Annotated in this window: 67 protein-coding genes (1 of these 67 cut by a window edge); 50 read left to right on the plus strand and 17 right to left on the minus strand. The window is 62.0% G+C overall.

The genetic code is table 11. The annotated features are described in order from the left end of the window. The first annotated feature begins 146 nt into the window (after positions 1-146). Both QA635_RS14815 and QA635_RS14820 read left to right on the plus strand, forming a co-directional pair. Entirely contained in the window at positions 147-1,643 is a 1,497-nt protein-coding gene (locus QA635_RS14815; RefSeq protein ID WP_283069927.1) for a M81 family metallopeptidase, read from the plus strand. Continuing rightward, positions 1,640-2,650, plus strand: coding sequence for a glutathione S-transferase N-terminal domain-containing protein (locus QA635_RS14820; RefSeq protein ID WP_283069929.1), 1,011 nt, complete (start codon positions 1,640-1,642; stop codon positions 2,648-2,650). Before QA635_RS14815 ends, QA635_RS14820 begins: the two co-directional genes overlap by 4 nt. Before the next feature lie 39 nt (positions 2,651-2,689). Here QA635_RS14820 and QA635_RS14825 read toward each other — a convergent pair whose 3' ends face one another. From QA635_RS14825 to QA635_RS14845, 5 genes are all read right to left on the minus strand, one after another. After that, the gene (locus QA635_RS14825) at positions 2,690-3,319 is read right to left on the minus strand and encodes a 2-hydroxychromene-2-carboxylate isomerase (protein WP_283071650.1); all 630 of its coding nucleotides are present in this window, start codon (positions 3,317-3,319) and stop codon (positions 2,690-2,692) included. 506 nt (positions 3,320-3,825) lie between these two features. After that, positions 3,826-5,748, minus strand: a complete 1,923-nt coding sequence (locus tag QA635_RS14830; RefSeq protein ID WP_283069931.1) for a flavin-containing monooxygenase — start codon at positions 5,746-5,748, stop codon at positions 3,826-3,828. Positions 5,749-5,757: 9 nt separating this feature from the next. After that, a complete protein-coding gene (locus tag QA635_RS14835; RefSeq protein ID WP_283069933.1) occupies positions 5,758-6,531 on the minus strand; it encodes an SDR family NAD(P)-dependent oxidoreductase in 774 nt (257 codons plus the stop codon). Further along, positions 6,528-7,172 carry a TetR/AcrR family transcriptional regulator gene (locus QA635_RS14840; protein ID WP_283069935.1) on the minus strand — a complete coding sequence of 215 codons (645 nt, stop codon included), beginning with the start codon at positions 7,170-7,172 and terminating at the stop codon, positions 6,528-6,530. Before QA635_RS14840 ends, QA635_RS14835 begins: the two co-directional genes overlap by 4 nt. Beyond that, positions 7,169-8,665 carry an AMP-binding protein gene (locus QA635_RS14845; protein WP_283069938.1) on the minus strand — a complete coding sequence of 499 codons (1,497 nt, stop codon included), beginning with the start codon at positions 8,663-8,665 and terminating at the stop codon, positions 7,169-7,171. The genes QA635_RS14840 and QA635_RS14845 overlap by 4 nt, the downstream gene beginning before the upstream one ends. Positions 8,666-8,836: 171 nt before the next feature. Between QA635_RS14845 and QA635_RS14850 the strand changes: the two genes are divergently transcribed. From QA635_RS14850 to QA635_RS14895, 10 genes are all read left to right on the plus strand, one after another. Continuing rightward, positions 8,837-10,096, plus strand: coding sequence for an ABC transporter substrate-binding protein (locus QA635_RS14850; RefSeq protein WP_341850438.1), 1,260 nt, complete (start codon positions 8,837-8,839; stop codon positions 10,094-10,096). A 98-nt stretch (positions 10,097-10,194) separates the two neighbouring features. Continuing rightward, positions 10,195-11,097: a branched-chain amino acid ABC transporter permease gene (locus QA635_RS14855; RefSeq protein WP_283069941.1), complete on the plus strand. Its 903-nt coding sequence runs from the start codon at positions 10,195-10,197 to the stop codon at positions 11,095-11,097. Next, positions 11,094-12,122 (plus strand): branched-chain amino acid ABC transporter permease, encoded by a 1,029-nt coding sequence (locus tag QA635_RS14860; protein ID WP_283069942.1) that lies wholly within the window; start codon positions 11,094-11,096, stop codon positions 12,120-12,122. Before QA635_RS14855 ends, QA635_RS14860 begins: the two co-directional genes overlap by 4 nt. After that, entirely contained in the window at positions 12,119-12,898 is a 780-nt protein-coding gene (locus QA635_RS14865) for an SDR family NAD(P)-dependent oxidoreductase (protein WP_283069946.1), read from the plus strand. Before QA635_RS14860 ends, QA635_RS14865 begins: the two co-directional genes overlap by 4 nt. Before the next feature lie 2 nt (positions 12,899-12,900). Beyond that, a complete protein-coding gene (locus tag QA635_RS14870; protein ID WP_075968244.1) occupies positions 12,901-13,659 on the plus strand; it encodes an ABC transporter ATP-binding protein in 759 nt (252 codons plus the stop codon). Then, entirely contained in the window at positions 13,656-14,372 is a 717-nt protein-coding gene (locus QA635_RS14875; RefSeq protein WP_283069948.1) for an ABC transporter ATP-binding protein, read from the plus strand. Before QA635_RS14870 ends, QA635_RS14875 begins: the two co-directional genes overlap by 4 nt. 110 nt (positions 14,373-14,482) lie before the next feature. After that, on the plus strand, positions 14,483-15,682 hold the full coding sequence (locus QA635_RS14880) for a CaiB/BaiF CoA transferase family protein (RefSeq protein WP_283069949.1): 1,200 nt from the start codon (positions 14,483-14,485) through the stop codon (positions 15,680-15,682). 67 nt (positions 15,683-15,749) lie between these two features. Continuing rightward, entirely contained in the window at positions 15,750-16,475 is a 726-nt protein-coding gene (locus QA635_RS14885; protein WP_283069951.1) for an enoyl-CoA hydratase/isomerase family protein, read from the plus strand. Further along, positions 16,476-16,931, plus strand: a complete 456-nt coding sequence (locus QA635_RS14890) for a MaoC family dehydratase (RefSeq protein ID WP_283069953.1) — start codon at positions 16,476-16,478, stop codon at positions 16,929-16,931. It begins immediately after the preceding gene. Positions 16,932-16,934: 3 nt separating this feature from the next. After that, entirely contained in the window at positions 16,935-17,789 is an 855-nt protein-coding gene (locus QA635_RS14895) for an HpcH/HpaI aldolase/citrate lyase family protein (protein WP_050383900.1), read from the plus strand. Between the two features lie 86 nt (positions 17,790-17,875). On the opposite strand, the gene QA635_RS14900 is transcribed toward QA635_RS14895, so the two are convergent. The 3 genes from QA635_RS14900 to QA635_RS14910 all read right to left on the minus strand — a co-directional run bounded on the left by QA635_RS14900 (position 17,876) and on the right by QA635_RS14910 (position 20,267). Further along, positions 17,876-19,027 carry an OpgC domain-containing protein gene (locus QA635_RS14900; RefSeq protein ID WP_283069954.1) on the minus strand — a complete coding sequence of 384 codons (1,152 nt, stop codon included), beginning with the start codon at positions 19,025-19,027 and terminating at the stop codon, positions 17,876-17,878. A 164-nt stretch (positions 19,028-19,191) separates the two neighbouring features. Next, positions 19,192-19,467: a hypothetical protein gene (locus tag QA635_RS14905; RefSeq protein WP_283069955.1), complete on the minus strand. Its 276-nt coding sequence runs from the start codon at positions 19,465-19,467 to the stop codon at positions 19,192-19,194. A 161-nt stretch (positions 19,468-19,628) separates the two neighbouring features. Beyond that, positions 19,629-20,267, minus strand: coding sequence for a LexA family transcriptional regulator (locus tag QA635_RS14910; RefSeq protein WP_016847350.1), 639 nt, complete (start codon positions 20,265-20,267; stop codon positions 19,629-19,631). Between the two features lie 128 nt (positions 20,268-20,395). Between QA635_RS14910 and QA635_RS14915 the strand changes: the two genes are divergently transcribed. From QA635_RS14915 to QA635_RS14930, 4 genes are all read left to right on the plus strand, one after another. Continuing rightward, entirely contained in the window at positions 20,396-20,956 is a 561-nt protein-coding gene (locus tag QA635_RS14915; RefSeq protein ID WP_283069957.1) for a GcrA family cell cycle regulator, read from the plus strand. A gap of 94 nt (positions 20,957-21,050) precedes the next feature. After that, positions 21,051-21,626 (plus strand): DUF6456 domain-containing protein, encoded by a 576-nt coding sequence (locus QA635_RS14920; protein ID WP_283069959.1) that lies wholly within the window; start codon positions 21,051-21,053, stop codon positions 21,624-21,626. A 352-nt stretch (positions 21,627-21,978) separates the two neighbouring features. Further along, positions 21,979-22,401 (plus strand): GFA family protein, encoded by a 423-nt coding sequence (locus QA635_RS14925; RefSeq protein ID WP_026193083.1) that lies wholly within the window; start codon positions 21,979-21,981, stop codon positions 22,399-22,401. A 294-nt stretch (positions 22,402-22,695) separates the two neighbouring features. Further along, the gene (locus tag QA635_RS14930; protein WP_283071652.1) at positions 22,696-23,958 is read left to right on the plus strand and encodes a CaiB/BaiF CoA transferase family protein; all 1,263 of its coding nucleotides are present in this window, start codon (positions 22,696-22,698) and stop codon (positions 23,956-23,958) included. A gap of 247 nt (positions 23,959-24,205) precedes the next feature. Here QA635_RS14930 and QA635_RS14935 read toward each other — a convergent pair whose 3' ends face one another. Next, positions 24,206-24,364, minus strand: coding sequence for a hypothetical protein (locus QA635_RS14935; protein ID WP_225645895.1), 159 nt, complete (start codon positions 24,362-24,364; stop codon positions 24,206-24,208). Between the two features lie 52 nt (positions 24,365-24,416). On the opposite strand from QA635_RS14935, the gene QA635_RS14940 reads away from it, so the two are divergent. Then, positions 24,417-24,599 (plus strand): hypothetical protein, encoded by a 183-nt coding sequence (locus QA635_RS14940; RefSeq protein WP_016847357.1) that lies wholly within the window; start codon positions 24,417-24,419, stop codon positions 24,597-24,599. 25 nt (positions 24,600-24,624) lie between these two features. Here the strand turns inward: QA635_RS14940 and QA635_RS14945 are convergent, their stop codons facing one another. From QA635_RS14945 to QA635_RS14960, 4 genes are all read right to left on the minus strand, one after another. Beyond that, complete coding sequence (locus tag QA635_RS14945) at positions 24,625-24,945, minus strand: cupin domain-containing protein (RefSeq protein ID WP_075968246.1); 321 nt, start codon at positions 24,943-24,945, stop codon at positions 24,625-24,627. Further along, complete coding sequence (locus QA635_RS14950) at positions 24,942-25,628, minus strand: YqcI/YcgG family protein (protein WP_245288834.1); 687 nt, start codon at positions 25,626-25,628, stop codon at positions 24,942-24,944. The genes QA635_RS14945 and QA635_RS14950 overlap by 4 nt, the downstream gene beginning before the upstream one ends. Positions 25,629-25,722: 94 nt before the next feature. Continuing rightward, positions 25,723-27,015 (minus strand): MFS transporter, encoded by a 1,293-nt coding sequence (locus QA635_RS14955; RefSeq protein ID WP_283069961.1) that lies wholly within the window; start codon positions 27,013-27,015, stop codon positions 25,723-25,725. After that, entirely contained in the window at positions 27,015-27,749 is a 735-nt protein-coding gene (locus tag QA635_RS14960; protein ID WP_283069962.1) for a hypothetical protein, read from the minus strand. Before QA635_RS14960 ends, QA635_RS14955 begins: the two co-directional genes overlap by 1 nt. Positions 27,750-27,791: 42 nt before the next feature. Here QA635_RS14960 and QA635_RS14965 point away from each other — a divergent pair, with 42 nt between their 5' ends. The 3 genes from QA635_RS14965 to QA635_RS14975 all read left to right on the plus strand — a co-directional run bounded on the left by QA635_RS14965 (position 27,792) and on the right by QA635_RS14975 (position 30,457). Continuing rightward, on the plus strand, positions 27,792-28,811 hold the full coding sequence (locus tag QA635_RS14965) for a GlxA family transcriptional regulator (protein ID WP_283069963.1): 1,020 nt from the start codon (positions 27,792-27,794) through the stop codon (positions 28,809-28,811). A gap of 165 nt (positions 28,812-28,976) precedes the next feature. Next, a complete protein-coding gene (locus tag QA635_RS14970) occupies positions 28,977-30,110 on the plus strand; it encodes an alpha-hydroxy acid oxidase (RefSeq protein WP_283069964.1) in 1,134 nt (377 codons plus the stop codon). A 143-nt stretch (positions 30,111-30,253) separates the two neighbouring features. Then, positions 30,254-30,457 carry a hypothetical protein gene (locus QA635_RS14975; protein ID WP_283069965.1) on the plus strand — a complete coding sequence of 68 codons (204 nt, stop codon included), beginning with the start codon at positions 30,254-30,256 and terminating at the stop codon, positions 30,455-30,457. A gap of 13 nt (positions 30,458-30,470) precedes the next feature. Here QA635_RS14975 and QA635_RS14980 read toward each other — a convergent pair whose 3' ends face one another. Then, positions 30,471-30,656, minus strand: a complete 186-nt coding sequence (locus QA635_RS14980) for a hypothetical protein (protein WP_018272817.1) — start codon at positions 30,654-30,656, stop codon at positions 30,471-30,473. Positions 30,657-30,874: 218 nt separating this feature from the next. Here QA635_RS14980 and QA635_RS14985 point away from each other — a divergent pair, with 218 nt between their 5' ends. After that, positions 30,875-31,228, plus strand: a complete 354-nt coding sequence (locus tag QA635_RS14985) for a phasin (RefSeq protein WP_016847366.1) — start codon at positions 30,875-30,877, stop codon at positions 31,226-31,228. A 26-nt stretch (positions 31,229-31,254) separates the two neighbouring features. On the opposite strand, the gene QA635_RS14990 is transcribed toward QA635_RS14985, so the two are convergent. Next, positions 31,255-31,515: a hypothetical protein gene (locus tag QA635_RS14990; protein ID WP_050383887.1), complete on the minus strand. Its 261-nt coding sequence runs from the start codon at positions 31,513-31,515 to the stop codon at positions 31,255-31,257. Between the two features lie 213 nt (positions 31,516-31,728). On the opposite strand from QA635_RS14990, the gene QA635_RS14995 reads away from it, so the two are divergent. Then, positions 31,729-32,031: a hypothetical protein gene (locus tag QA635_RS14995; RefSeq protein WP_057020638.1), complete on the plus strand. Its 303-nt coding sequence runs from the start codon at positions 31,729-31,731 to the stop codon at positions 32,029-32,031. 102 nt (positions 32,032-32,133) lie between these two features. Here QA635_RS14995 and QA635_RS15000 read toward each other — a convergent pair whose 3' ends face one another. Then, positions 32,134-32,319 (minus strand): hypothetical protein, encoded by a 186-nt coding sequence (locus tag QA635_RS15000; protein ID WP_092082963.1) that lies wholly within the window; start codon positions 32,317-32,319, stop codon positions 32,134-32,136. A gap of 713 nt (positions 32,320-33,032) precedes the next feature. Between QA635_RS15000 and QA635_RS15005 the strand changes: the two genes are divergently transcribed. The 7 genes from QA635_RS15005 to QA635_RS15035 all read left to right on the plus strand — a co-directional run bounded on the left by QA635_RS15005 (position 33,033) and on the right by QA635_RS15035 (position 38,693). Next, positions 33,033-33,194 carry a hypothetical protein gene (locus QA635_RS15005; RefSeq protein WP_283069966.1) on the plus strand — a complete coding sequence of 54 codons (162 nt, stop codon included), beginning with the start codon at positions 33,033-33,035 and terminating at the stop codon, positions 33,192-33,194. After that, positions 33,195-33,449, plus strand: coding sequence for a hypothetical protein (locus QA635_RS15010; protein WP_283069967.1), 255 nt, complete (start codon positions 33,195-33,197; stop codon positions 33,447-33,449). A gap of 214 nt (positions 33,450-33,663) precedes the next feature. After that, positions 33,664-33,933 carry a hypothetical protein gene (locus tag QA635_RS15015; RefSeq protein ID WP_283069968.1) on the plus strand — a complete coding sequence of 90 codons (270 nt, stop codon included), beginning with the start codon at positions 33,664-33,666 and terminating at the stop codon, positions 33,931-33,933. Positions 33,934-35,053: 1,120 nt separating this feature from the next. Further along, complete coding sequence (locus tag QA635_RS15020; RefSeq protein ID WP_283069969.1) at positions 35,054-36,340, plus strand: PBSX family phage terminase large subunit; 1,287 nt, start codon at positions 35,054-35,056, stop codon at positions 36,338-36,340. A gap of 464 nt (positions 36,341-36,804) precedes the next feature. Beyond that, positions 36,805-37,194: a hypothetical protein gene (locus QA635_RS15025; RefSeq protein ID WP_283069970.1), complete on the plus strand. Its 390-nt coding sequence runs from the start codon at positions 36,805-36,807 to the stop codon at positions 37,192-37,194. 31 nt (positions 37,195-37,225) lie between these two features. Next, complete coding sequence (locus QA635_RS15030; RefSeq protein ID WP_283069971.1) at positions 37,226-37,963, plus strand: hypothetical protein; 738 nt, start codon at positions 37,226-37,228, stop codon at positions 37,961-37,963. 166 nt (positions 37,964-38,129) lie between these two features. Continuing rightward, entirely contained in the window at positions 38,130-38,693 is a 564-nt protein-coding gene (locus QA635_RS15035) for a portal protein (protein WP_283069972.1), read from the plus strand. A gap of 106 nt (positions 38,694-38,799) precedes the next feature. Here the strand turns inward: QA635_RS15035 and QA635_RS15040 are convergent, their stop codons facing one another. Then, the gene (locus tag QA635_RS15040) at positions 38,800-39,120 is read right to left on the minus strand and encodes a hypothetical protein (RefSeq protein WP_283069973.1); all 321 of its coding nucleotides are present in this window, start codon (positions 39,118-39,120) and stop codon (positions 38,800-38,802) included. Positions 39,121-39,397: 277 nt separating this feature from the next. On the opposite strand from QA635_RS15040, the gene QA635_RS15045 reads away from it, so the two are divergent. From QA635_RS15045 to QA635_RS15145, 21 genes are all read left to right on the plus strand, one after another. Continuing rightward, complete coding sequence (locus QA635_RS15045; RefSeq protein ID WP_283069974.1) at positions 39,398-39,745, plus strand: hypothetical protein; 348 nt, start codon at positions 39,398-39,400, stop codon at positions 39,743-39,745. Between the two features lie 30 nt (positions 39,746-39,775). Next, positions 39,776-40,153 carry a hypothetical protein gene (locus QA635_RS15050; protein ID WP_283069975.1) on the plus strand — a complete coding sequence of 126 codons (378 nt, stop codon included), beginning with the start codon at positions 39,776-39,778 and terminating at the stop codon, positions 40,151-40,153. Positions 40,154-40,629: 476 nt separating this feature from the next. Beyond that, positions 40,630-40,809 (plus strand): hypothetical protein, encoded by a 180-nt coding sequence (locus tag QA635_RS15055; protein ID WP_283069976.1) that lies wholly within the window; start codon positions 40,630-40,632, stop codon positions 40,807-40,809. Between the two features lie 68 nt (positions 40,810-40,877). Continuing rightward, positions 40,878-42,530, plus strand: coding sequence for a portal protein (locus tag QA635_RS15060; RefSeq protein ID WP_283069977.1), 1,653 nt, complete (start codon positions 40,878-40,880; stop codon positions 42,528-42,530). Then, the gene (locus tag QA635_RS15065) at positions 42,523-43,509 is read left to right on the plus strand and encodes an HYD1 signature containing ADP-ribosyltransferase family protein (protein WP_283069978.1); all 987 of its coding nucleotides are present in this window, start codon (positions 42,523-42,525) and stop codon (positions 43,507-43,509) included. Before QA635_RS15060 ends, QA635_RS15065 begins: the two co-directional genes overlap by 8 nt. Beyond that, a complete protein-coding gene (locus QA635_RS15070; protein WP_283069979.1) occupies positions 43,506-43,781 on the plus strand; it encodes a DUF6881 domain-containing protein in 276 nt (91 codons plus the stop codon). Before QA635_RS15065 ends, QA635_RS15070 begins: the two co-directional genes overlap by 4 nt. Positions 43,782-43,921: 140 nt before the next feature. Further along, a complete protein-coding gene (gene comJ / locus QA635_RS15075) occupies positions 43,922-44,305 on the plus strand; it encodes a competence protein ComJ (protein ID WP_283069980.1) in 384 nt (127 codons plus the stop codon). A 228-nt stretch (positions 44,306-44,533) separates the two neighbouring features. Continuing rightward, positions 44,534-44,839: a hypothetical protein gene (locus QA635_RS15080; RefSeq protein ID WP_283069981.1), complete on the plus strand. Its 306-nt coding sequence runs from the start codon at positions 44,534-44,536 to the stop codon at positions 44,837-44,839. 454 nt (positions 44,840-45,293) lie between these two features. Further along, positions 45,294-45,674: a hypothetical protein gene (locus QA635_RS15085; RefSeq protein ID WP_283069982.1), complete on the plus strand. Its 381-nt coding sequence runs from the start codon at positions 45,294-45,296 to the stop codon at positions 45,672-45,674. 1,053 nt (positions 45,675-46,727) lie between these two features. Then, complete coding sequence (locus QA635_RS15090) at positions 46,728-47,690, plus strand: DUF5309 domain-containing protein (protein WP_283069984.1); 963 nt, start codon at positions 46,728-46,730, stop codon at positions 47,688-47,690. A gap of 64 nt (positions 47,691-47,754) precedes the next feature. Beyond that, positions 47,755-48,117, plus strand: a complete 363-nt coding sequence (locus QA635_RS15095; protein ID WP_283069987.1) for a hypothetical protein — start codon at positions 47,755-47,757, stop codon at positions 48,115-48,117. After that, positions 48,117-48,428, plus strand: coding sequence for a hypothetical protein (locus tag QA635_RS15100; RefSeq protein WP_283069989.1), 312 nt, complete (start codon positions 48,117-48,119; stop codon positions 48,426-48,428). The genes QA635_RS15095 and QA635_RS15100 overlap by 1 nt, the downstream gene beginning before the upstream one ends. After that, positions 48,428-48,760, plus strand: a complete 333-nt coding sequence (locus tag QA635_RS15105) for a hypothetical protein (RefSeq protein ID WP_283069991.1) — start codon at positions 48,428-48,430, stop codon at positions 48,758-48,760. Before QA635_RS15100 ends, QA635_RS15105 begins: the two co-directional genes overlap by 1 nt. Further along, positions 48,757-49,410, plus strand: a complete 654-nt coding sequence (locus QA635_RS15110; protein WP_283069993.1) for a phage adaptor protein — start codon at positions 48,757-48,759, stop codon at positions 49,408-49,410. Before QA635_RS15105 ends, QA635_RS15110 begins: the two co-directional genes overlap by 4 nt. Positions 49,411-49,421: 11 nt before the next feature. Next, entirely contained in the window at positions 49,422-49,853 is a 432-nt protein-coding gene (locus tag QA635_RS15115) for a hypothetical protein (protein WP_283069996.1), read from the plus strand. 1 nt (position 49,854) lies between these two features. Next, complete coding sequence (locus tag QA635_RS15120) at positions 49,855-50,673, plus strand: hypothetical protein (RefSeq protein ID WP_283069998.1); 819 nt, start codon at positions 49,855-49,857, stop codon at positions 50,671-50,673. A gap of 115 nt (positions 50,674-50,788) precedes the next feature. Continuing rightward, positions 50,789-51,427: a hypothetical protein gene (locus QA635_RS15125; protein ID WP_283070000.1), complete on the plus strand. Its 639-nt coding sequence runs from the start codon at positions 50,789-50,791 to the stop codon at positions 51,425-51,427. A gap of 84 nt (positions 51,428-51,511) precedes the next feature. After that, a complete protein-coding gene (locus QA635_RS15130; protein WP_283070002.1) occupies positions 51,512-52,987 on the plus strand; it encodes a hypothetical protein in 1,476 nt (491 codons plus the stop codon). Continuing rightward, on the plus strand, positions 52,984-53,298 hold the full coding sequence (locus tag QA635_RS15135; protein WP_283070004.1) for a hypothetical protein: 315 nt from the start codon (positions 52,984-52,986) through the stop codon (positions 53,296-53,298). The genes QA635_RS15130 and QA635_RS15135 overlap by 4 nt, the downstream gene beginning before the upstream one ends. 239 nt (positions 53,299-53,537) lie before the next feature. Beyond that, a complete protein-coding gene (locus QA635_RS15140; protein WP_283070006.1) occupies positions 53,538-54,275 on the plus strand; it encodes a hypothetical protein in 738 nt (245 codons plus the stop codon). A gap of 279 nt (positions 54,276-54,554) precedes the next feature. Further along, positions 54,555-54,806: the 5' portion of a hypothetical protein gene (locus QA635_RS15145; RefSeq protein WP_283070008.1), read on the plus strand. 57 nt of this gene lie beyond the right edge of the window; 252 of the gene's 309 nt are visible here — the first part of the coding sequence; it begins with the start codon at positions 54,555-54,557; its stop codon lies off the right edge, out of view.

Raw genomic sequence — 54,806 nt, forward strand, 5'->3', positions numbered from 1 at the left:
TGTTGGTGCGGACCATAGCAGAATCCGCGCGGCGGCAAGCTGCGCTGCGCCTGCGTATTTGCAGGTCTGGCGGGCAAAAACCGAATGCGGATTGGCGCGCCGCGCCTTCAATGCCACAATGCGGAAAACAGCCGAGGCGCACCAAAATGAGCGATCGCAAGATACGTATCGCCGTCCTGCATTTCTCCCACGAAACCGTCTCGTTCCTGCCGAACGAGACCACGCTCGACGACTTCATCTATCCGGGCTCGCCGGCCAAAGGCGAGGCGCTGCTGCAGTTCGATCCCAAGAACTATATGGGCGGCTTCGTGCAGGTGGCGCGCGAGTTCTCCGAGGTCGAGCTGGTCGGCATCGAATCCCCGCTCTGGCCGAAGACTTACACCGGATCCGGCTGGATCACCGAGGAAGCCTATCGCACCTTCATCGGCAAGATGATCGCCGGATTGAAGGAGGAGGGACCGTTCGACGGCGTCTATCTGTGCTTGCATGGCGCGATGGCCGTGCGCGGCGTGCTGCGTCCCGAAGCCGATCTGGCGCGGCAGGTCCGCGACGTGGTCGGCCGCTCCGCCTTCATTGCGGCGACCTTCGATCCTCACGGCAACGAGGATGAGGCGTTCCTCGAGCAGGCGGACATGGCGTTCGCGGTCAAATATTTCCCGCATTATGACGCGCATCTGCAGGGGGAACGCGCCGCGCGCATGCTGGTGCGGGCGATCCGCGGCGACTACAAGCCGGCGCACAGGACGATCAAGGTTCCCGTGATCTCGCCAACGGTGCTGCAATGGACCGGGGCGCGGCCCTGGATGGATCTCGTGCAGCGCGCGCTGGTCTGGGAGGCCCGCGAGGTCGACGTCTATGTCAACATCTTCTTCGGCTTCCCGTTCGCCGACGTTCCCGATGTCGGCATGACCGTTCAGGTTCTGACCAACGACAATCCAAAGCTCGCCGAGCAAATCGCGCGCGATCTCGCCGGCACGATCTGGCGGTTGCGCGAAGCCTTGCTGCAATCGACCAAATTGCACAGCATCGCCGACGGCGTCGCGCTGGCCAAGCAGGCCGTCGCCGCTGGCAACACACCGGTGGTGCTGGCCGATCACAGCGACCGGTCGGGGTCGGCGACCTGGCTGCTGCGTGAGATCATCGCGCAGGACCTTGCCAACACCGTGATCGCGACCATTGCCGACGCTAAGGCGACGGCAAGCCTGAAGGCCGCCGGCGCCAAGGCCGGCGATGCCTTCGACATGGAGATCGGCGGCCGCGCTGACGAGTCGGCGGGCGATCCGGTTCGGATCCAGGGCACCGTTTCGGCGGCGGGCGAGGGCTATGGCCAGTTCTGGGTCTGCTTGCGCTTCGGCCGCAACAATGTGCTGATCCTGTCCACCTATCTGGTGCAGGTCATGGAGCCGTTTTCGCTGAAGGCGCTGGTGCCCGACATCGGCGCCTTTGACGTGATGGCGATCAAGTCCCGGGTCCATTTCCGGCGCGGCTTCGACGACAATGGATTTGCCAAGACGATCCTCCTGGTCGAACCCGACGAGCCGTTCCTCGGTACCACGCGTCTCGACAAGCTGCCGTATAAGAACGTCGATCTCGCGCAGTTCTACCCGTACGGCAATCCGGCATTTTCGGAGGCATCGTCATGACGGAAAACCGCTATCGCCTGATCGGCTCGACCGCCTCGCCCTATGCGATCAAGTTGCGCGCGCTGATGCGCTACCGCCGGATCCCGCACGACTGGGTGATCATGACCAAGGCTTTGCGCGAGGCAACCGCGCATCTGAAGCCGATGCTGATCCCGGTGCTGCAATATCCCGACGGCAGCTACCGCGGCGAGACCACGACGCTGGCCTATGATCTGGAGGCGCGACATCAGGGACGTTCGGTGATCCCCGAGGACAAGGCCATCGCTTTCATCTGCGATCTGCTCGAGGACCTCGCCGACGAATGGGCGGTGAAGCCGTTGTTTCTCTATCGCTGGTGGGATCCGGAAGATCAGGCCTATGTCTCGCGCTGGGCCGGCGAGAAGTGGTCGACATCGGAGGCCGAGGTCGGCAGCCGCGAGGAGATCGAAGAGTTCCGGCAGCGGCAGATTTCGCGCATGGTCATTCTCGGCGCGACGGATGAGAACAGGCCGCTGCTGGAGGAGAGCTACCGGCGGACGCTTGCGGCGTTCGAGCCGCATGTCGGCATGAGGAGCTATCTGTTCGGCAGCCGGCCGTCGCTGGCGGATTTTGCCTGGTTCGGCCAGCTCAGCGAGATGGCGACCGACCCGACCCCGATGCGGATCATGCGCGAACGCGCGCCGTTCACCGATCACTGGGTACGGCGGCTCGACGATGCATCAGGTGTCGAGGGTGACTGGTATCCTCGTGAGCAGGCGCTTGACGGGTTCGCCGAGGCGCTGCTTCGGATCGCCGGTGAGCTCTATCTGCCGTTCCTTGCGGCCAACGCGGATGCATTCGCGAAGGGCCTCGAGCGGCTCGAGATCAACGTCTGGGGACTGCCCTATGCACTGGCGCCGTTCAAATATCAGGTCAAATGCCTGCAGCAGCTGCACCAGAAGTTTACTGCGCTCGATGCCGGCGAGCGCGCGGCGTTGAAACCGGTGCTGGAACGCACCGGGTGCTGGGCGATCCTGAACGGAGGCTGATCGATCAGCGACGATAGGCCGATTCGAAACGGTCGGCGCCTACGTCCGGTGCCGGCTGCCAAGCGCGATCGCGATCGTCTCCGGCTGCTTGATCCGCTCGATCAGCATGTCGATGCGGTCGCCGCCCCAGAACAATTCGCCGTTGAACACCATGCTGGGAACGCCGAACACGCCGAGCGCTTCGGCCTCGTCGATGATGCGATCATGTTCGGCGCTGGCAGGGCCGCGAACATAGGCCTCGAAGGCCTCAGTGGAACCACCGACCGCGGTGATCACGCCGGCTATCTCCGCCAGCTCGTCGATTTCCAGCTCGTGGTTCCAGAACCTCCGGAACACCGTATCGTGATAAGGCCGGAACAGCCCGTGACGCTGCGCGAACAGCATCCCGGCGCTGGCGTAGAAGGCGTCGTAGATCCGGCGCGGGCCCTTCATGGTCAGTCCCTGCGCGTTGGCGAACCGGCGCGCATCCATGTAGGCGTAGCGCACCTTGCGCCAGAAGTGCGGCGTACGCTCCTCGACTGTGCCCATGAATTCCGGAATGCGCAGCGTGTAGGGCAGCCATTCCAGCTCGACGCCGTATGTCTCTTCGAGTTCGAACAGCCGCTTGTTGGCGACATAGGCATAGGGAGACTTGTAGTCGGTGTAGATTCGGACCCGCGGCTTTTCCATCATCACTCCTCATCTCGTCGCGACAATTGTTCCCGATCCCGTGCGGGGGCGCAATGCGGCGTGACGAAGGGGAGATCGTGGGCAAACGAACGGGCCCCGGTGCAGTCAAGCATCGCGGGGCCCTGCTACTTCGTTTTAGCGAAGGATGTCTGGTATCGACCAGTCGTGTTTCGGGACCTAAAAGCGCGTGGCCTTTGCGCTCCTGTCCTGCGGATATGTTCAGATTGTCGGTGGCGCACGCGGCTAGCAGCTGCTGTTTGCCTCAACGTGCACCGGGACCTTGCCGCTGAGCAAGGTCGCTGGCTTGCGCCGGTGGCGTCATGCTCCTCTCCAAGGGTGGGCCGACGGACATCTGTCCGCTTCTGCTGCCTGACGGCCGATCCCATAATCGTCCGTCAATTCCTGCGACGCGAGGAGCAAGCGCTCCAGCACCCCAACAGGTGCAGTCAGCGAAATGCTGCGGCAGTTATGGCCATCTGTCAAGTTAACGAGCGAGGGAATTCAGGTCAGGAGTCCTGTCGCGACTTGGTCGTTCGATATTGGGTGAAATCCGGATCGTGCGTCATCTTCCAGTAGTCGACGAACCGCCACGGCATCGCCGAGAACACCCGGCCGCGTCTGTTGCGGTAGTAGGTCGTCATGCCCGGATGCGTCCAGATCAGTTGCTCATGCTCGGCGTCGACGTCGCGGATATACGCGTCATGCGCGTCGGGATGCACGTCGATCGCGGCGATGTCATTCTCGATCATCTCGACAAGGCACGCGGAGATGTAACGGCTCTGGCACTCCGACTGGAAGATGACGCTGCCGCCATGCGCAGGCCCCGAATTGGGGCCGAGCATCAGAAAGAGATTGGGGAAATCAGGTACGGTGAGGCCGAGATAGGCGGTCGGATTGTCGTCGCGCCACGCCTGCTTGAGATTCTTGCCGTCACGCCCTGTGATGTTGAGTCGTGCCGCCATCTCGGAGACCTTGAAGCCGGTCGAGATCACGATGACGTCGTGCTGCCGCGATGTGCCGTCGGCAGTGACGATTCCGTCCGCGGCGAAATGGTCGATCTTGTCGGTGACCAGCTCGACATTCGGTTTGGTCAGCGTCTTGAACCAGTTGTTGTCGAGCAGGATGCGCTTGCCGTAGGGCGGATAGGTCGGCATGCACTTCTCGATCAGGTCGGGGCGATCCATCAGCTCGGAGAGGATGAAGTCGGCCAGTTCCTGGCGATGCCGGTCGTTACCTTTGTTGACGGCACGGTCCGGATACGGCCAGGCCGGATCCTTGCGCAGGAACGGCAGCAATCCGTCGCCGTAACGCCAGAACATGTTGAAGCGATACCACTGCACATAGAACGGCAGATGCGCGAGCAGCCACTGCGCACCGTCGGTGATCGGATCGGAATAGCCCTTCACCGGCCGCGCCCACTGCGCGGTGCGTTGGTAGACGGTGACCGAGGCGACGCGGTCGGCGATCGACGGCACCAGCTGCATCGCGGTCGCGCCGGTGCCGATCACGGCGACATGCCTGCCGTCGAGCTTGATATCATCGGACCACAGCGCCGAATGAACCTTCAGACCGGTGAAGGCCTCGTCTCCCTCAAAGCGGGCAGGCAAGGGATCATTGAGCTGGCCGATCGCACTGACCAGCGCGGTGGACTCGAAGGTCTCTTCGCCGCGGGCGGTCTTCAGCGTCGAGATCCAGCGCCGCTTGCCTTCGTCCCAGCGCGAGGCGACGAGCTCGGTATTGAGGCGGACGTGCTTGCGGATGTCGTATTCGCGCACGACCTTGAGCAGATAATCGAGCAGCTCCTGGCGCTGCGCGAAATAGCGGGTCCACGGATTGCGGGCGCCGAACGAGAAGGAATAGGAGTGGTTCGGCGTATCGACGCCGCAGCCGGGATAGCGGTTGACGTACCAGGTGCCGCCGATCTCGTCCTGCCTCTCGACAATCGTATAGGGGATGCCGAGCCGGCCGAGCGCGACGCCAAGCGCGATCGCGCAGACCCCGGCGCCGACGATCAGCACATGCTGCTGCGCCAGCTTCTCGCCAGAAGGGCGCTCGCGCCAGCGCGCGTCGCGTGGGATGAACCCCATCTCCTCCCGCATCAGCGGCGCATATTCCGGCGCGACATTGTCGCCGAGCGTCGCGCGCATCATCCGCAGCATCAATTCATTGCCGGGATCGGTGATGACGGGCTTCGGGGTGCCGTTCGCGAACAGGTTCAGGACCGCCGCGCGAATCTCGTCCTGGATCTCCTGAGGCACACCGGCGTCGGGATCCGGGATCAGACGGACGTCGCGCTTCGGCTTGTAGGGCGGCTCGAGCCACTTTTCGTCGCCGGTCATGTGCACCAGCACCATCAGCAGCACGCGGATGTCACCCTCGGCGATGGCGGAGGACAGATCGAGGTGTTTGCGCGGAAGCTCGATATTCATGCGTTGTCCTCAGCTGCGTGGGGCTTCCGGCAGGCCGCCATAGGCGGCCCAGGTGGTGCCTGCGATGTAGCCGGCATCGACCGGGAGATTGATGCCGGTGACGCCGCTGCTCTGCGGCGAGAGCAGCCATGCGATCGCCTGCGCCACTTCGATCGGCTCGACCAGCCGGTTCAGCGCGGTCGGCCGCGCCAGCAGATCCTTGTTGAGGGCGCCCGATGCGATGCCGGCCTCGAGCGCTGCCGTGCGGGTGAAGCCGGGCGACACCGCGTTGACGCGGACGCCGGAACGTCCCCATTCGGCGGCGAGCGTCTGCGTGGTCTGGATGACGCCGGCTTTCGCCGCGGTATAGGCGTGGATCGGGCCCGACGTCATGCCGGCCACCGAGGCGACGTTGACGATCGCGCCGTGCCGACGCTTCGCCATGGCGATGCCGACGCTGCGCGCGACCAGGAAGGTGCCGCGCAGGTCGATATTGACCTCGCGATCCCATTGCTCCATCCGCACCCGTTCGATCGTGTGCATCTTGCCGAAGACGCCGGCGGCGTTGACGAGGCCGGTGATCGGACCATGCGCGGTCTCGATATCGGCAATGCCTGCGACAACGGCGCTCTCGCTCGCGACGTCGAACGGCGCCGGCCACAGGACGGCGGCTGTTCCAACCAGCGGCTCGGGCGCGATGTCGACGATGACGACGCGATGCCCCTGATCGGCGAGCAGTGTCGCGGTCGCCGCGCCAATGCCGCGGCTGCCGCCGGTGACGAGGATGGTGCCCTCAGCGCTCATGATTTTCTTCCCTTGTCGCTGGTGGTGAACAAGCCGCGGGTGACCAGCTTTTGATAGGCGGTGATCACATAGTCGGGCACCGCGGTGACGCCCCGCTCGGAATAGGAATAGCGGCGGCTGAGATAACCGCGCGCGCCCATCAGCACCTGGACGATGGCCTCGAATTCCTCGTCGCTGAACGCGTTGGTCGCACCGGCAGCCCGCGCGCGTTGCAGGATCCGCACATAGGCGCTCGAGATGTTGTCGAAATGCTTCTGGTAGCCGATCGGCGCGAAGAATTCGGCCTCGTTGAGGATACGGAGGAACTCCGGCACCTCGCGGATGAAATCGAAGAAGGCGCTGAAGCGCTCGACCTCCTGCCGGGCCTCGCTCGCGGTGCCGGTGCGCGCATGGATGAAGCGGACCATGTCGAGGCCGATCTTCGGCAGCAGCTGGTCGAGCAGCTCCTGGCGGTTCTCGAAATGATTGTAGAAGGTGCCCTGCGCGACGCCGGCAGCTTCCGTGATGCGCGCGACCGAGGCTTCGGCATAGCCGTATTTGCCGACGACCTTGGTCGCGGCGTCGAAGATATTCTGCTTGGTCCAGGCGTTGCGCTCGACCCGGTTGAGCTTTGTCACTTTGGCGGATGTCGCTTGGGTCATGCGGTGGCCTCGAGTTCGGCGCGGAGCACGCGTTTGAGCACCTTGCCGGATGGATTGCGCGGCAGGCTGTCGCGGATGACGAGCTGCCGCGGCACCTTGAAGCCGGCGAGCCGTGTCCGGCAGTGGTCGGTGAGACTGGGCAGGTCGAGCTTGGCGTCGTCGGCCAGCACCACGATCGCGACCGGCTTCTCGCCCCAGCGCGGGTCCGGCAGGCCGATCACCGCGACCTCGCGCACTTCAGGCATTTCGTAGATGACGCGCTCGACCTCGGAGGAGGCGATGTTCTCGCCGCCGGAGATGATCATGTCCTTCTTGCGATCGGTCAGATACAGGAAGCCGTCGTCGTCGAGATAGCCGACATCGCCGGTACGGAACCAGTCGCCGAAGAACGCGGATGCGGTCTTCTCGGGATCCTTCCAGTAGCCCTGCGTGACCTTCGGGCCGCGCAGGCAGATCTCGCCGTTCTGGCCGGCCGGCAGGCGCTTGCCGGCATCGTCGCGGATCTCGATCTCGACATGGGCGATGGCGCGGCCGGTCGAGCCGATCTTTTCGATCTCGCGGCCCGCGTCCATGAAGGTATCGCCGCCGCAGCTTTCGGTGAGGCCGTAGGCATCGATGTAGCGCGCGTTCTTGAAATAGTCAGAGAAGGCGCGGATGCGGACTTCCGGTGTCTTCTCGCCGCCGCCGATCGCCCATTGCAGGCTGGAGACGTCGTAGCGCTCGCGGTTCGGATGAGTGAGGAGGGCCGTGGTCATGACCGGCGCGAACCACGCCGCGTTCAACTTCTCGCGCTCGATCGCGGCGAGTGCGGGTTCAGGCTCGAAGGTGCGGTGAATGCACAGCATGCCGCCATGCCAGAGCACCGCGATGCCGGGCAGGTCGAGCGCGCCGACGTGATAGAGCGGACCGACGACGAGCAGCCGCGTGTCGGCGTTGAGCCCGAGCACCAAGGTCTGGTCGGCGGATTTCCAGTAGATGTTTTCGTAACTGAGCATCACCCCCTTGGGACGATCCGTCGTGCCCGAGGTGTACATCAGCCGCATCAGGTCGCGCGGCCGGCGCACGTGGATCGGCGCCGGCGCGATGTCGGGCGCAAGGTTGGTGATGCTGGACTGCGCGACCTCATCGAGCAGCACGACCGGCGCGCCGCCGATTACGATCGCGGCAAACTCCTCGTCGGCGACCAAGAGGCGCGCGCCCGAATTGCCGACGATGTAGCCGACCTCATCGGCCGACAGCCGATAGTTGATCGGCAGGAACACCGCGCCGATATGGCTCGTCGCGAACACCAGCTCGAGAAAGGCCGTGCTGTTCTTCATCAGCACGGCGACGACGTCGCCGGGCGCGATCCCGCGCCCCGCGAGCCAGCCGCCGACCTGCCGGATCCGCAGATCAAAGTCGGCGTAGGAGACGTCCTCGCCGCGATATTTCAGCGCACAGCGGTCCGGCGTCCGCCTGGCATGAAATGCGATGAAGCTGGAAAGGTTGATCATTTGCCGCTGGCGGGGCCGATTCCGGCGCCGTTTTCTCCCTAGATGAATTATGAGTCGTAATTCATCTTTGGCTTGACGTCACCCCCCTTGCTCTGAAAACATCGTGGCCATGGAGACGAAACGATCTCCGGCAGGGATTTTGGGAACGCGAACCCGACAGGGAGGGGAATGATGAAGAGGACCCGGAAACCGGGCATCACCCGGCGCTCGACGCTTGCGCTGATGGGCGCCGGTGCGGTGAGCTTTGCCGCGCCGTGGGTGGCGCGCGCACAGGCCAAGACGATCAAGATCGGCATGCCGACCATTCTGTCGGGCCGCGTCGCGCAGCTCGGAACGTCCTCGCGCAACGCAGTGCTGCTGGAGGTCGAGAAGGTCAATGCCGCCGGCGGCCTTGCCGGGCGGCAGATCGAGATGGTCATCCGCGACTCCAAGGGACAGCCGCAGGAAGCGGCGCGTGTCGCGCGCGAGCTCGTCAACACCGACGGCTGCGAGATGCTGCTCGACGGCGAAGCGTCCTCGGGATCGTTCGCGGTTCACGAAGTGGCGCGCGATCTCGGCGTGCTCTGCATCCACACCTGCTCGGAAGCGTCATCGCTGACCGCCGATCCCAAGCAGCACATCCCGAACGCCTTCCGTTGCGTGCGGCAAGGCATTCACGACTCGATCGTCGGCGCCAGCTACGCGGCAGGGATCGCCAAGGCCAAGGGCCTGAAGAAATGGGCGACGTGTTCGCCCGACTACGCCTATGGCCGCGACACCACCGGCGAGTTCGTGCTGTACCTGAAGAAGTTCGCGCCCGACGTCGAGATCATCAGCGAGTCCTGGCCAAAGCTGTTCCAGCCCGACTACACCGAGGTGGTGACGAAGATCCTGCAGGCCAAGCCGCAGGCGCTTTATTCGTGCCTGTGGGGCGGCGATCTCACCTCCTACATCGACCAGGCCAACATCTACGCGATGTTCACCCAGATGGAGGTGTTCGCGGTCAACATGGCCGACTACACCGCGCTCACGGTGGTGAAGAACCTGCCCAAGGGCATCCACTCCGGCGACCGCTACATCAAGACATTCCCGCCGACGCCCGAAAATGCCGCCTGGGGCGATGCCTACAAGGCCAAGTACAACGAGTATCCGACCAACTGGTCGTGGCAGAACGCCACGGCGGTCATGTTCCTCAACGAAGCCGTCAAGAAGGCGAACTCGACCGACGGCAAGAAGGTCGCGGAGGCTCTCGCCGGCCTCACCATCAAGTGCCCGTTCGGCGCTGACGGTACCGTCACTATGCGCGCCGACGACCACACGCTGGTCGGTTACGCCATCGGCTGGGGCACCACGATCCCGCAAGAGCCCTACGTGCCCGATGTGAAGGCCGGAGACTGGAAGACCATCTTCGAGCTCGAAGCCGAGTGGAAGAAGAGCAAGGGCTACACCTGATCCGCATGTGCGGCGGAGGCGGCAATCTGCTGCCTCCGCCTCGCATCTGATGTTTGTCGCGCGCCGACGTTGCGGCCCGCCGTGATGGATGATTTTCCGTGGACCTCGACGCGCTCGCCAGTTGCCTCGCCAGCCCTGCCTGCCTGGTGACGCAAACCACCAGCGGCCTGATCATCGGCATGCTGCTGTTCCTTGTCGCCGTTGGGCTGACGCTGATCTTCGGCGTGCTCAAGGTGGTCAATTTCAGCCACGGCGCCTTCTATATGTTCGGCGCCTATTTCGCGATGACGGCCTATCAGCTCACCGGCAGCTTCGCGCTGGCGATGCTGGGCGGCGCCGCCGGCACCGCGATCCTCGGCCTGATCTTCGAGCGCGTGTTCATGAGCCGGGTCTACGGCCGCGACGTCTTGATGCAGCTCCTGGTGTGCTACGCCTTCGTGCTGATCTTCGACGATGTCGTCCGCATGATCTGGGGGCCTGAGTTCAAGTCGATGGGCATGCCGGCTGCATTCCAGGTGCCGCCGCTGTTCATCGCCGGCGGCGTGGTGCCGCCATACTATCTGCTCTTGATCGGGGTGGCGCTCGCCACGGCGGTTGTTCTTGGCCTGGGGCTGGCGCGCTCCAGGATCGGCAAGGTAATCCGTGCGGCTGCGCATAATCCCGGAATGGTTTCGGCGCTCGGTATCAATACCGGGCTGATCTATGGCGGCGTATTCGCGCTCGGCGGCATGCTGGCGGGATTGGCGGGAGCGCTTGCCGCGCCAGTGCGCTCGCTGACGCCGGGCATGGGCTTCTCGGTACTGATCGAGTCCTTCATCGTGACCGTGATCGGCGGCATGGGCTCGATCCTCGGCGCGTTGATCGGCGCGCTTTTGATCGGCCTGATCCGCTCCTTCGGATCGCTCGGCTTCCCGCTGTTCACCGAGGGGCTGATGTATCTGTTTATGGTGATTGTGCTGGTCTCGCGCCCGACCGGGCTGTTCGGCAAGGAGGTCGCATGACCGAATTGCAGGCCGGGCAGGGCACGCAGCCCCTCGATGTTACCCGGATCGACGCCAGGCCGCAGCGGTACCGCGATGTGCTGATCGCGCTCGTGGCCTTTGTCCTGCTCGTGCTGCTGCCGTTCATCTTCGGCAGCAAGCAGCTGCTCGACTTCGTGATCCGCTGCGCAGCCTACGGATTGTTCGCGACGTCGCTCAACCTTCTGGTCGGCTATACCGGTTTGATCTCGTTCGGCCACGGCATGTTCTTCGGCCTCGGCGCCTATGGTTTCGGGCTGATGATGCAGAAGACCGGCGTGCCGATCCCGGTGGCGTTCGTCGCCACGCTGGCGATGACCCTGGTCGTCGCCGTCGTCATCGGTGCGATCTGCGTGCGGCTGAAGGAGATTTATTTCGCCTTCGTCACGCTGGCATTCCAGATGCTGATTCACTCGACCATCCTGTCGTGGCAGTCGCTGACCGGCGGCGACCAGGGCCTGCGCGGCGGGATCCCGAGGCCGCCGTTTCTCGGCATCGATCTGTCGAATCATCTGCATCTCTACATCACGAGCTGCGCCCTGCTGGTGATCGGCCTGCTGCTCATGCGCCAGATCGCGCAATCGCCGTTCGGCTACACGCTGCGCATGATCCGCGACAACGCCACGCGGGCGAGCTTCATCGGCATCGATGTCTGGCGCGCCAAGCTGACGATCTTCGTGCTCGCTGCGCTGTTCGCGTCGACCGGCGGCATCATCATGGCGCTGTTCGTCTCCGGCGCCTATCCCGAGTTCGCGTATTGGACGATCTCGGGCGAGGGCATCTTCATCAACATGCTCGGCGGCGTGACAACGTTCCTCGGACCGATGGTCGGCACGGTGCTGCTGCTGATCCTCAACGATACCGTTACCCGCCTGACCGAGTATCACGGCATCGTGCTCGGCATCGTGATCCTGTTCTTTGCCATCGGCCTGCGAAAGGGCCTGATGGACTTTGTCGTCGAATGGTTCGCGCAGCGTCGCGGAGAGGCCGGGGAGCGCGCGCCATGAGTGCACAGACGCGGATCAGCGTCGTAACCGGCGGCGCCAGCGGCATCGGCGCGGCGTGCGTGCGTGAACTCGCGGCGGCCGGCGATCTCGTCGCCGTTCTGGACCGCGACCTCGCCAAGGCGCGGACGGTTGCGGCTGAAGTTGGTGGCAAGGCGTTTGCGGCCGACGTGGCGGACGAGCGCAGCGTCGAGGCCTGTGCGGCCGCGATCGAGCGCGACTGCGGCCCGGTCGCGGTGCTGGTCAACAGCGCCGGCATCATCCAGGTGCCGGTCCGGCCGCACGAGCTGCCGATGACCTCCTGGGACGACGTCGTGCGTGTCGACCAGCGCGGCACCTATGTCGCCTGCATTGCCTTTGCGCGGCAGATGATCACGCGCAAGCGCGGCAGCATCGTCAACATCGCCTCGATTGCCGGCATGCGCTCGATGCCGCTGCATGCCTATGCGCCCGCCAAGGCGGCGGTGATCGCTATCACCGAATGCCTCGCGGCCGAATGGGGGCCCTCCGGCATCCGCGTCAATGCCGTGTCGCCCGGTTATACGCTGACGCCGGCTTTGAAGAATGCCATCGATCGCCGAGAGCGGGATGTCTCGGCGCTGGCTGCCAATGCAGCACTTCGCCGCCTCGTCGACCCCTCGGAGATCGGTCGCGTCGTCGCATTCCTGGCCTCCGACGCGGCCTCGGCGATGACCGGCGCCAACGTGCCGGTCGATTGCGGCTGGCTTGCCGGCACGTCGTGGAGCACGTATGGCGGTCTACGGGAGGCGAGTGGCTAGCCATGCTGGAGATTCGCGGACTCTCGAAATCCTTTGGCGGCGTCAAGGCGACCGACAACGTCTCGCTCGACTTCGCCGACGGTTCGCTCACCGCCGTGATCGGTCCCAACGGCGCCGGCAAGAGCACATTCTTCAACCTGATCACGGGCGCGCTGCAACCTGATGCCGGGCAAATCTTGCTCAACGGCGTCGACATGGCGGGCAAGGCCCCGCCGGAGATCGTGCGACATGGCATCGGCCGCGCCTTCCAGGTCGCGAGCATCTTCCCGTCGCTGACGGTGGAGGAGACGATGCTCGCTGCCGTCTGCGCCGATCAGCGCCGCGCCGGCGTGATGCATCGCCGGTTTCCGCTGGCCGAGACGCGCGACCGCGCCGAGCATGCGATGGAGCTGCTCGGCCTCGCCGGCAAGCGCAACCGGACCGCCGCAACGCTGTCGCACGGTGACCAGAAGCTGCTCGATATCGCGCTCGCGCTGGTGCTCGAGCCCAAGGTGCTGCTGCTCGACGAGCCGACCGCGGGCATGGGTACCGAGGAGCGCTGGCGCATGATCGACAAGGTGCGCGAGCTCTGGGAGAAGCAGAAGATCACCGTCGTGTTCATCGAGCACGACATGGACATCGTGTTCAAGATTGCGCCCCAAATCGTCGTGCTGTGCTACGGCCGGATCCTGGCGACCGGGACGCCGGACGCGATCCGCAGGAACGATGCCGTGATCGAGGCCTATCTCGGCAGCGACGACCACGCGGGAGCGGTGGCATGAGCGCGCAGCCGGTGGTGCAGGTCGAGGACCTCGACGTCTATTATGGCACCAGCCAGATCCTGTTCGGTGTCGGCCTGTCGGTGCGGCAGGGCGAGACCATGGCGCTGCTCGGCCGCAACGGCGCCGGCAAGTCGACCACGATGAAGGCCATCATGGGACTGGCGCCGGCGCACCGCGGCAGGGTGACCCTGCGCGGCCAGGTGGTCTCGGGAATGCGGCCGCATCACATCGCGCGGGCCGGGCTCGGCTTCGTGCCGGAAGACCGCCAGATCTTTCCCGAGCATACGGTGGAGGACAATCTCGTCATCGGCCAGAAGAAGGGGCCGGATGGCGAGGACGAGTGGTCGATCCGCCGCGTTTATGACGTGTTCCCGCTGCTCGAGCCGCTGCGGCACCGGATCGCCGGAAGGCTGTCCGGCGGTGAGCAGCAGATGCTGGCGATCGCCCGCACACTGATGGGCAATCCGGTGCTGCTGCTGCTGGATGAGCCGAGCGAGGGGCTGGCTCCGATCATCGTGCAGCGCATTGGCGAACTGCTGCGGCAGCTCCGCGGCACCGGTGCCACAGTATTGATCGCCGAGCAGAACATGCATTTTTGCCTTGGCCTTGCGAGCCACGCGACGGTTATCGACAAGGGACAGATCGTCTACACATCCTCGATCGAAGAGCTGAAGGCCAACGAGAACATCCGGCAGCGCTATCTGGCGCTGTAGGGCATGATCCGGGAAAAGCGCGCAGCGGTTTTCCCTCGCGACAAGCGCGTAGCGTGTGCGCGGGGATCATGCCCAAAGGACAGGGCTCTTCGACGGCGATGGGAGGACAAATGGCGGGCAAGCTGACGCCGACGCATGAAGCGCCGTATCGTGGGCTGAAGGTACTCGATTTCGGGCAAGGGATTGCCTCGCCCTATTGCGCGATGCTGCTTGGGGTCTACGGCGCCGACGTCATCAAGGTCGAGCCGCCGGAGGGCGACTGGTCGCGCTATCTCGGCACGACCTACGGCAATCACACCACGCTGTCGGCGGTCTACAACCGCGGCAAGCGCAGCCTGTGCCTCGACATGAAGCACAAGGACGGGATCGCGATCGCGCAGCTTCTGGCGCGCGAGGCCGACGTCCTCATCGAAGGATTTCGCCCGGGTGTCGCCGAGCGGCTCGGGCTCGGCTATCAAGGCCTGTCGCGCGACAATCCCGGCCTGGTCTACCTGTCGGTCAGCGGCTTCGGGCAGAGCGGCCCGTACGCCAAGCGGCCCGGCTCGGATTCGGTGGCGCAGGCGTTCTCGGGGCTGGTCTCGGTCAATGTCGGCGCCGATGGCGTGCCGCATCGGGTCGGCACCACGATCTCCGACGTCGTCACCGGCGTCTATGCGTTCCAGGCCATCGCCACGACGCTGTTCGCGCGTGCCACCGTCGGCACTGGCCGCTGGATCGACGTCAATCTCTGCCAGTCGACGTCGGCGCTGCTCGGCCACAAGGTGGCGGAGTTCATCCTCGAGGGCGGCGCGCCGCGCGCGCTGAACGTTCCGGCCGGCACCTACCAGACCCAGGACGGCTGGATGATGGTCACCCTGGTGAACGAGCCGCAATACAAGCGGCTGTGCGGTGCGATCGGCCGTGAGGACCTCGCCGGCGATCCGCGTTTTGCCGACTTCGCCCGCCGCGCCGACGCGGCCGACGCGCTGATCCCGCAATTGCGCGAGGTGTTCCTGACCCAGGCGACGGATGCCTGGCTGACGCGGCTGCATGCGGCCGATATCATCGCCGAGCGGATCCTCAATCCCGGCGAATGGCTGCGCAACGTCCATGTCGAGGCGACCAGGGCGTCGGTGCGCCAGGACACACCCGGCGTCGGCGCGGTCTACACGCCACGCACGCCGGGGATCGCGGGCCTGTCCGAGGATCACCTTTGCCCCGCGCCTGACGTCGGGCAGGATAGCCGCGCCGTGCTGACGGAGGCCGGCTTCGGTTCCGCTGAGATCGACGCCCTGCTGCTGTCGGGCGCCGTGCGGCAGGCCAAGAGCTAACGGGAGGCAACACATCATCAGCACCGACCTCGTTCGTTACTCGGTCACCGACCAGATTGCGGAGATCGTGCTGGATCGCGCGCCGGTCAACGCACTCAGCATTCCCCTGATCGATGCGCTGCTGGCGGCGCTGGCGAAAGCGCGCGATGACGACGCAGTGCGCGCCGTCGTCATCAGCAGCGCCCATAAGGTGTTTTGCGCCGGCCTCGATCTCGACATCGTCAGGGGCAAGCCCGCGATCGAGACCAAGACATTCCTCGAGCGGCTATACTTTGCGTTGAACGATACGCAGTATCGCATGGGCAAGCCGACCATTGCGGCGATCGATGGCGCGGTGCGCGCCGGCGGCATGACGATCGCGATCTCCTGCGACATGATTGTCGCGGGCGACGGCTCGACCTTCGGCTATCCCGAGATCGATGTCGGCCTGATCCCGGCGATCCATTTCGTGCAGTTGCCGCGGCTGGTCGGAAAGCACCAGGCATTCGGCCCGCTGTTCCTTGGCGAGCCCTTCGATGCCGCGACCGCCTTTCGCATGGGGCTGCTCAGCGAGGTGGTGCCGAAGGGCACCGCGCTCGCGCGGGCCCGCGAGATCGCACGCAAGCTCGCGGCGAAATCGCCGATCGTGATGAAGATCGGCCGCGACGCCTTCATGCGCGCGGTCGATGCCGATTTCCGCCGCTCGGTGGAAAACACGGCGGAAAGCTTTGTTGTGGTCGCATCGACGGAAGATTGCCAGGAAGGGCTGAATGCGTTCGTCGAAAAGCGGGCGCCCAACTACAAGGGACGGTAAATGGCTGGATTGTATTTCGAGGAGTTCGAGGTCGGGCAGGAATTCCACCACGAGTTCAGCCGGACCGTGACCGAGATGGACAACACCATGTTCAGCCTCCTGACCATGAACCCGCAGCCGTTGCATATCGACGCGCATTTCTCCGAGAAGACCGAGTTCGGCCAGCGACTGTTCAACAGCCTCTATACACTCGGCATCATGATCGGCATGAGCGTGTACGACACGACGTTGGGAACCACCGTCGGCAATCTCGGGATGACCGACGTCAAGTTCCCGAAGCCGGTGTTCCATGGCGACACGCTGAAGGCGCACACCAGGATCATCGGCAAGCGCGCCAGCAAGTCGCGGCCGACCCAGGGCATCGTCGAGTTCGAGCACACCATGACCAACCAGCACGGCGAGGTGGTGGCGAGCTGCCGCCGCACTGGCCTGATGCACTGCAAGCCGAAGGCGTAAGCGATGCGATCGTTCCTGTTCGTTCCCGGCGACAGCACCCGGAAGTATGAAAGCGCGAAGAAGACCGCAGCCGATGCGCTGATCCTCGACCTCGAAGATTCCATCGCGCCGGACCAGAAGGTGGTTGCGCGGGGCATCACGCGCCAGATGCTCGATGCGCGCAATCCGGAGCAGAAGCTTTATATCCGCGTCAACGCGCTCGACACCGATCTGACGCTCGGCGATCTCGCCGCCGTGATGCCCGGCAAACCCGATGGAATCGTGCTGCCGAAATGCGCCGGTGCCGCCGACGTCAACCGGCTCGCGCTCTATCTCGACGCATTCGAGGCCGCCTCTGATATCGCGCAGGGCACCACCCGGATCGTGACGGTCGCGACCGAGACGGCGCGGGCGGTGCTGAAAATCCTCGATTTCGAGAACATGAGCCCGCGGCTGTGGGGCATGATGTGGGGCGCGGAGGATCTCGCGGCCTCGCTCGGGGCAACGCGCAATCGCAGCGATGGCCGCTATCACTCGCCCTTCATCCTGGCGCGCGATCTCTGCCTGATCGGCGCGGCCGCCGCCGGCGTCGTCGCGATTGATACCATCGCGACCGACATCAACGATCTCGATGCTTTGAAGGCCGAGGCGGTCGCCGCGCGCCAGGATGGCTTCCTCGCCAAGGCCGTGATCCACCCCAAGCACGTCGACGTCGTCAATGCGGCCTTCATGCCGACGGATGAGGAAATCGCATGGTCGGAGCGGGTGATCGCCGCGTTCGCCAATAATCCATCGGGGGTCGCCAAGATGGACGGCAAGATGCTGGATAAGCCGCATCTGCGCGCCGCGGAGAAGATCCTGGCGTCGCGCAGGAAATAGTCGGGGAGGCGGGCTCGATACCGCGATGTTGCGCGATAGCGAGGCGCGGCTGCGGCGGTCGCTGGCGATCGACTAAACCGCAGGAATCAGGAATGAGCGACGGCCGACTTGCCGTCCTGCTGCTTCGACCACGAGACGTAGTAGGCGACGGCCGTCATCGCCGCGATACCGGCGATGCTGACCGCGACCTGCCTTGCCAGTGAGTATGGGCCCGTAATCAAGATCAGATGCGCAGCGAATGAGAGGAAGACGCCTGCACAGAACACGGCCAGCCATTCCTCGCCGCACTTGATGATCGGCTGCAAGGCGGGAGATCGCAGGTATTCCCAATCGCGCGGCACCAGCCAGCTGAACAGGAATGTCAGGACCAGGAAGTGCAGGATGCGATGAGGCGCGATCTCCTCCCGGTCGTTTGGCAGCAGCACATCGCTCAGCCCACTCGGCATCATTTGCGCGAGTGCCGGGATATCGCTGATCGAGACAATTGTCAGGGCGAACAGCAGATACAGCAACGCCATGGCGCGCAGCGCGGGAGCCGCCTGCATCGCGCGGATCGCGGGCGCATATCGCGCGCCGATCAGCGCGAGCCAGCCGCCCATCACGAACAGCAATTGCCAGCAGAACGGATTGAGGTACCAGTCTCCATACGGATATGACGACAGGTTCCAGTCGAGCAGCCGGCCGGCCGCATAGAGGGTCACGGATGCGACGACCGTCGCGTTCGGCACGTACAACAGCCCGAACACGATGATGGGCTGGAACGCCATCAAGGCAATGGTGAGTTGCAGCACGTCGAGATTGAGCGGCTTGGCTTGCAGGAACAGGCCGTAGATCAACGTCCGGATCGGGTGATCGATGAAGCCGGTGATGTTGAACTCGCTGATGATCTCGGGCGCCGCGGTCCGGGTGGCCACATAGCTGATCAACTCGACATAGATCACGAACAGAACGATATAGGCGGCATAGAGCTGCCATACACGCTTGAAGATGCGGGTTGCGGCCACCAGGAATCCGCGTTCCAGCGTCATCCTGGCGTAGATGAGCGTCACGGCGTAGCCGCCCACGAATACAAAAAGGTCGGTTGCGCCGCTGAAGCCGAAGTTGCGCATGGTCAGCGCGCCGACGACGTTGTGCGGAATATGGTCCAGAAACAGAAACCAGTTTGCGATGCCAAGCAGCAGCGCGATCCTGAGATCGCCATCGGCTTTCGCGATCTCGGCGTTTGTTGTCGAAGTCATCTGAAGCTGAAATTTGCCGGCCCGAGAAACGAATCGCTAGTCTAGAGGGAACCCGCGCCTGGCCCGAATAGACTTTGCGTGAACCCTATCTAGTCTGTTTCGGGTTCCGGCCAAGTGGCCGGCTCAAGAAAGATCACGTTTTCGCAATCAACTCGTGAGCGGTGTCAGACCGGCTCGTGTTTGCGCAGGTCGCGGGCATGATCCAGCATATTGGCTTGCACGTTCGCGCCGGTCACGGGGAGTTCCGGCAAGGCGGCCTCGGCCAGGAGGTCGTCCGTGACATCCTCGACCGAACGCTCGGCAATCTCGTGAATGAAGCTGATGTTCGCATATTCTCCCGAGGCGATTCGTGAGACGACGTCGCGTCGTGTCATTTCGGGATCGACGATCGCCTCGCGGCCACGGCGGCCATAGTCGATCATCACGACGAAATACTGCATTGCCTGATCGTTCGATGTTCTGACTGTCACCGAGCATTATTTCCGATAATCGGAAGCGTGTCAAGGTGAATTGTTGAAAACCGAAATTCACGCAAGCACGGCCGGACCGATTCGGCCCGCAGGCGTCCGAATCGGTCCGGCCGGTCCCTGAAGCAGCGCGGTTACTTCTCGGACGATCGCCCGCCCTGAGTCCGGGCAGATTTGCGACCCTTCGCCGCCGACTTGCCGCGCAGCCTTTCGATCTGGCCGCGGGGCAGGGTGACGCAGATTTCGCCGATCCATTCGAGCTTTACGCCGTTGATCGGCTTGGCATTAAAGCTCTTGAGGTTGACGGTGCCGGACGAACTGCCGCGTTCGATCGTCTTCAGATACCGCTCGCCGCTCTTCAGCCGGACCGCAGCTTCCTCTCCGTAGAAGCTCGACAGCGGATAGCGCTGCTCGCGATACACCACGATGACGTCGCCGTTCTCGTATTTCGGCAGCATCGAATCACCCGAGACCTCGAAAGCGACGGTCTCCTCCGTCATCGGGAACGGAAGCTCGATTTCGCCGAGACCCTCCGGCGGGACCTGCTCCAGTTCCGGCTGGATCGAGGCGCCGGCGCCGACCCGGCCCACGATCGGCACCGAATTCAACTCCAAATACTCCATGATCGGGGCGATCTCGGATGCCTTGATCAACCTTATTCCCGACAGGATTTCGGAGACCGCGCCGGCCCGAACCCCCATCGCGCGGGCAAGCCCGCCTTTGCTCTTCCCAGTCTTTTCCAGTGCTCGTTCGATCAGCGCCGCGTCCAGCATGTTTCATCCTTTCCCAAACCCGGAGACACTATATCCGTTACGATTATCAGAAACAAGCTTGACTTTTTTCTTCGGAATATCGGAAGGTGTGCGAGGCGCCGGCGGAATGACAGAAACGGGAATTTGGAATGGAAATGATGAACTGGCTGCCGGAGCATTCGGCAGCCCTGCAGGATCTCCGCGCCCGCGGCTTGTCCTATTCGGAAATCGCTGACACGATCAACGCTACCTTCAATACGGCCTATACGCGCAACGCGGCGCTCAGCCGAGCGCAGCGCATGGGGTTGGCGGGCCTCGAAAGGCTCGAGCCGTCCCTGCCGGGGCACCTCGATCCGCCCAAACCGTCCTTGCCGGAGCTCCCAAGGATCGGGCGGCTGCGTGAAGGGCACACTGAACGGACGCCGGATCTGCTTCGCGGGCCAAAGATCTTCACTGAAACTGTGGAGATGCCGCAGCTTCGTTGCGCGGCGGTCGTGCCGCGGCACCTTTCGCTGCTCGACCTCAAGCCCGGAGACTGTCGCTATCCCTATGGCGGAGATAGCGACGGCGAGACGATGACCTTCTGCGGTCATCCGTGCCGGTCGGGCTCGAGCTACTGCACCCCGCATTTTCACCTGAGTCGCGATCCTGAGGCCACGGCGAGGCCGGTATTGAGCGGCGCCTGGCTTCAAGCCATCGGGGCCGGTTGAGGCAATTCATCACCTGACCGACGGACATCGGTCCGCAACTGCGATCGCGCGGAAGCCTCCGCGTGCCCATCATCAGACATTTTGGAGGTTACCAATGCCGCGAGCCAAGCGCCGGAAGCCGTACGATCCCGCCGGAGCGCACGATCGACGTGCCCAGGATCTGCCCTTTAATGCCGAGGTGGCGACCGTCGAGGTCGACGATCCCCTTGCGCTCGACCTGGGCGAGAAGATCGTTGCCTTTCGCTCGATCCGCAACGATCCGCTCGGCCGGTTGCACGCGCACCGCCAGATCGACGATACGCAATATCGGAGTGGCCGGGCGTTCCAAAACGACTGGGAAAAGGCCGAGCGCGGGCCGCGCGCGGTGGATACGACACGCGAATTCGTCGATGGCGGCCTGCGACGAGAGCCGATCACCGAGGGGCAGCGCGAGGCGACGCTGCGCCTGAATCGCGCCGAGCATGAGCTCGGCGCCGACGGTTCGGCGCTGGTGCACGATGTCCTGATCCTCGGCATGACCATGGAGCAGGTTGGACAGCGGCGCGGGCTGTGTACGCAGCGCTGGCAGGACTATTTTGCGCGGCGTTTCAAGGAATGCCTGGATCGGCTGGCGCTGATGTACGGGCTTGCGACGGCAAGCAGGGTTCCGGTGAAGGACCGTCCGCGCTGATCTGACGTGATTGCTGCCGTGCCGGTTTGCCGCGCAGGAATCCGGCACGCTCACGATATGACTGTGCCTTGCCTCACACTGAACTCCCTCCTTGTGTGCGGTCGGGCTTGGGCCCGGCCAAGGCTGTGAAGATGGTCGACAGCGGCGCGGACTCTCATGTAACTTCCGTCGCGTCGACGACCTGCCTGCATTCGAGGCCTCTCGCGCAAGGAAGGGTCTGGTACGTCCACGCAAGGGAGTTCGCCGCGGCTACGCACCTGTCTACATCTTCTCTGCATCACGAACACCACGAGCAACGTGGATCGATGCCGACGCGGAGCCCAATCAAAATAACCCAAGGGAGAAACGACCGATGAATCACACTGGAAACTGCTTTTGTGGCGCCGTCGAACTCAAGGTCAGCGGAGAGCCTGAGGCAATGGGCTATTGCCACTGCCGTTCATGCCGTTCCTGGTCCGGTGGTCCGGTGAATGCGTTCAGCCTCTGGAAGCCCGAGGCGGTCGAGGTCACCAAGGGCGCCGACCACATCGCGACATTCGAGAAGACCGCGATGAGCCAGCGCAAATATTGCACGAAGTGCGGCGGTCACCTGATGACCAACCACCCGACGCTCGGGCTCGTCGACGTGTTCACCGCAACGATCCCGACGCTGAAATTCAGCCCAGGCGTTCACGTCAACTATTCCGAGGCAGTGCTGCAGATACGCGATGGCCTGCCGAAGTTGAAGGATTTTCCGGCTGAGTTCGGCGGCTCCGGCGAAATGATCGCCGAATAGCTCGAAGGGTCCCCATCACGAAAGCGGGTGGCGGCGGCGTGCCGCCACCCGCCTGCGTATGGGCTCCGCGCCCCACAGTTCGGTATCCGGCAGGCTTGCTTCGTATGCGAGGCGTCCGACAATGTCGGCGGCCGCCGGGTCGTCATTGGCCATTGACAGCCATGTCGGACGAAGGTCCCGCCCTGCAAAATCCGGGTTTGGTTTTGCTGACGAGCTTCCGCTAAAAGGCGAGCAGTGCCGGTCTTGGCAGGGACCGTCGTATTTCGCCTGACAAAATAACAGAGGAAGCGTCAGATCATGACCAGACCAGAATTGCCGGGGCGCGCGCCGCGCGGGGAGGGAGTTCCGACGGCGCTCGACGGCCTGCTGGTCGTCGACTTCACCCGCGTCGTGGCCGGCCCGGCCTGCACGCAAACGCTGGCCGACTTCGGGGCCGAAGTCATCAAGATCGAGAATCCGGACGGCGGCGATGACACGCGCGCCTATGAGCACGCCGAAATCGGCGGGGAGAGCGCGGCGTATCTGAGTCTCAACCGCAACAAGCGTGGCATTGCGCTCGATTTCAACAATCCGGCGGCGCTCGAGGTCGCGCGCGCGTTGATTGCCAAGGCCGACGTCGTGGTGGAGAATTTCTCCGGCGGCGTGATGAAGAAATTCGGTCTCGATTATGCGTCGGTGGCGCCGACCAACCCGCGGCTGATTTATTGCTCGATCTCCGCCTACGGCCGCAAAGGCGATTTCGCGCTACGCCCGGGCTTCGACCCGATCACGCAGGCAGAAAGCGGCTTCATGTCGCTCAACGGCTTTCCGGATGGCGAGCCGGTGCGCACCGGGCCGCCGATCGTCGATATGGCAACGGGCATGTCGGCCTGCAACGCTATTCTGCTGGCGCTGATTGCGCGCGATCGGCTCGGTCGCGGTCAGCAGGTCGAGGTCGCATTGATCGACACCGCGGTGTCAATGACCGGCTTCTACGGCATGGCCTATCTCATCAATGGCAACAATCCCGGCCGTTTCGGCAACTCTCCGAACGGTTCGCCGACCGTCGGCGTCTATCGGGCGTCCGACGGTCCGCTCTACATGGCCTGCGCCAATGACCGGCTGTATCGCCGGCTCGTCACCGACGTGCTGGAACGTCCGGATCTCGTCACCGATCCCGAGTTTGCTCACCGCAAGGCGCGTACCGCCAACAAGGAGAAGCTGCGCGCGATCATTGCCAGCGTATTTGCGGGCGACACGCTCGAGAACTGGATGGCGAAGATGAAGAAGGCCAACATTCCGGTAGGCTATCTGCGGACGGTCGAGGAGGGGTTCAACGCGCCCGAGGTGCGCGACCGGCATCGCCTGAGCAGGATTGTGCATCCAACCGCCGGCTCGGTGCCGAACATCGAGTCGCCGGTCAATATGAGCCTGACGCCGAGCGTTGATCCTGTTGCGGCTCCGCTGCTCGGTCAGCATACCAAGGACGTGTTGAGCAAGACGCTCGGCTACGACGACCGGCGCATCGCCGCGCTGGCCGAGGCCGGCGCGTTCGGCAAGGCAGGCAACACCGGCTAGAGCCTTCCGTTCCGATGGAATCGGAACGGGGCTCTGGCTTCTAGTTTAGACGCGTTTCCTTGACGCGAACCGGTATCCGCTTCGCTCGAAAACGCTCCGGCGTGCTCGGCCTGCACAAAAGATCAACTATTCGCAAACCAACCTGACGGCAGGCGAGAGGAAAGCCTCTCGCCTGGCGAGATATCTTTCAGGCGTCGCAGGCCCCGGCGCGTCGCCAGCGGCCCGGGATCTGGTCCGTTTCGGGAACTCAGTTCGGCTTGCTGCGCAAGTTGTTCCTTGGCATACTTTCAACTTCCTCGGGTTCCGCCCGATCAATCTCGAGGCGTGCCATCCGGAGGATGAGGGTTGCCGTGGTGAGGCCGAGGCGTTCGGCCTCTTGTGCTGCGGTGTCGACCTTCTGGGCCAAGCCTTCACGCTTACCTGGGTATGCCATTCGTAATCCTCACTTAAGGTGCGAGATGAAAAATCCCACATACGTTGCAGAGCTGCAGAAGAAGCTCGGAGCTCCATCGAGCGAAACACTGGAAAGCCTGCGACTGTTGAAGGCTTTCCTTCGACTTGCGCCCGACCAGCGTTCCGAGGTCATCGAACTGGTCGAACGTTTGGCGGTTGAGCCGCCGCGCGATCCCTCACTGTCCTGAGGTGCTCGCAAATCCTTCCTGTGCGTCAGTTGTTCATCGGCTTGGCGGGTGTTTGCGTCGCGATCACGTAGATTGCGCCGCCCTCGAGCGCTTCGGATTGATGCCGGGTGCCGGCCGGCAGCAGGATGGTATCGCCGGCGCCGACCACCCGCTCGCCGCCATCCCAGATGAAGTTCAGCCGGCCGCTGATGATCATCAGGATCTCGTCGACCGGATGGGTATGAAACTGATGCACCTTGCCGGCCGCATCATGCTGCAGTTCGACCGAGCCCTGGGCCGGGAGCAGGTCCAGGATCTCCGTGTCGATGGCAAATTCAGTCTTCGTGCCTGCGATGATCTGGGTCATGCTGCCTGCTCCTTGTTCGCGATCGGTTGCGCCTTGTTCTGCGCGAGCTTGGCGAAGGGGCAGCCCGAGCTCGCATTGTTGTCGTCGTGCAGGAAGTACTGCAGGTACTCGCGGCCGTCGGTTGCGCCGTAGCGGCCAAGAAGCGGGGAGGGGCTCGCGCTGTCGTACGGGATCAGGCGCTTGCGCACCTCCGCGAATGCGGCGTTCGCAGCCTTCTCCGTCCCGAGGATCTTCTCGAACACCCAGCGCGGCTGGAACGTGAGCATGAAGGCGCTGGACCGGCGGCTCTGCCGCATCACATGCGCGGGCGTCGTGCAGACCACAAAGATCGGCTCGCCCGCAAACGAGAACTCCCACATCGGGTGGTCGATCTGTTCCGGAATCTCTGATGGCCACGGGTTCTTGTCCAGCCGCGCGAGCTGATCGAGCGTCAGCCACATCTTGCGATAATAGGCATCGAGCGTCTGTACCGGGCGCGGCCGCGTGAATACGATCAATGAGGTGTTGGGACCGAACGAGCGCGCCTGCGAGACATATTGCCCGAGTTGCTCGCCCAGCACTGCCACATCATACGGATCGAGGAAAAGGTAGCGGAGCTGGTCCTGGCGATGTCCGGTCACGCCGAACACGCAAGGGAACGGCCTTGCCTCGCTGCTCATCTGCGCTTCAAACTCGGAGAACATCACGCTCTGCCAGCTGCTGACCGGAAAGTTTGACGCGACTTCGCCTCTTCTCAAGAACAAGCGCTCCATAACACCCCCTACACTCATAACGACACTAACGAGCTATCAACTTGCTTCTCATCAACAGCGGCCCGGCAATGCCGGGCAGCGACATGAGAAGCAGAATGACAATCAAGGCGCTGTAGCCGCCGTCGCCGATCGCGGCCGTGTTGTGTACGGCGTCGGTCCCCGAGGCGTTGCTGGCGGCGAGCATCGCGAAGCCGATGATGGGCTGCGAGATGCCGGCGAAAATTCCGGCGGCCGTGGTGTTCACGGATGCGCCCACACCGATCAGATCGGCGGTGTAGAGCTTCTTGACGCATTTCAGCACCAGCGGAACGGTGCCGCCGGCGACGAGCCCCAAGGCAGTGAACGCGACGGTGACGTAGGCGAGACCAAATGTCTGGGCGATCGGCGGCAGCAACATCGCGATCAGCAGCATGCGCAGCACGCAAATGCCGATCAGCGCGCGGTCAAGCGCCGCCGCGGCGCGATCGGCAGCGTGACCCAGGAAGATCGAGCCAAGCGCATTGCCGATCATGAAGGCGAGCAGGGGCGTGCCGGCCGCTGTCGGGGAGATATGGAAGAAGTGCGCGACCATCGGAATGCCCCAGACGCCCGACAGTGTGGTCACTACCGCGAAGTGCGACGCAAACGTCATTGCGCAACCCCAGTTCGCGACATGGGCCAGCGATTGCCGCGCGGCGAGCACCACGCCCTTCAGCGTCTTGTTGCTGTGCGAGGCCGGATCGGGCTTGAGCGCGAGCTTGGCGAAAGCGAGGTTGGCGAGGCCAATGCAGGCGATGAACAGGAAGCAGGCCCGCCAGCCAAAGCCTGAGACCGCGGCTGCAAGCGGCGTGGTCGCGATGACGCCACCGACATAGCCCGAGACCTGCGAGATGCCCGACATCATGCCGAACCGCTCATCCGCGAAGCTCTGTGCCACGAGCTTCAGGAGTGCGGTGAAGACCAGCGCATCGCCGCAGGCGACGATCAGGCGTGCAACAAAAACGTCGAGCAGGTTCGGTGCCAACGCGAACGCGGCGCTGCCGAGCGAGGAGGCGATCATGCTGACGAGAACGACGCGCTTGACGCCGTAACGGTCGACCAGAAGGCCTGCCGGAATTTGCATCAAGGTGTAGCCCCAGAAGTAGCTCGAGGCGAGCATCGCAACGCCGGCCGCGTCGGTGTTGAAGTCGTGCATGAAATTGAGGCTGACCGACTGCGGCGATACGCGCTGCAGGAAGGCGATGGCGTAGGCGATGGCCACCGCCGTCCACGCGAGATAGGCGCGATCGGTGAAGCGCGACGTCGGGGCATAAACAGCTTGTTGTCCGAGCATCGACATCACACCCTCGCGTAACCCACCGAGAAAAGGGCATCCGCAGAATTCGGAATCTTCCGCGACATCGCGGCATCGACCAGCGACGCGGTGCCATGATAGGCCTGCCGATGGTGCTTAATGTGGCAGTAAGCGCCACGCATGATCATGTCGGGCAGTTCGAGCGGCTTGCCCGGATAGAGCGAGGTGCACATCTCGATACAGGCCGCCTGCAGGGCGAGATCCTGCGTATCGTCGAGCAAGGATGGAGTCACTTTTTCGCAAATCTTAGCGTTCGCTGCCCAGACGATCGGGTTGCGGGTTCGCCAGCCGTAGAGCACGTTGCCCTCGGCTCTCGCGGCGGCACCGGAGCATTTCAGGACTTCCGATGTGAAGAAGCCGTAGAAGCCGCGGCCCTGGTGCGCCGGGAGCACTTCCGTGCCGCTGCGATAGATTCCAAGTCCGGCCGACATCTGCAGGATGCGGTAGACCGAGAAGGCAACGAGGCCAGACCGATCGTAGACAAGGATCAGGCTATACTTCTTGTCGAAGGGCGAGGAGGTTGTTGTCCAGTGCGGCTCGGTGGCCTGCCAGTTGACGGCAATGATGCCATTCATGGCGTCCATCAGCGGCTGACGGTCGCAGGCTTCGACCCGGGAGGCATCGGGTAGACTGTAGATCGCGTAATCCGTCCAAGGCGATTTGATCGCCTCGTATCCGCTGCCCAGATTTCGCGACATGGCAGAGCTCCAGAATTCCATTGCGAGCTATACAGGGCAGCCTCGAATGGCTTAAAGGACAATATGCCCTCGAAAACTGCCAAAGCGCCCCGGCCTGAGCCGCGCGACAAGAAAGCAACGCGGCGGGTCGCGATCGTTGCCTTTCCCGGTGTGACCTTGCTCGACATCTCGGGACCGGCGCAGGTGTTTGCAGAACTGGAAGCGATCGAGCTGCCGGGACCGGACTACTCGCTGTCCTACCTGTCGACCTCCGGCGGGTTGGTGCCGACCGATGTCGGCATGATGATCGACACGGCGCCGATCGACAGTATTGCGGCCGCCGAGGTCGACACGCTGGTGATCCCCGGCGGGCCCGGCATCTGGAAGATCCGCAACGACGCGAAGTTGATGAACTGGATCGCGGACGCGCTGCCCAAGGCGCGCCGTATCGCGTCGGTTTGCCTTGGCGCATTTGCGCTGGCCTGGACCGGGATTCTGGACGGTAAGCGGGCAGCAACGCACTGGCGTTATTGTCCCCGTCTGCAGGATAGCTTTCCCAATATCCGAGTTGAGCCCAACGCGATCTTCGTCAAGGACGGACGGGTCTGGTCATCGGCCGGGGTCAGCGCCGGCATCGATCTGGCACTCGCCATGATCGAGGAGGATTTCGGCCACACCATCGCGCTCGATGTCGCGCGCAGACTTGTGGTGTTTCTGAAACGGCCGGGCGGTCAGAGCCAGTTCTCCACCGTCCTTGCCGCACAGGCATCGGACGTCGAGGGACGCTTCAGCGCGCTGCACGCCTGGATCATCGAGAACATCACGAGCGACCTCAAGGTCGAGACCCTCGCGGAAAAGGCGGGGATGACGCCTCGCACCTTTGCCCGGACCTATGTCAGCCGCACCGGCATGACACCCGCAAGCGGCGTCGAGGCGCTGCGCGTGGAGACGGCGCGCTTGCTGCTCGAAAGCCGCCAGATCGGCGGCGTGGTCGAGGTCGCCAAGCGCGCGGGATTTGGCGATGACGAACGAATGCGGCGGGCCTTCCTGCGCCACCTCGGCGTATCGCCGACCGAGTACCGAAACCGGTTTTCGGGCAGCTAGCTAGCCTCCTGCGAGGCCGTCTGGATGCGGACCGCTTCGCGTCGAAAGCCGATCTATCTCACGAGCGAATAGCTGGCCTTCGCTGGCAGGATTCGTGGCTCAAGGTGGTAGCTTTTCCGGTTTGTCTGCGGCTAATGTGCCGGCCAAATCGGGAGAAGAAACACCATGAATGACGGGACCCCCATTCGACAGGCGCGCAATGTCGAACTCGGCGCCAGCGGCGAGGAATTCCAGAACCTGCACGAATTCGCGCGAAAGGCCCGCGCCAAGCTGAATCAGAACGCCTGGGACTACATCGTCGGCGCCTCGGAGACCGAGACCACGATGCGCCGCAACAGAATGGCGCTCGACGAGATCGCGTTCCGGCCGCGCGTCCTGCGCAACGTCATCAACGTCGATCCTTCCACCGAGGTATTCGGACGCAAGCTTCGGCTTCCCGTGATGATCGCCCCGGTCGGCGCGCTCGAGATCTTCGATCCGGATGCGGGCGCGGCCGTTGCGCGCGGAGCGGGAACGTTCGGCGCGGCGCACATGCTGAGTTCGGTGTCCGAGCCCGGGCTGGAGAACACCGCCAAGGCGGCACCGGATGCGCTTCGCATCTTCCAGCTCTATGTGCGCGGCGACGATGCCTTTGTCGAGGATGTGGTCAGCCGCAGCATCGACAACGGTTATGCCGCGTTCTGCCTCACGGTGGACACTGCCCATTACAGCCGGCGCGAGCGCGACATAGCCAAGCGCTATGTCCGCGAGAGCCGCATCCGCGCCACCGGTGGCGATTTCCAGAAGGGTCTGGAATGGCGGACGGTGAAGCTGATCAAGGAAAAGTTCAAGATTCCACTTATCCTCAAGGGGATCGCCACCGCCGAAGACGCTAAGATCGCGCTCGACCATGGGGTCGACTGGATCTACGTCTCAAATCATGGCGGCCGACAGCTCGACCATGGCCGTGGGTCCATGCATGTCCTGCCCGAGATCGTTCAGGCGGTCGCCGGCCGTGCCAAGATCATGGTCGATGGCTCGTTCTGCCGCGGCACCGACATTGTGAAGGCGATCATTTCGGGCGCTGATCTTGTCGGCATCGGCCGCCTGCAGTGCTGGGCGCTCGCCGCGGCCGGCGAGGCCGGCATTGTCCGGATGCTTGAACTGCTGGAGGACGAGGTGATCCGCTGCCTCGGTCTGCTCGGCGTCACCAGCTTTGCCGAACTGGACAAATCCTACCTACATCCGGCGACGCCGACCAATCTGCCGAGCGTGTTCAGCGCATTCCCGCTTCTCGATATCGATTCCTACCGCTACTGAGCCGCTGCGAGCAATGTATGAAGCGTTGGAGCGGTCGAGGCATTGTGCGCCTCGATCGCGCCAGCGGCGATCTATCTGTGGTGTCCATGAAGCCGCCGCGGCAACGACAAAGTCTGATCCAAATGCCGCACTAGTCGAGGCGGATGGCAGATAATCCATTCGCGGAATTTTCACTCGAGCGCGCGATCAGCTTGCGCTGGACCTTGCGGGATATTCAGGCCGGCAGGCTCAAATTGTCACCGGTCAGCGACGAGGATCTGCACATCCTCGCTGAGCTAGGTCTTGTCGAACTGCATGACGACGAGCCCGGGCTGACGGAGGCGGGAGCCGCCGTGCTGAGCGATTGAACAGGCGCGCAGCCTAGCGCGCGTTCAGGAAGCTTTCACCGGAATTGCAAGGCGTGCACTGATAGGTCAGCACGTCGTAGACTTGATCGCGCGGCTCGATCAAGGCAAGCCGCATTTGCGTGCCGCATTTCATGCACGGCATCTCTATGCTGGTCTTGAACCGGGTGCAGGTCGGTGTCGGACGAACGGCGCGCAGCATCGGATCCCCTTATTCCCCAGAGACGCGAACGCGACCGACGAAGAAGCCGAATCACTATGCCACAGTGCTGACACGATTGGAATCGGCTGTCGGTCGCGGCTAGGTAATTTTTCCTCAATTGGCCGGAGCGGGTGGGGTCTTCATAGCTCGCGATCCGGCGCTGACGCCGTCACAAACTATGCTAACGTCGCCGGACGCTTATTTCAGGGGGCGCGATCATGATTGAGCCGAAGCTTGAAGTTCCCGCCGAGTTGCGCGATCTCGCGGAAAAGACCATCGACCAGGCCGAACAGGCCTTCAGCCTGTTCTTTGATGCCGCGAGCAAGTCGATGACGTCGATGCCGGGCGCCGGTACCGAGATCTCCAAACAAGCGCTGTCGTTCACCGAGCAGAACATGAAGGCGGCGTTCGAGCATGCGCGCAAGCTCGTGCACGCTACGGATCTGCAGGAGGCGATGCGAATCCAGTCGGAGTTCCTGCGCAGCCAGTTCACCAATGCCGGCGAACACATGCGGCAGATCAGCGGTAGCGTGATGTCGGCGACCAAGGACGCGACGAAGGGCAAGTTCTAGGACGGCGTCGCGGGCCCATCGACGCTTTAGCGCCGGCGCGCGACGGCAACGCCGAGCAGAAACGCGACGAACAGGCTTGCGAGCGGCGCTTCGCGCGTGACCGCACTCACGGTGGCCAGGGCTCCGCCCGGTCGGCGCGAGGTCGCGATGGCATCGCTGAGGCGATCGGCGGCCGCTCGGAGTCCGTCCGACACCTCCGTGATCGTACGCGAGACGTCCGTCGCGGTGTCGATCGCTCGTTCACCGAGTGTGGGTTGAAGCGGGAACTCGGGTGTTTCGGAGCTCATGTGCCGTGCCGCGATTTATTGAAGGCCAGGTGACCGACGTCAGGTGACCGACGCCTTCGCTCTCCGCACGTCTTGAACGACGACGGCGGCCACATATCCCAGAAATTCCGCAGCGGTGGATTGGTTCCACCGACATGCCTCGCTTTCACATCGGGGAACCGGAAACTTACGCGCGGGTCGCGGCTTGTTTCCGTGGAGGAGGCGATGATGACAATGCAGGCGCATGGCATTGCGGATGGCGGTTCGGTCAAGCATCGAAATCGGCATGGTGGCACGCCGCTGTTGGTCGCGGCCGTGGTTGCGATCCTCGGCGTGCTCGGCATGCTGATCGTCGATCACGGTCCGTGGAACAAGCCGAACGTGCAGCCGGCCGCTTCGGCCAACTACTCAACGACCGGCGAGGCGGCGCGAGCCGCTGGCGCAAAGGTAATACCGACCGAGCCCAAGGCACCGATCGAGCCTGATCCACCCGGCCCAAAGCCCGCTCATCCGGCAAACCCGAGCACGCCGCAATAGATACGGGCGTTCGTGGGATCACATCCCGACGCAGGGCGGAGGAATTTGACTCGTCGGGCAAATCGGCGGCACAAAATCATCGTCGGAAATATCGCGGGATGATCAGCGAATGCTGACCAGCATGCCCCACGCTGCTGCAAATCCTGCACCGACGAGAACCAGCACCGGACTATCGCAGAACATGCCGCCATACTGGCACATGGTGGCGCCGAGAGAGCCGATCTGATGATGGCCCGCGGCGTAGAACAGGCCGGACAGGACCGCGAGCACGGCAGCAACGAAATACATCGACGCTTCCTCCTTGCAATCAAATGCGGCGCGGGTCAGTCCGACCGACGCAAGCCAAAACTGTATTGATGTCGATCCAAATATTGTGAGCTGTCCGCTTGACGCGTCGGGCAACTCAACGGCACACTGACATCATCGCAGTGAGCATAGGCGCTTGGCGCCGGCCTGCGCTGCGATTCTGGATCAATGCCCAAACTTTTCGCTCAAGGCGGTTTCTCACCGTCGAAGCCGACGCATCGCATTTTACCGATCGCATTCAGCCCGAAAAAAGGGTTTGACACGTCGGGCAAATCAGGGGCATAATCCGAAAATCAGAAATTGTTGAGCCCGCGCGGAGCAATCCGCGGCGGGCTTTTTGTTTGCCGTTTCACCAATCGGACGGCGGCCGCACCGTCACGACGCCACATCCTCCCAGCCCGTCGCCTGAGCGTCGCAAGCGTGCCGCCGTCCGAACCCTTTGAAAAGAGCAACGAATTGGCCGGTGCGCGCGAACGCGCCGGTCCTGCGGCGCGGCGCAAGCCGGCGCCGCCCGCGGCCCCACTTGTCAGGGATAAGGTTCGCGCCCCAAAGATCGCCACCCGTGCGCGATCTGCCGCACATTCATTCCATGGCCCCATCGCGCGCTGACGGCCGATCAACGAGGTTTGCATGACCGCCTATCTGATATCGCTCGCGCTCGCGGGTCTGGTTGCCGTCGCGTTGTGGGAGCTTGCATGAGCGCCGAGATCATCCAGTTCATTCCGCGCCCGCATCCCAAACGCGAGCAGACGGACTTTCCCACGATCGCATTTCGCTCCGCGTTGCCCGATCCCGAGACGAATTGCATCGACACGGCGCCGAGCGAATACCTCCCGTCCGATTGGCAGGAGAAGTGAGTGGCAAGAACGATTACGCAGATCCGTTCGCTTGCGCGAAGTCACACGAGAAGCGCGATCAACGCACTGGTCGGCGTGATGCGATCGACCAGCGCGACCCCGGCTGCCCGCGTTTCCGCTGCCAATGCCATCCTCGATCGCGGCTGGGGTAAAGCGCCGCAGGCGATCGAGAACGGTGACGGAGCGCTAGAGCTTGTGCACCGCATCGAACGGATCATCGTCGAGCCCGAAGAAGTCGAAGACGAAAATACCTGAGAGGCGAGGGCGCAATCCTCCCTGAGGCAGAGCGCTCGATCTGCCTTTGTCCGATGTCTGTTCGAATACGTTCAATCACTTCACCGCTGGGGCTGGACCACTCCTGTCGCCGCTCGCGGTACCGTGCTGCAGAACCGCCCTACCAGGGCACGGATCAGCATGATATCTATCATGGCGTGCTCCGCGCAAAAAGTGCTGCTATGGCGAGAGTCTGATGTGGATCGTCGCGACGGCCGTTGAACTGCTTGTATTGTTCTTTGTCGACCTCGTTGGTTACAACGTGGCGCGGTTTGTCCTGCCACTTCTTTCGTTTGGAAGAATTAGCGTGGCGCCCGGCATGTCGAACGACCAACGAGAGTTCGGCTGGTTCGGTGCCAGGCGTGACGGGCTCGGAAGAGTAGAGCTGGGGGCGAGCGCTGCCGGCGGAATTGGGCTTATTATCTGTGCTCTCTGTTTAGCGGCGGTCTTGTTCTTCGTGCGCTGATGTAATCGGTGTGGCCGATAAGGGTCTCGGCGGAAGTGCCGGCGATGGCATTCGTTGCGATAGATCGCACGATGTTCGCAGCATTGATCGGATTGGCAGTCTGTTGCGCCGGTCTTGCGGTGGTTCTGCGTTCCGTCCGTCGGTAGCCCCTCCCAAGCGAGCAAATTCTGAAAACACTCGACAACGATAAGACGTCTTCCCGAAATCGCGCATGCGCGGGCCAAATTTACTCGGACCTATTCGGGCGGACCTCGAGCCAAGGCTGAAAGCACTCATGTGGCAGTTGATTCTGGAAGAAGTTGCTCGAGAACTTGAGAGGAGGGCCGCCCAATGGGCGGGACGAAAGGTCTTCCGCAAAACTGTAGATGGGGGCGAGCCGAATAAGCCTGAAGCATATGCCGACAGGATCAATCGAGAGTTCGGGCTCCGCGATTATTTCAAGGCATGGAATCTTTATGATTCGGATCGTGCATATTGGGAAGAACTCTTCGGTAACGACCCTTTGAATTCCCCCGATCATCCTGCCTCACCTCCACGCAACCTGTTGCCGCGCGCGGACGCGCCGCGCAATCCGCGTTATGATTATCTCAATCCGGCGCCGAGGGGGGCTGGCGCCTTCGGCCGGTTTGGCACCGGCGGACAGTTTTCGGCGGGATCAGCTATATCGTCGCAACCGCTCTACGAGACGCGATCGTTCGTGGGGCCACCTGACGGCTCTCCGCAAGAATCGGACAGCAACGGAGCGCCTGTCCGGCGGCTGGTGCGAGTCCCGACGGCGGGCGAGAGCCAGGCCAGATTCGAAGGTGGAGCACCGGCCGTGCCGTTCGTTCCACGCGCTGCGAAACCGGGGCGTCCCGCCACATTCGGCGAGCGCTTCGGGGGATTCGCATCCCCAATCGCTGAGCCTCGGGCTCCCATCGATTGACGGCCTATGCCGAGTCCTCCGTTGCCGCCGTCGGTCTTTCGCTTTCCGGACAATTCCGACATTCCGGAGATGGATTTCAATAATTGGCTTGCCAGTCTGATCAGGCCGCGTGCTCGTCAATGACAGTTCACGGCCGACGATTGCAGCAAGGCAGCTGCCCGGCGCTCAAGCGGTCTTGCCTCATCGAGAGTAGTCTTGTCGATCCTGAAAATTCCAACGGCAAAAGTGTTCGAGCCGCTGTTGCGGCCGGCGCGTTACAAGGGTGCATTCGGTGGCCGCGGATCGGGAAAATCCCATTTCTTCGGCGAACTCCTAGTCGAGATGTGCCAGGCCGAGCGCGGCACGCTGGCGGTTTGCATCCGCGAGGCGCAGCGGACGCTGGCGCAATCATCGAAGCGATTGATCGAAAGCAAGATTGCGTCGCTTGGTGTCGGTCAGGGGTTCAAGAACTATTCGGACCGGATTGCGACGCCCGGTGACGGCGTGATGATCTTCCGTGGGATGCGGGATCATACGGCCGACTCGATCAAGAGCCTCGAGGGCTTCAAGATTGCGTGGATCGACGAAGCGCAGTCGCTGAGCGCGCATAGCCTCGCTTTGCTGCGGCCGACGATTCGTGCGCCAGGTTCGGAATTGTGGGCGAGCTGGAATCCGCGGCGGAAGTCGGACGCGATCGACGATTTTCTTCGGATACGCAAGCCTCCGGGAGCCATCGTCGTCAACGCAAACTGGCGCGACAATCCGTGGTTTCCCGCGGTGCTTGATGAAGAGCGGCGCACGGACCTCTCGCTCTATCCCGATCGCTACAATCACATCTGGGAAGGAGGCTACGTGCAGGCGTTCGAAGGCGCGTACTTCGCGCAGCTCTTGACCCAGGCGCACAAGGACGGCCGGATCGGCAAGGTCGCCGCGGACCCGCTGCTGCCGTTGCGCGCGTTCATCGACATCGGTGGCGCCGGCGCGACCGCCGATGCCTTCACGATGTGGATCGTGCAATGGGCCGGAAGCGAAATTAGGATCCTGGACTACTATGAGAGCGCTGGCCAGGTCCTGGCGTATCACGTGAACTGGCTGCGCTCGCGCGGCTATCAGAACGCGATCCTCTATCTGCCGCATGATGGCATGGCGACCAACAACATCACCGGCAAGCGCTACGAGGACCATCTGCGCGACGCCGGTTTCGCCGTCGAGCCACCGGTGAAGAACCAGGGCCGCGGCGCAGCGATGATGCGCATCGAGGCACTGCGCCGGCTCGGACCGCAACTCTGGTGGAACGAGGCGACGACGGAAGCCGGCCGCGATGCGATCGGCTTCTATCACGAACGCAAGGATGAGGTGCGGAATGTCGGGCTCGGCCCGGAGCACGATTGGTCAAGCCATGCCGCAGACGCGCTCGGCCTGATGGCGATCTGCTACGAAGCGCCGGGTAGGGCAGGGACTTTCAACCGGGTGATCAGGTACAAAGATCAAGGTTGGGTGTGAGGCGATCGCAAATGTGCTCTTCGTCGTACGGCGAAGCCTCCGCTTTTCCATCCGTGTTGAACGACGTTGTTTTTAGCCGATTGGGCGACTGCGCTCTGGCTCCCAATTGAGCTTTGCGTGGTATGCGCGGAGGCGCAGCGACGCCGAGGGCCGATTGACAATGTTCTTGATTCGTTCTAGTTGGTGATAGGAGCGTCTTTTGCACAACTCATGAGTAGCCAGACTGCATTGCCCAACATGGTTCACCTATGGCTGACGGCTGCTCAGACCGTCCACGAAATCTGATCGTGACTCGCCATTTGCCTTCGAGCAGAGAGGTTCGGCCGATGGCTTTGTCGGATACGTTCCAGCATGGGCTGGAGGCCACGGGTAGTGTTCGCGACGGCGCAGCGCCGTTAGTGCTGTCGATCAAAGCCGTGGATTGCAATTGCAGGTGATGCATGAAGGCTAATGGGCGACGTCTCGTGGCCACAACACTTCTGCTCAGCGGATTTGTCGCTACTCCTGCGTTTGCAGCCGACTACAGCGTGGATGTTGGTGTCGAGACCAAAGCCGGCAAGGACGCTGGGTCTCTTGGCTGTGTGTATGAGGAGACCTGCGGGCTGAATATGCCGTCGCTGGGGCTAAGGGTTACTCTTCTCTCGCTCAGGACTGATCCAAGCCGCGTGACCATCTATGTGAGCCGCCATGATCTTAGCTGCTGCTATTTTGAGAGCGCCGCCGACTCCCTTCATGTCGATCGGCGCAAGTCAACCTTCCGGGTACCCATCTTTACTGGTGCGCGGGCCAAGGGCGGCCTGTTTATCCAGAATGAGCGTGTGGGCACTCTGTACCTGCGATTTGACACGCGTTGAGTCATATTAGCGACATTGGAGATTTCGCGACATGGCGACGATTGAACGAAAGCCTCTGCCGCCGCCAGATTACAAGCCGGTTAGGATAACTGAAGCCGATCGGGCAGAGATCATGGCCCAGGCTGACGACGTCATCAACTATTACGTGAATGGGCCAGGATCCTATTTTGAGTCAGATACGCAGCAGCCGCTGGCGGGTGAACTCGGACAAAGCACCGTTGCAGACCTGAAGAACTTTAGGGACAAGGTAATTGCATCGAGGCAGTTTGCTGAGGATCCTGCTTCGATCATCGACGCTGTCGTTGATCAAACAAGAGATCCGCAAAGCCTGGAGATACGGCATCGAATCCTTTTGCGACGGTTCCATCGGGATCCTACGAATCACAATTTTGGCCCGAGGGGGGCGAATGGATCAGTGTTTCCTGCAACCGATAACTTCCGCTTCCTGGCTCGCAGTGTTGCTGGAAAATCGCAACCACCGGTGTTCGACACAGGCACTCCGACCATAGCGTTCGTTCCGCCGGATGGTCTGAAACCCTGGCGCGGCGAGCAGAGTCCGCGCGAGGCGTTGGCAAGCGGAGCGTCCAATCTGCGCCAGCCCGTGCTGACTAAGCAGACTGCGCGACCGATCGGTCTCGTCAGCGGGGAGCCGATGCCTGACTACCTGTTTGGATTGCCGATCTGGGAGCGAACAGAAAGTTCGGGCCAGCGCGATGCGAATGATGATGATTGGTTGATGCATTTGTTCCGGACCTCGGTCGCCAGCTGATTGCGTCGCTGTCGAGCTCGTCTTGCAGCTCTATTCCGAGTCGGGCGCCAGCGCCGAAAGCGATTTCAAATATCCAGCTTCCAATGAGCGCTGTTGCGTGCGGCGATCAGCGTTGGAATGCTGCCCTACCTGCACCCATATACCAAGGCTTTCACGAATGACGAAAATGTCGACGTCCGAGCTCAAGGCGATGCTCACCTCCGAAAAGGCCGATGCGCTCGCGGCGCTGTCCGCGGCGCGGCTCGCCGAGGAGCGCGCGGACGCAATGGACTATTATCTCGGCGACATGCGTAAGGACATGCCCGCGCAGGACGGCCGCTCGCGCGCGGTCTCGACCGACGTCGCCGACACTATCGAGGGGCTGATGCCCTCGCTGATGGATATCTTCGCCGGCTCCGACGAGGTCGTGCGCTTCGAGCCCGTCGGCCCCGAGGACGAGGCCGCCGCGCAGCAGGAGACCGACTATGTCAATCATGTCTTCATGCAGCAGAATCCGGGTTTCATGACGCTCTATTCCTTCATCAAGGACGCGCTGCTGTCGAAGGTCGGCGTTGTGAAGGTGTGGTGGGAGGAGCGCGAGGAAGAGAACCGGGAAACCTATTACGACCTGACCGACGACCAGTTCGCGCTGCTGGCGCAGGCGGTGATGGAGTCGAACGGTGCGATGAAGATCGTCGAGCACACCGTGCACGATCCGGCCAGCGATGTTGGGACCGAGGCTACGAGCTGACCGCTCGTCGTCGTTCGGGCTCGCGACCTAGAAGGAAGTCCCGAGCAGCGCCAGACTCAGAATCCTTCGGGTCAACGTCGACCGTTTGGCCCGGATTGCTCGCTTCTCAGGTCCTGAGATATGAAAAAAGGACTCCGATCAAGATGAAGCCACCGGCGCCCCATGCGATCATGATGCGATCATTTAGTCGCGCCCGATTCTGATAGGTTTTGCCGGCTTCAGTAAGAAGTGAGGGGTCGATCGCGGTGGCCTGAATTCTGAACTCGGCGCCTAACAGGGTGAAGGATTTGACGTCGCCTTTGCCGAAGTAGGTCGCTCCCGGCTGCAGATTATTCAATACCAAGCGGGAGAGATTCAGACCGCGTCCGGCCAGGAAGACGAGGCCGCAGAACCACAGCGTTACAAGGCTACCCGAGAGATAGATCACTCAGCTGTCCTCTACGTTCTGCCGATCTCCGGCGCCGGCTTTGTCGTGTCTCTACGAGCGGCACTTTACGATTTGCCACGCTAGCTGCCGGCGCAAGATAGATCATACGTTTCCGAAAGACCACCAAGGAGAGAGCTGTGGCTGAATCAGATAAGAAGATCCGGTGGCCGGACGGAATTTCCTTTGGCGGACCGCTGAAGGCTTCCAGGCGGGATGGCGAAGCACACGGAGTTTGGTGCATAGTCGCGACTGTCGTCGAAATGTTCAGGGAATTGCCATGTCTGTCGCCTTCTTTGCCGTCGCCGCAATTGTCGCAATATGGTCGGCCGTCAAGTCCGAGGTCATTCGTCGCCAGCTTGTCGATTCGTTTCCTCCACAGTTCCAGGACTACGACATGTCGCGATACGCGCTTCACACCTATGCGCTCGCGCCTTCGACGTCGTTACCGCAGCAAGCCGAGTACATGAAGACTTTGTACGGCTGGTGCGCCGCTGCCTTGAGCGGCTCGCTTGGATTCTTCGCAGCGGGAAACATCGTGTTTGGTTGTTTCGTGCTGCTTGGAGTCTTCTGGGTTGCTTATCAGACGTTCATATCCTGGAAAACCTATCGAGCGAATTGCGCGTAAGTAGGGCTGTGACACGACTAAGGAGTAAGCATGATGGCCAAGACCTATGGCGGACGAGCGATTGGAGCGGGCTTGTTTCTTGTGATGGTATTTCTGGGTGGATTCTGCAGTCACTCCAATGCGGAGGCACGGTGCTCTCAACTGACGACGCTGCGCAGTAAGGCCGCGGAAGCCGCAAAGCAAATGACAGGCGTTCCGACATGGGAGCGCTGCGAAGCATACAGCCGGTTTTCTTTGGTATGGGACGACATAGTCAGATACGCCAACGCCAATCGCGAGCCGTGTGACATTTCGAGCGATGCGCTGAGTGAGCTAGAGAGACGTTACCGCGAGGCAGCAAGAATGCGCGAGAACGTCTGCGCGAGCCGCTCCCTTGCGCCCTTTCCGCCAGAAAAAATTCTGCGCTGAGACAATTGAATCGTCGATTCTGTAGTCGGTTGCTGGTCGATGACCGGTACATCGTAGAACAGTATCACAAACCCGCAGTTTGAGGTTGCAGCATGTCGCGTTCAGTTGGCGGTCCTGATCCCAACCCGATGCTTCCTGGTTGGAAGGCAAAGGTTCCTACGATAGACGAACTTATGCTGCCTCCGCAGCCTCCTCCATGGTGGCAATTTCTTCCGCCACCGGCGACGCCGAAGAATGACGACCCATTCGGCCCAATTCCCATTATGCCACCGCCGCCGCGCGAAGTTGATCCGCCCGCCCGTCCCCCCGAGTGGATGTTTGGGCCGCCCCATATCAGCGGGGCTCCAACTCGAGTGTCTTCGCCTGGCCTATGGTATCGGTCGTTCGCTCCGCCTGAGAGCTCAATCGCATTGGATCTCGTAGAGCGGATCGCGGCTCTCAGAGGGGGCCTGTCGACTACGGGGCGGGATTCTCCGGTGCCGAATCTGCCCGGCACGGGGACTCCGCCGCTGACGTTCGTCGCTACTCCTGCCGAAGAAAAGTCCAGAGGCCTTGTCGGCATGATGACCGAAGCCGGGCTCTCCGATCCCTCGAATTCCGATATGCCACAGCCCGGCGGGTTGCTTGGCCTGATGCAAGATTACCTGCGCAAATAAACAGCCGCCGCGCCAGGGCATGTCCCGCGCCCAGGCCGTCACCCACTTTTCAGATGAGCTCAACGAAAATGGCTGTTCCCATGCTCCCGGGGCCGGCGGCGATGCCGCTTGGCTCATCCATTACTCACGACGTCACCATCGTCACCACGCGAAAGCTCACACAGGCGAGGGTGCTGGGCGTTCCGCCGGAAGAATTCGGCATCGAGCGTGGTGCACGTAGCATCCATGACTGCAACTACTGTTTCCACGAGGTGGTGACCAAGACGGAAGTCCAGCTGATTGCCGAAGGCTTCGATGCCGCGCAGATCAGGTCGCTGAACGACTATACCGGCAATACCAACATCGAGACATTGGCGCGCGATACCGCCGACGAGCATTTCGGTGCCGGCGCCGGCAGCATCAACGCGGCGGCGCGGCTGGTGCGGATCACCGAGCACTATGTGCGGATGGACTATGAGGGTAACGGTCGGCCGTGCTTGTATCAGGTGATCACTGGAGGCGACCAGTGCGAGATCCTGCGCAAGGATGGGCGTGACTGCATCACGCCGTTCGACGCGGTTCCGTTCGCGGCGACGACGCCGGTGCCGATGACGCATCGCTTCTTCGGCCGCTCGATCGCCGAACTGGTGATGCCGCTGCAGCGGGAGAAGACCGCGCTGAAGCGCGGCGCGCTGGACAATCTCTATCTGCACAACAATCCGCGCGTCGAGGTGGCCGAGAGCAATGCCGGTCCCAATACACTCGATGACTTGCTGGTCTCACGGCCGGGCGGCGTGGTGCGCACCAAGACGCCGGGAGGGCTGAACTGGCAGGTGGTGCCCGACATCACCTCCTCGATCTATCCGATGATGCAATATCTCGATGCCGAGCTCGAGAGCCGCACCGGCCTCAGCCGCCAATCGCAAGGCATCGACGCCAACGCGCTGCAGAACCAGTCGGCGACCGCGGTGGCCCAGGTGTTCTCGGCCTCTCAGATGCGGGTCAAGCTGATCGCGCGGATCATGGCCGAAGGTGTGCGCGACATCTTTGCGCTGCTGCATGGCACGATCCGCAAGCACGGCCAGCAGCAGCAGACAGTGCGGCTGCGCAATAGCTGGGTCACCGTCGATCCGCGCAACTGGAAGACCCGCGACGACATGACGATCAATGTCGGCCTCGGCACCGGTGGCAAGGCGCAGCAGTTCGCGCAGGTGATGGCGCTTGCCAATGTGCAGAAGGAGCTGATTGGCGGCGGCAAGATCAACATGGTTGGCGACCGCGAGCTCTACAACACAGCGGTCGAGCTGACCCGGATCATGGGGCACAAGAACCCGAGCCGGTTCTTCAACGATCCGACCGCGGTCAATCCACAGACCGGACAGTTGCTGCATCCGCCGCCGGCGCCGCCATCGCCGCCGCCGGATCCACGCGTGCTGGCGCTGCAGGCCAAGGCACAGGCCGATCAGCTTGCTGTCGTCCATCGTGCGCAGGTCGAGCAGCAGAAGGCGCAGGCCGATGCGATCCATCAAAAGCTCAAGGCCGAAGCCGAGATCGAGCTGGCGAAGATCAAGGCGCAGCTCGATGCGCAGATCAAGGTGTTCGATGCGCATCTGAAGGCCGCGACGGAAGCGAGAAAAGAACGCGCTTCCGTGCCGGGGGCGCGAAGGGCCAGGGACGGCCACCATTACGTTGAGGATCCGAAGCGGCCCGGCAAATTCCTGATGGTCGTCCATCATGTCTGATTTTTCTCTGGTGCCCGTCGACCATCAACCGGATTTCGCGGGCGTTACTCTTATTCCCGTCGACCACGATCCGTTCGCAGCGGACGTTCTGATTCGAGCGACTGGAACGCAAGCCGAAGGTCAGCCTCACCCGCATGCAACTAGCGTTGCCCCGCCGGATGTCGGTGTGTCGCTACGCGGCATGCCGCCAGTGGTACCCGGCGAGTCCTACGAGCCGGATTCCGCGGCCACTGGAGTTGCGGGCCAGGTCGCCGCACAGGATCCAACGTCAGCACCGATATCTCCTCCCGGCGAGCTGAGGATCGATCGGTCGGCTTTCAATCGGCCGACCGGCGAATTGAGGGCGGCGACTTATACGCCCACGCAGCGCATTGGATATCTCGCGGCCGATGCGCTGACGGGTATGGGTATGCAGCCATACACCGCGAACGACCTGACTTCACGGATCGGCAACGTACTCGGCTTAACCCCACTTGGCGTTGCCGGCTCGGCTCTTGACTTTGTCGATGCAAAGCGCCGCGACGACTTTCCCAGAGCCGTCAGAGCTGCAATTGGAATGATACTGGGCGCCACGGGCGGCGCGGCGTTCAGACGTGCCGCAGAAACAGCAGCGATCGGCGATAGCGTACCGATAGCCGGCCGAACTCTATATCATTACACTGATGAGGCAGGTCTGAATGGTATCCTAAAAGAGGAAAGGCTAAATCCGTCTCTTAAAGCCACAAGCCCGAATGATGTTCGATATGGAAATGGCCAGTATCTTTCCGATATCTCGCCGGGTACCTTGAAACCAGCACAGCTTTCGCGAGCCTTCTTAAAAATTCCCTTCCAGGGGAGGAGATTTACCCACTACCTCGAAATCAACACTGGCGATCTGGATGTCATTCGAGGCCGGCCCGGTGTTTATGTTATCCCAAACGAGGTGCCGTTGGATTTAAGCGGTAGGGTTATCGGTAGCGGAAAGGTGCCAAGCGAATGATCTATCTCAAGGTGAAATGGAAGCACTCGTTCTCTGATGAACCGGTGCTTCTTTATAGTGAGTTGGATCGCGAACGTTGGGAGGTTCGCAAGGTCGAAATCTTTCGTAGCGGAAGGATGGGGTATGCGGGTCCCGGAGGCGCTGACGGTGGAACGGATTTAGGCGTCGAGCCACTCCCATCCTTTGAGGAGATTGCCGGCGACCCCGATTTCGAGCCGGAAATCATTTCAAAAGCGGAGTTCGACAAGGTTTGGGCAAAGGCGACGGGGTGATTCGACTTCTGGCTGCGATACAGCACGATCTGCAAGCGGTGTTGGACCAATCTCATGTGCATGCCATTGATGCCTGCAACTGCAGCCGAGGCGGTGCTCGATAATCTATATGGAGCTCAAATCAACGTTGGGGATTGACGATGGCGGTCACGATCGGCTTTGAGCTCTCCTATGGGCAACTCTCTGTGTTCGTGAGTTCGCTGAAGGATCCATACAATGACTGGACTGACCGCCATATGTCGCAGGGCTTCACTTGGCGGCCTGGCAGCGTGTCGTTCAGCTCCATGGTCGAGTCAGGTCGGCACTCGGTGGAAATCCACGTGGTAAACCACGCCGCTGCCGTCCATCCCGGCGCGGTACGCGCAGTTGCGGTCCCCTTCGAGGTTCCGGCTGACGGGGCCATAGAAGTCGGAAGTATTTCAGAGACCGTTCCGCTGGAGCTGCCGCCCGGATCGTTTCTGCTACGTTGTGAGTTCTTTCAACCGTCCGGTACGGATGAAGACGAGCGGGCGCGACTAACCTAAGACGAGCATGGCGGCGATACTAAATGACATGCTGCTCGAGGTAGCTGCTGGCGGGTGATGCGCTACGCTCGCTGACTCAAGGTCAACATTGGCGGCGTTGATCCGGCCAAGCGCGCTAACGCCAACTCCTGTACCGACTCGCGGGACTGTCGGACTGCCCGGCCATCTCGCCTTCACTCTCGACCTTGTCGACCATGATCCCGATCGCTTCGATGGAGTACCTTCGCAATGACGATTGCCGATGAATCGCGACTGGACCAGGCCGTAGGCCGCGCGGTCCGGGCCGAACGGTTGCTCGCCGATGAATTGTTGGTCGAGGCGTTCGCGACGCTCGAGGACGCCTATACGACCGCGTGGCGGTCGACGACGATCGATGACGCGTCCGGCCGCGAAAAGCTGTTCCTGGCCATCAACGTGGTTGGGAAGGTGCGCGATCACCTCACCGCCGCGGTCACCAACGGCAAGCTGGCGAAAGCCGAGCTGAAGGAGCTGGCGCAGACGGCGGAGCGGAGGAAGCGGTTCGGCATCCTCTAGCAGCAGGCGTTGACATTGTTCTTGTTTTGTTCGATGTTGTCAGTTCCTGCACCAGCAGGTTGTGTAAGGGTGCAAGGCGTTTTTGAGCCATAGGCATGACAAGGGCAAACAAGACGCTTCGGAGAACGGAATCTCGCAAATCCGTGCGGGGAGATCTCCCGGCGGCCACCATGGCCCGGCTTCGCGGCGCCGTTGCTCGTCTTCGCCTTCCTCTTTCTCGGTTCAGGCGGGTTCTGCGCGCAAGCTGAAGCATTCGACAAGGCCAACTATCACCGCGCTGTCGAATATTGCCGAGGGGCCGTTGCTCGACCAATCGCACTCAGCGCCGATCAAACGATCCTTTGCTTTGACGGTAAGATCGATAAGGCGACGGATCGCGCAGAGGTCAGTGACTTGAAGAGGGGGGCTCTTCGTCGTTCGAAGCGCCGGGGGCGATATCGCTTCCGCTGTTGCTTTGTCCAACCTGCTTGGCGGCCGGCACGCGACAGTCGTCGTGTACGACTACTGTTTGGCGGGCTGCGCAAACTATCTCCTCATCGCATCCGACCAGGCATATGTGCTCAAGGGAGCCCTTGTCGCCTGGGACTACGAAAGCACCGATCCCGCGCTGCCATTCTGTTCACGGTATGCGTCGGTGCGAATGCCGAGCGGGGAGTTCCGTCTGCAGCGCGGTTCCTGTCAGCCTATGCCGGAGAAAGAGGCGGACTGGCGGCGCGTGGTGTTAGCGCAGAACAAGTTTTTCAAGCAGCGAGTGATCGATCCGTTGTTCGAGGCTCCGCCGGACAATCGCTATTTGAGAAAAGTCAGGAAAAATCTCTATTTTGACCCGTCTTAGATCACCGCATCGCGTGGACGCTGCATCCCAGATACTTCGCAAGGCTGTTCAAGACAAAGGTGATCTATGAGGCCTATCCGGAAAGCCAGACCGATGTCGACGACTTGGTGAGTCGTTTGCATCTGGAACTTAAGGTTATCTATGATCCGTAGGTACGATTTTCTCTCGCTCGACAACGAGCGACCCTCAAGCAGCAGCAGGTCATTCACTATCCGTAGGTAAGAAAGGCGCGTATCCGAACATGGCCAGGATACCGGAAGACAGCATCCCTCCGAATTCGCTTCTTGAATATCCAGGCTATTTGCCTCCCTGGTTCATTTGGATGATGCTCGGACGACCTCCTAGGTTTGCTTTCCCCGATTGGGGACCGCTTCCGTCGTTGCCCCGGAAAGAGGGAGCACCTGTACCGCTGCCACCTCCCCGAGGTCCCGACGTGCCAGGGCCGATCGAGGTTGATCCACCGGCACGACCACCGGAATGGCTATTTGGCCCGCCGCTCATTGTTCACTCGCCGGCGGCGCCGAAGGGACTGCCTGGCATGCTCGAAGATTACATCCAAGGGCAAATCTCGCCGAACACGCAGCCTCGCAGTTCGACCTTTGACGTTGGTTTGTCGCCGCCACCGCAAGGCAACGCGAGCTCCTTCAACGATCGCTTTGGCGGAACTCTCTCTGTTTCGCGATTGTCGTCGCGGTGGGACCGGTTGTGATGTTAGCTCGGGTGATCATACTGCAGGACTGAATTTCGTGCGCGCTAAGAAAAATACATCTTGCGAGTTGACACGTCGGGCAACTCACTAGCATAATCTCACCATCAAAAGTTTTGAGCCCGCGCCGGGAAGCCGCCGCGGGCTTTTTCATGACGCCGACCCTGCCCACGCAGGCGCCACGGCGGAGACGAGGGCCGGCCGAACCGGAAGCGAACTTCCGCGCCATCGTGCAGCCCAAGCGCTCAACCACCCAAGACCATCACGTCCGCTCATCACGATGACGAACGCTCCGCCGATTGGGCGGCGCGTCCGCTCGCGTAGTCGGACAGCACAAGGACCAACACATGGCTTTGCCTACCAACACGGTGACGACCTACCAGGCGATCGGCAACCGTGAAGACCTCAGCGATATGATCTATCGCATCGATCCGACCGACACCCCGTTCATGAGCGGCGTCGACAAGGAGAAGGCCTCCGCCGTCAACCACGAATGGCAGACCCAGGCATTGGCGCCGGCCTCCAATGCCAACGCCCAGCTCGAGGGTGACGATCCCACCGCCAACGCGCTGGTGCCGACCGTCCGGCTCGGCAATCTCTGCCAGATCTCCTACAAGATGGCGCAGGTGTCGGGCACGCAGCAGGCCGTCGACCATGCCGGCCGCGACAACGAGCTTGCCTACCAGGAGATGCTGCGCGGCCTCGAACTGAAGCGCGACATCGAGACGATCCTGGTTGGTAGCAACCAGGCCAAGGTTGCCGGCTCGACCAGTGTGCCGCGCAAGACGGCGTCAGTGTTGTCGTGGGTCGTGAGCAATACGTCGAAAGGGACGGCCGGCGGCGCAGCCGATCCGGCCGCGGCCGACGGCACCGGCACGCGTACCGACGGCACCCAGCTGGCGTTCACGGAGGTGCGGCTGAAGACCGTGCTGTCGTCGATCTGGAGCAATGGCGGCAAGCCCGGCACCATCATGACCGGCGCCTTTAACAAGCAGGTGTTCTCGACCTTCACCGGGCGGTCCACCGCGATCGAGGAAGCCAAGTCGAAGAAGATCGTCGCCTCGGTCGACGCGTACGAATCCGACTTTGGCAAACTGAAGGTCGTTGCCAATCGCTTCCAGCGTCCGCGCGACGTTCTGGTGCTCGAGATGGACAAATGGGCCGTCGCCTATCTCAACGGCCGCAACATGATCTCGATCCCGCTCGCGAAGACCGGCGATTCCGATCGGCGCCAAGTGCTGGCCGAGTACGCGCTGGTCGCGCGTAACGAGAAGGCCTCCGGCGGGGTGTTCGACAACACCACGTCCTAATCCCGTCATTGCGATCTGGCGGGCAACTTCGGTTGCCCGCTTTCCCTTGCCTCAGGAGGCCTTCATGCCACTTCCCGGTAATCACACTCTCAATACCGAGCACCTGACGGCCTATACGCCGTCGTGCGGTGCGTCTCCCGTTGCGGCCTATATTCGGGTTCCCTTTCGTTGCCGCGTGCTGAAGGCGACGGGAATTCTGGGCGGCGCGATCACCACGGCCGACGGCACCGTCACGGTCGCCGCCAACGGCAACACGCTGACGAGCTTCACGGTGCCCCAGGCTGGATCGGCTGCGGGGCAGCTGTTCTCGGCGGTGCCGGCTTCGCCGACCTATCTCAACGAAGACGATGTCATCGTGCTGACGCCGTCAGGCGCGTCCGGCGCCGCCGTTCCCATGCATTTCTCTCTCTCGGTGAGGACGGCCTGATGTCATTCTTTCCCAAACATCCGGCGTCGCGCCTCGGCGTGACGCAGACGATCGCCTACGACGCGAGCGTCGGAGCGACCAATGCGTTCGGTGCCGAGACCTACCAGCTGCGCCTGGTCGCCAACTCCGCCTGTTGTTATCGAATTGCCGACGGCACCCAGACCGCGACGACCGCTGATATCTATCTGCCTGCGAACCTGGTCGAATACGTCATCGTCAGTCCCGGGCAGCGGATCGCCGCGATCAAGGCGGCAACCAATGGCCTGGTCACCGCGACCGCCGGCACGCTCTGGGTTACGGAGATGTCGTGATGGACAGTGTCCTGATCCGGCCGCATTTCGACAGCAACGGTCGCGACCTTGCGATCGAGCACGTGCAGGATGTCGAGCCGATCCTGCAATGGAATCATGAGGCGCGTCGCGACCAACAACACAGCGAGTGGGGCCGACACGTCGCGCGCATCCCCAACGTGATCTACGTCAAATGGCTCAACGAAGAACACGCCAGGGGCAACACGTCGATCCGGATGTTCTCCCCCGAGTTTGACGCCATCGTGCAGCGCAAGCTCGACGATCCCGAATGGGCCTACCTGCGCACCGATCGACCGAAGCTGCAGACCGGATGGACAGCGGAGGCCTCGTGACACAAATCGTGGACTATGCCTCCTTGCAATCGGCGGTGACGGAATATCTGGCGCGCGATCAGGATGCCGTCCTGATCGCGCGGATCCCGACCTTCATCCAGCTCTCCGAGGCGAAGCTCAATCGGGAGCTCTTTGTTCGCCAGATGGAGCAGCGCGCCATCGCGGTCATCGACCTCACATCCGACGAGCCCGAGTTTATCGCGCTGCCGACCGACTTCCAGTCGATGCGAAGGATGCGGCTGTCGAGTGTGGCGGGCAAGCCCTGGCTCGAGTTCAAGTCGGGCACACAGCTCGACGAATACCGGTTCGGCATATCGGACGTCGCGGGACAGCCCCGATACTTCACGATCTTCGGCAGCGAGATCGAGATCGCTCCGACGCCCGACAAGGCCTACACAATCGAAATGGTCTATCGACGGGTGGTCCCGCCGCTCGCCAGCAATGATCCGAACTGGTTGCTGTCGGCAGCGCCGGATCTGTATCTCTATGGCGCGCTCCTGGAGGCCGCGCCTTACCTGAAGGACGATGGACGGATCCAGACCTGGGCGCTCGGCTTCTCGGCCGCGCTCAACAGTCTCAATAATCTGGGGCTGACCTCAACTTTCAATGCCGGGCCAATGACGGTTCGCGCTTCCGGTCAGATCATCTAGGAATCACAAGCATGGCCGCCTTCAACAAGTTCAACTGTTTCGTGCAGGATGTTGCTAACGCGCTGCACGACATGAAGACCGGGACAGCACAGGTCTACAAGGTATATCTCACCAACGCGCTGCCCACCGCGACCAACACCGTCTACAATGTGCCCGCCGATCTCCCGGCCGCAAACGGCTACCTGTCGGGTGGAGCATCGATCGGCACGGTCGCGGGATCGCAAACCTCGGGCACGTTCAGGTTCTTTGGCTCAACGAACCCGGCATGGACGGCGGCCGGCGGATCGATCGGTCCGTTTCAATATGCCGTTCTCTACAACTCGACTTCCGCAACCAAGCCTTTGATCGGGTGGTGGGATTACGGCACAGGCCTGGTGCTCACCAATGGCAATACCTTCACGGTCGCGCTCGACCAGATCAATGGCATCCTGACGATTTCCTGATATGGCAGCATTTCTCGACGCGTGCAGATTTTCTCCGGCATCTGGCGGCACCGCAGATTGGTTGGTCGCGGGGCCTGTCGGAGGATACATGGCGCCCGCGGCGGCAGGAGCCGTCAATGGGCGTATATACAAGTATCGCGCGGAGAGCGCGGACCTTTCCCAATGGGAGCTCGGCGAAGGTACCTGGAACGCCTCGACCGGCGTTCTGTCTCGAACCACGGTCCTGTTCAATTCGTCTGGAACGGCGTCGAAGATCAATTTCTCCGCATCGCCGCAAGTGGCGATCGTGGCTCTGAAAGAGGATCTGATCTCGATCGAGGAAGCTAACAATTTCGGCACGGCACAGCGCGCTCAGGCTCGGGCCAATATCCGAGCCAACTTGTCCGAAAACGGAACCTTCATCGTCGACCGAAATGGCACCGACCTCACCGGACTAACGGCCTCGGCGTATAACAAGATCACATGGACGAATAAGCAGGTCGATAACGAATCCTGGTTCGATACCTCGACCGGGAAGTATACCCCGCAGACCGCTGGCACCTATCTCTTTGTTCTGGATTGCACGACCGCGACAGGAACTTCTCCAACAGAGAGCTGTCAGCCGTCGCTTTACAAAAACAGCACGCGCATCAAGAACGGGGCTTACACGGCAGTTTCGGGCGGTATGTCGGGCGACAGCAACAAGCTGCTTGTTTGTGCCGTTCCGATGAACGGAAGCACCGACTACGTTGAGGCATATGTCTATATGCCAAACGGCGTCACGACACTGTTCGGTGCTACGTCAGGCACGCATTTTCAAGGCTTCAGGATTGGCGCCTAAGCGCCACCCTGTCTGCGCTTGATCCTCGTTACGGAGTCTCGGCGACATGATGAGGTTCATCACTGAGGCGCTGCGCGGCGGCGCGCCTCTTCGAACGGCGGGGGCGGTCTAGCAAATGTCGCTGCTCGGGTTCGACGCAATCGGCCGCCTCGCTCTGGGACAGACGAGGGTCAGCGGATCGAATGTTCTGGTCTGTGGATCGGCATCGTACGCCCTAGAGGGAAATGGGACGATCCTCGGTCTTCGCGAAACGGCGGCTCCGGCAAGCTACGCGCTAGCCGCCAATGCCGTGACCTTTAATTCAAAGTTGAATGCAAGCTCGAGAAGCTACAATGAGGGCGGCGCCGCCGCTCTGTTCTCTATTGGTCTCGTGTCGGGCGCGACGAACTACGTCCTCACTGGAAATTCCGTGAGGACTGCCATGACGCTCAGCGTCGCCCTAGGCGACTACATTGTTGCCTGTAACGGAGTGGCTGGGGCGGTTGCTCTGAATGCCGGAACGGTCGCGTACCAGGTCACTGGCAGCACCGCGGCGATGGGCCGAGACTTTGTGAACTGGTGGCCGGCCCAACCTACCGCAAGCAACTGGACTGGTGGAGTAGCGCCGTCTCCTGAGTGGACGACGAACGCGACGGTCTCGCCTGCCTGGACCACGGACGTGCCACCGATCTCGGCCTGGACGTCCCAGGCTGCTCCGGCGAGCGCCTGGACCGCTGATTCCGAGCAGGAAATTCCGAATCCAGTTGTGCACTAGCGCCGCTCTGCACAAAGCGCCCGGCATGCCGCCGGCAGTGCGTTCGCCTTGCCTGCCGTCCAATCTCCTGGAGACGATTGAAAGATGCCCTTGCTTGCCACTGGCGAGTATCGCCCCGATGTCAGCGACTATGAAGGTCAGGCGACGCGAAACATCCTCAATGTGATTCCGCGTGGTGACGGCTACGGACCATTTCCGAGCCTGTCAGCTTATGCGGCTCCGCTGCCGGCTGCTTGCAGGGGAGCCTTCTACGCGCTGAAGTCCGACGGCACCGTGGTCACTTTCGCAGGAACCAGCAACAAGCTCTACAAGCTCAACAATACTGATTTCACCTGGACGGATGTGTCGTCAGGAGGCGGAACGTACAGCGCGCTGAGCGCCAACGCGCAGTGGCAGTTCGCGCAAACTGGAAATTTCGTCTTCGCTACCCAAGCCAATACGACATTGCAGATGTTTGACCTATCCTCAGCGTCGACGTTCGGCAATGCGCTCGGCTCGCCGCCGCAGGCGGCCTATATCGGGGTAGTGGGCCGCTTCCTGGTGCTGTCCGGATTGCTCTCGAACCCTTACCGGATTCAATGGTCGGGGCTCAACAATTTCAACGCGGCTGACAGCTGGATCAGCGGCATCAAGTCCTCCGATTTCCAGGACTTTCCCGACGGCGGCATCGTTCGCGGTGTCGCCGGCGGCGAGGCGGGGATCATCTTTCAAGATCAGGCGATCCGGCGGATGTCCTACGTCCCGGGTTCGCCGATCGTGTTCCAGATCGATCGCATCACGCAGGACAAGGGCCTTTACGCGCCGTACTCGATCATCCGGGCCGGCGAGCGCATCTTCTTCTATGCGGGCCAGGGCTTTCACAAGATCGAGCCGGGCGGTGTGCCGGAGCAGATCGGCCGCGAGAAGGTCGATCGCACGTTTCTGGCGGATCTCGACAAGGGCAACCTGCAGCTTTTCATGGGCGCGGCCGATCCGCGCAGCACCCGCGTGTATTGGGCCTACAAATCGGTCTCCGGCGCCGTTGGAAATACCTATGACAAGCTGCTCGGCTACGACTTTCTGCTTGATCGATTCTTTCCTGTCTCGATGACCGGAGAATATCTGCTGGGTGTCTCGCAGACCGGTCTGACGCTGGAAAACCTCGACACCATCTCGTCCTCGATCGACGCGATGACATTGAGTCTCGATGCCTATGCCACAGCGGTGCAGCCTGAAATCGCGCAGTTCAACAATTCGCATGTGCTTGGCTTCTTTCGCGGCCTGAACCTGGAAGCGACGCTGGAAAGCGCGGAGCAGGGTAGCGACGAAAACCGGATCACGATCCGCGGCTTCAGGCCGATCACCGACGCGCCCACGCTGTACGGCTCCGTCTCTACCCGCGATACGCCTTCAGCGAGCGCCGTCCCGGGCACTGAGGTGCTCGTGAATGCCAGAACCGGACGCTGCGACATGATGCAGGACACGCGCTACTCGCGGTTCAAGGTGCGGATCCCCGCTGCAACCCAATGGACCTTCTGTGCCGGCGTCGTGCCGGATGTCATCGCGAGCGGCGCACTATGACGGCGTACGTTCCGGGAGTCACCGAGACCGACCTGAAGAAAATCGTGCTCGCCATCCAGGGCCTCGCCGCCGGTCGCTCGAACGCGGTCGGGACCGTAACGCTCGCGACCGGCGTATCGACAACGATCGTATCGACACCGAACGCTGCATCAGGTTCGACGCCGATCCTGACGCCAGCTTCGGCAAATGCTGCGACGGAGCTTGGCAACGGCACGCTCTACGTCAACGCCGTGGCGAATGGTTCGTTCACGATCACACATGCGAGCTCGGCGACGGCAGGGCGGACGTTCCTGTACGCGGTGCTTGGCTAGAATTCGTAGCAGCCATCGCGTTGCGTTTGCGCTCACAGAAAGCAAGTTGGCGAATCCTCATCTCGGACGGGCGAGTGCCCGGCCGCGCAGCGTCGTGCTTCCCGTATGAGGCGCGCTCGGTTCAGCAAGGAAAGTTCTCAATGGCTCCCCCATTTCCAAGATTTAGATTCTCTCCGAACGGAATGCCCCTTCCGGTCCCGCCACCGGTCGGGCCAACTGACGCTATCCCGCAAATTCCCATGCCGCCAATACCCGATTATTTGCGCTATGGATGGCTTGCAGCCACACTCTGGCCACAGCTCTTTCGGCAATCGGTGACGAGCCAGCCCTTCGTTGATAGCAATGATCCTGCATTGCTACGCGACTTAGACAATTCGATCCGCGGTTCTGTGAAGTCGAATCCTGACTCTGGTGGGGAGCAGCCGCCATATCAGCCGCCAAGTCTGCCAGCAGGGCTGCTTGGCCTGATTCTGAAATACCAGCAGCGGAGCGCGATCTCTGGCGACGACGGCCATGCCTTACCGGCATTTCCTGATCAGAAGCCCGTGGCGCCAGATGAGGGAGGGCGAGGGTCGTCAGACCAACCAAATCCGGATGTCAGACGACTTGAGCGCATCGATACGACAGCCGGAAAAGAGCGAAGGTCGGACAAATACTCTCCGCCGCTCGTGCCCAATATGCCGCTCGATGACGATACTGATGTCAGCGTCGTTAGAGGAGATCCGCGCTATTGGCGTCGAGGAGACCCGGAATGCGAAAAAGAGATAGTCGATGCGACAAAAAAATGTACTGACGCCTACAGAAAAGGTGAAACCTTGAATTCCTCTAGTCTGCAAGACTGCATTACTGGGCTTCTAAGTCCCAAGTGTGGTGGAACAAAGGTTCGTCGGGGCCTTACGGCAGAAGAGAGGGCGAGGATCCTGACCGAGCGCGTTCGACGTAGGATGAGGGGCGATGATCCTGATGATCTCGATTGATGGGAAGCCCTGCTTGGACGCACGATGTTAGTGTCGTTTCAACCAACGCTTGTCTTCATCTGCGGTGGTCAGTTCCGAAATAGCTCATGGTGTACGATCATGAGGAACCCGAATATCGATGGAGACATTCTCACGATGTCTTCCTCCTGTGGTAGAGGTCCGCTTACGAGTCTTGAGCTAGTCTGTGTCGATCCAAGGCGTATTCGTGAGATTTGGCCATATGCGTCCGCGTTGCTACATTCGGTCTGCCGCCGGACTGCGCTTAATTCACTAGAAGACTTGGAAGCGGATATTCTCTCCGGGCGCGGCCTTCTGTGGCTCGCCTGGGACGGTCGGGCAATCCAGGCGGCAGCTACCACGGTCCTGATCAATTCCGAAATCGGCAAGGTGTGCGTCATCACTGCGTGCGGCGGTACCGGGATGAAGCGTTGGCTGCCGCTGCTCAATGGGATCGAATCCTATGCGAGGGACGAAGGATGCACACGCGTGAGGATCTACGGTCGCAAGGGCTGGCTGCGCGTGCTCGATGGC

Source organism: Bradyrhizobium brasilense, assembly GCF_029714345.1.
GTDB classification, from domain to species: Bacteria; Pseudomonadota; Alphaproteobacteria; order Rhizobiales; family Xanthobacteraceae; genus Bradyrhizobium; species Bradyrhizobium australafricanum.

Coding starts and splice junctions, on each gene's coding strand:
- QA635_RS14815 (WP_283069927.1), top strand. CDS start 147: ATGAGCGATCGCAAGATACGTATCGCCGTCCTGCATTTCTCCCACGAA.
- QA635_RS14820 (WP_283069929.1), top strand. CDS start 1,640: ATGACGGAAAACCGCTATCGCCTGATCGGCTCGACCGCCTCGCCCTAT.
- QA635_RS14825 (WP_283071650.1), bottom strand. CDS start 3,319: ATGGAAAAGCCGCGGGTCCGAATCTACACCGACTACAAGTCTCCCTAT.
- QA635_RS14830 (WP_283069931.1), bottom strand. CDS start 5,748: ATGAATATCGAGCTTCCGCGCAAACACCTCGATCTGTCCTCCGCCATC.
- QA635_RS14835 (WP_283069933.1), bottom strand. CDS start 6,531: ATGAGCGCTGAGGGCACCATCCTCGTCACCGGCGGCAGCCGCGGCATT.
- QA635_RS14840 (WP_283069935.1), bottom strand. CDS start 7,172: ATGACCCAAGCGACATCCGCCAAAGTGACAAAGCTCAACCGGGTCGAG.
- QA635_RS14845 (WP_283069938.1), bottom strand. CDS start 8,665: ATGATCAACCTTTCCAGCTTCATCGCATTTCATGCCAGGCGGACGCCG.
- QA635_RS14850 (WP_341850438.1), top strand. CDS start 8,837: ATGAAGAGGACCCGGAAACCGGGCATCACCCGGCGCTCGACGCTTGCG.
- QA635_RS14860 (WP_283069942.1), top strand. CDS start 11,094: ATGACCGAATTGCAGGCCGGGCAGGGCACGCAGCCCCTCGATGTTACC.
- QA635_RS14865 (WP_283069946.1), top strand. CDS start 12,119: ATGAGTGCACAGACGCGGATCAGCGTCGTAACCGGCGGCGCCAGCGGC.
- QA635_RS14870 (WP_075968244.1), top strand. CDS start 12,901: ATGCTGGAGATTCGCGGACTCTCGAAATCCTTTGGCGGCGTCAAGGCG.
- QA635_RS14875 (WP_283069948.1), top strand. CDS start 13,656: ATGAGCGCGCAGCCGGTGGTGCAGGTCGAGGACCTCGACGTCTATTAT.
- QA635_RS14880 (WP_283069949.1), top strand. CDS start 14,483: ATGGCGGGCAAGCTGACGCCGACGCATGAAGCGCCGTATCGTGGGCTG.
- QA635_RS14890 (WP_283069953.1), top strand. CDS start 16,476: ATGGCTGGATTGTATTTCGAGGAGTTCGAGGTCGGGCAGGAATTCCAC.
- QA635_RS14895 (WP_050383900.1), top strand. CDS start 16,935: ATGCGATCGTTCCTGTTCGTTCCCGGCGACAGCACCCGGAAGTATGAA.
- QA635_RS14900 (WP_283069954.1), bottom strand. CDS start 19,027: ATGACTTCGACAACAAACGCCGAGATCGCGAAAGCCGATGGCGATCTC.
- QA635_RS14905 (WP_283069955.1), bottom strand. CDS start 19,467: ATGCAGTATTTCGTCGTGATGATCGACTATGGCCGCCGTGGCCGCGAG.
- QA635_RS14910 (WP_016847350.1), bottom strand. CDS start 20,267: ATGCTGGACGCGGCGCTGATCGAACGAGCACTGGAAAAGACTGGGAAG.
- QA635_RS14915 (WP_283069957.1), top strand. CDS start 20,396: ATGGAAATGATGAACTGGCTGCCGGAGCATTCGGCAGCCCTGCAGGAT.
- QA635_RS14920 (WP_283069959.1), top strand. CDS start 21,051: ATGCCGCGAGCCAAGCGCCGGAAGCCGTACGATCCCGCCGGAGCGCAC.
- QA635_RS14925 (WP_026193083.1), top strand. CDS start 21,979: ATGAATCACACTGGAAACTGCTTTTGTGGCGCCGTCGAACTCAAGGTC.
- QA635_RS14940 (WP_016847357.1), top strand. CDS start 24,417: ATGAAAAATCCCACATACGTTGCAGAGCTGCAGAAGAAGCTCGGAGCT.
- QA635_RS14945 (WP_075968246.1), bottom strand. CDS start 24,945: ATGACCCAGATCATCGCAGGCACGAAGACTGAATTTGCCATCGACACG.
- QA635_RS14950 (WP_245288834.1), bottom strand. CDS start 25,628: ATGTTCTCCGAGTTTGAAGCGCAGATGAGCAGCGAGGCAAGGCCGTTC.
- QA635_RS14955 (WP_283069961.1), bottom strand. CDS start 27,015: ATGTCGATGCTCGGACAACAAGCTGTTTATGCCCCGACGTCGCGCTTC.
- QA635_RS14960 (WP_283069962.1), bottom strand. CDS start 27,749: ATGGAATTCTGGAGCTCTGCCATGTCGCGAAATCTGGGCAGCGGATAC.
- QA635_RS14965 (WP_283069963.1), top strand. CDS start 27,792: ATGCCCTCGAAAACTGCCAAAGCGCCCCGGCCTGAGCCGCGCGACAAG.
- QA635_RS14970 (WP_283069964.1), top strand. CDS start 28,977: ATGAATGACGGGACCCCCATTCGACAGGCGCGCAATGTCGAACTCGGC.
- QA635_RS14975 (WP_283069965.1), top strand. CDS start 30,254: ATGGCAGATAATCCATTCGCGGAATTTTCACTCGAGCGCGCGATCAGC.
- QA635_RS14980 (WP_018272817.1), bottom strand. CDS start 30,656: ATGCTGCGCGCCGTTCGTCCGACACCGACCTGCACCCGGTTCAAGACC.
- QA635_RS14985 (WP_016847366.1), top strand. CDS start 30,875: ATGATTGAGCCGAAGCTTGAAGTTCCCGCCGAGTTGCGCGATCTCGCG.
- QA635_RS14990 (WP_050383887.1), bottom strand. CDS start 31,515: ATGAGCTCCGAAACACCCGAGTTCCCGCTTCAACCCACACTCGGTGAA.
- QA635_RS14995 (WP_057020638.1), top strand. CDS start 31,729: ATGCAGGCGCATGGCATTGCGGATGGCGGTTCGGTCAAGCATCGAAAT.
- QA635_RS15000 (WP_092082963.1), bottom strand. CDS start 32,319: ATGTATTTCGTTGCTGCCGTGCTCGCGGTCCTGTCCGGCCTGTTCTAC.
- QA635_RS15005 (WP_283069966.1), top strand. CDS start 33,033: ATGAGCGCCGAGATCATCCAGTTCATTCCGCGCCCGCATCCCAAACGC.
- QA635_RS15015 (WP_283069968.1), top strand. CDS start 33,664: ATGTGGATCGTCGCGACGGCCGTTGAACTGCTTGTATTGTTCTTTGTC.
- QA635_RS15030 (WP_283069971.1), top strand. CDS start 37,226: ATGGCGACGATTGAACGAAAGCCTCTGCCGCCGCCAGATTACAAGCCG.
- QA635_RS15035 (WP_283069972.1), top strand. CDS start 38,130: ATGTCGACGTCCGAGCTCAAGGCGATGCTCACCTCCGAAAAGGCCGAT.
- QA635_RS15045 (WP_283069974.1), top strand. CDS start 39,398: ATGTCTGTCGCCTTCTTTGCCGTCGCCGCAATTGTCGCAATATGGTCG.
- QA635_RS15050 (WP_283069975.1), top strand. CDS start 39,776: ATGATGGCCAAGACCTATGGCGGACGAGCGATTGGAGCGGGCTTGTTT.
- QA635_RS15060 (WP_283069977.1), top strand. CDS start 40,878: ATGGCTGTTCCCATGCTCCCGGGGCCGGCGGCGATGCCGCTTGGCTCA.
- QA635_RS15065 (WP_283069978.1), top strand. CDS start 42,523: ATGTCTGATTTTTCTCTGGTGCCCGTCGACCATCAACCGGATTTCGCG.
- QA635_RS15070 (WP_283069979.1), top strand. CDS start 43,506: ATGATCTATCTCAAGGTGAAATGGAAGCACTCGTTCTCTGATGAACCG.
- comJ (WP_283069980.1), top strand. CDS start 43,922: ATGGCGGTCACGATCGGCTTTGAGCTCTCCTATGGGCAACTCTCTGTG.
- QA635_RS15080 (WP_283069981.1), top strand. CDS start 44,534: ATGACGATTGCCGATGAATCGCGACTGGACCAGGCCGTAGGCCGCGCG.
- QA635_RS15090 (WP_283069984.1), top strand. CDS start 46,728: ATGGCTTTGCCTACCAACACGGTGACGACCTACCAGGCGATCGGCAAC.
- QA635_RS15095 (WP_283069987.1), top strand. CDS start 47,755: ATGCCACTTCCCGGTAATCACACTCTCAATACCGAGCACCTGACGGCC.
- QA635_RS15100 (WP_283069989.1), top strand. CDS start 48,117: ATGTCATTCTTTCCCAAACATCCGGCGTCGCGCCTCGGCGTGACGCAG.
- QA635_RS15105 (WP_283069991.1), top strand. CDS start 48,428: ATGGACAGTGTCCTGATCCGGCCGCATTTCGACAGCAACGGTCGCGAC.
- QA635_RS15115 (WP_283069996.1), top strand. CDS start 49,422: ATGGCCGCCTTCAACAAGTTCAACTGTTTCGTGCAGGATGTTGCTAAC.
- QA635_RS15120 (WP_283069998.1), top strand. CDS start 49,855: ATGGCAGCATTTCTCGACGCGTGCAGATTTTCTCCGGCATCTGGCGGC.
- QA635_RS15125 (WP_283070000.1), top strand. CDS start 50,789: ATGTCGCTGCTCGGGTTCGACGCAATCGGCCGCCTCGCTCTGGGACAG.
- QA635_RS15130 (WP_283070002.1), top strand. CDS start 51,512: ATGCCCTTGCTTGCCACTGGCGAGTATCGCCCCGATGTCAGCGACTAT.
- QA635_RS15135 (WP_283070004.1), top strand. CDS start 52,984: ATGACGGCGTACGTTCCGGGAGTCACCGAGACCGACCTGAAGAAAATC.
- QA635_RS15140 (WP_283070006.1), top strand. CDS start 53,538: ATGCCGCCAATACCCGATTATTTGCGCTATGGATGGCTTGCAGCCACA.